Origin of the sequence: Streptomyces sp. NBC_00289, assembly GCF_041435115.1 — a bacterium.
Taxonomy (GTDB): Bacteria; Actinomycetota; Actinomycetes; order Streptomycetales; family Streptomycetaceae; genus Streptomyces.
Genome location: NZ_CP108046.1, coordinates 10,552,106 through 10,609,776, shown reverse-complemented (window position 1 = coordinate 10,609,776; position 57,671 = coordinate 10,552,106). Strand labels below are relative to the sequence as shown.

General features: G+C 68.8%; 48 protein-coding genes and 11 pseudogenes (2 of these 59 running past the window's edge). 40 read left to right on the top strand and 19 right to left on the bottom strand.

Annotation, left to right across the window (positions count from 1 at the left end; all coding sequences use genetic code 11):
* From OG985_RS48715 to OG985_RS48670, 10 genes and pseudogenes are all read left to right on the top strand, one after another.
* Positions 1 to 196, top strand: the end of a protein-coding gene (locus OG985_RS48715) for a hypothetical protein (protein ID WP_371666361.1). Its footprint begins 1,277 nt before the window's first position; 196 of the gene's 1,473 nt are visible here — the last part of the coding sequence; its start codon lies off the left edge, out of view; the stop codon is at positions 194 to 196.
* 251 nt (positions 197 to 447) lie between these two features.
* Entirely contained in the window at positions 448 to 1,290 is an 843-nt protein-coding gene (locus OG985_RS48710; protein ID WP_371666362.1) for a hypothetical protein, read from the top strand.
* A gap of 85 nt (positions 1,291 to 1,375) precedes the next feature.
* Positions 1,376 to 2,251, top strand: coding sequence for a hypothetical protein (locus tag OG985_RS48705; protein WP_371666363.1), 876 nt, complete (start codon positions 1,376 to 1,378; stop codon positions 2,249 to 2,251).
* Complete coding sequence (locus OG985_RS48700) at positions 2,248 to 2,670, top strand: hypothetical protein (RefSeq protein WP_371666364.1); 423 nt, start codon at positions 2,248 to 2,250, stop codon at positions 2,668 to 2,670. Before OG985_RS48705 ends, OG985_RS48700 begins: the two co-directional genes overlap by 4 nt.
* 238 nt (positions 2,671 to 2,908) lie before the next feature.
* The gene (locus tag OG985_RS48695; protein WP_371666365.1) at positions 2,909 to 3,427 is read left to right on the top strand and encodes a hypothetical protein; all 519 of its coding nucleotides are present in this window, start codon (positions 2,909 to 2,911) and stop codon (positions 3,425 to 3,427) included.
* 251 nt (positions 3,428 to 3,678) lie between these two features.
* Entirely contained in the window at positions 3,679 to 4,638 is a 960-nt protein-coding gene (locus tag OG985_RS48690) for a hypothetical protein (RefSeq protein ID WP_371666366.1), read from the top strand.
* Positions 4,635 to 4,895 (top strand): hypothetical protein, encoded by a 261-nt coding sequence (locus OG985_RS48685; RefSeq protein WP_371666367.1) that lies wholly within the window; start codon positions 4,635 to 4,637, stop codon positions 4,893 to 4,895. Before OG985_RS48690 ends, OG985_RS48685 begins: the two co-directional genes overlap by 4 nt.
* A gap of 201 nt (positions 4,896 to 5,096) precedes the next feature.
* Positions 5,097 to 6,425, top strand: coding sequence for a DNA cytosine methyltransferase (locus tag OG985_RS48680; protein ID WP_358581637.1), 1,329 nt, complete (start codon positions 5,097 to 5,099; stop codon positions 6,423 to 6,425).
* Positions 6,426 to 6,613: 188 nt separating this feature from the next.
* Positions 6,614 to 7,807 (top strand): annotated as a pseudogene (locus OG985_RS48675) (ISAzo13 family transposase); the annotation flags it as partial.
* Positions 7,808 to 8,055: 248 nt separating this feature from the next.
* A complete protein-coding gene (locus OG985_RS48670; RefSeq protein WP_371674198.1) occupies positions 8,056 to 8,607 on the top strand; it encodes a hypothetical protein in 552 nt (183 codons plus the stop codon).
* Between the two features lie 179 nt (positions 8,608 to 8,786).
* On the opposite strand, the gene OG985_RS48665 is transcribed toward OG985_RS48670, so the two are convergent.
* Complete coding sequence (locus OG985_RS48665; RefSeq protein ID WP_371666369.1) at positions 8,787 to 10,136, bottom strand: hypothetical protein; 1,350 nt, start codon at positions 10,134 to 10,136, stop codon at positions 8,787 to 8,789.
* A 76-nt stretch (positions 10,137 to 10,212) separates the two neighbouring features.
* Positions 10,213 to 11,655: a hypothetical protein gene (locus OG985_RS48660; RefSeq protein WP_371666370.1), complete on the bottom strand. Its 1,443-nt coding sequence runs from the start codon at positions 11,653 to 11,655 to the stop codon at positions 10,213 to 10,215.
* Positions 11,656 to 12,361: 706 nt separating this feature from the next.
* On the opposite strand from OG985_RS48660, the gene OG985_RS48655 reads away from it, so the two are divergent.
* The 19 genes from OG985_RS48655 (at position 12,362) to OG985_RS48565 (ending at position 33,338) form a co-directional block, all read left to right on the top strand.
* Positions 12,362 to 13,294 carry a conjugal transfer protein gene (locus OG985_RS48655; protein WP_371666371.1) on the top strand — a complete coding sequence of 311 codons (933 nt, stop codon included), beginning with the start codon at positions 12,362 to 12,364 and terminating at the stop codon, positions 13,292 to 13,294.
* Complete coding sequence (locus tag OG985_RS48650) at positions 13,291 to 13,632, top strand: hypothetical protein (protein WP_058928815.1); 342 nt, start codon at positions 13,291 to 13,293, stop codon at positions 13,630 to 13,632. The genes OG985_RS48655 and OG985_RS48650 overlap by 4 nt, the downstream gene beginning before the upstream one ends.
* Positions 13,629 to 14,210 (top strand): hypothetical protein, encoded by a 582-nt coding sequence (locus tag OG985_RS48645; RefSeq protein WP_371666372.1) that lies wholly within the window; start codon positions 13,629 to 13,631, stop codon positions 14,208 to 14,210. Before OG985_RS48650 ends, OG985_RS48645 begins: the two co-directional genes overlap by 4 nt.
* A complete protein-coding gene (locus tag OG985_RS48640) occupies positions 14,207 to 16,897 on the top strand; it encodes an ATP-binding protein (RefSeq protein ID WP_371666373.1) in 2,691 nt (896 codons plus the stop codon). Before OG985_RS48645 ends, OG985_RS48640 begins: the two co-directional genes overlap by 4 nt.
* On the top strand, positions 16,897 to 17,247 hold the full coding sequence (locus OG985_RS48635) for a hypothetical protein (protein ID WP_371666374.1): 351 nt from the start codon (positions 16,897 to 16,899) through the stop codon (positions 17,245 to 17,247). Before OG985_RS48640 ends, OG985_RS48635 begins: the two co-directional genes overlap by 1 nt.
* 1 nt (position 17,248) lies before the next feature.
* On the top strand, positions 17,249 to 20,026 hold the full coding sequence (locus OG985_RS48630) for a hypothetical protein (RefSeq protein WP_371666375.1): 2,778 nt from the start codon (positions 17,249 to 17,251) through the stop codon (positions 20,024 to 20,026).
* Between the two features lie 50 nt (positions 20,027 to 20,076).
* Positions 20,077 to 21,174 carry a C40 family peptidase gene (locus tag OG985_RS48625; protein ID WP_371666376.1) on the top strand — a complete coding sequence of 366 codons (1,098 nt, stop codon included), beginning with the start codon at positions 20,077 to 20,079 and terminating at the stop codon, positions 21,172 to 21,174.
* Positions 21,171 to 21,827: a hypothetical protein gene (locus tag OG985_RS48620; protein WP_371666377.1), complete on the top strand. Its 657-nt coding sequence runs from the start codon at positions 21,171 to 21,173 to the stop codon at positions 21,825 to 21,827. The genes OG985_RS48625 and OG985_RS48620 overlap by 4 nt, the downstream gene beginning before the upstream one ends.
* Positions 21,803 to 24,436, top strand: a complete 2,634-nt coding sequence (locus OG985_RS48615) for an ATP/GTP-binding protein (RefSeq protein ID WP_371666378.1) — start codon at positions 21,803 to 21,805, stop codon at positions 24,434 to 24,436. The genes OG985_RS48620 and OG985_RS48615 overlap by 25 nt, the downstream gene beginning before the upstream one ends.
* Positions 24,427 to 25,341 (top strand): replication-relaxation family protein, encoded by a 915-nt coding sequence (locus OG985_RS48610; protein WP_371666379.1) that lies wholly within the window; start codon positions 24,427 to 24,429, stop codon positions 25,339 to 25,341. Before OG985_RS48615 ends, OG985_RS48610 begins: the two co-directional genes overlap by 10 nt.
* An 895-nt stretch (positions 25,342 to 26,236) precedes the next feature.
* Entirely contained in the window at positions 26,237 to 26,851 is a 615-nt protein-coding gene (locus tag OG985_RS48605; protein WP_371666380.1) for a hypothetical protein, read from the top strand.
* Positions 26,845 to 27,780: an ATP/GTP-binding protein gene (locus tag OG985_RS48600; RefSeq protein ID WP_371666381.1), complete on the top strand. Its 936-nt coding sequence runs from the start codon at positions 26,845 to 26,847 to the stop codon at positions 27,778 to 27,780. Before OG985_RS48605 ends, OG985_RS48600 begins: the two co-directional genes overlap by 7 nt.
* A 75-nt stretch (positions 27,781 to 27,855) precedes the next feature.
* Entirely contained in the window at positions 27,856 to 28,500 is a 645-nt protein-coding gene (locus OG985_RS48595) for an SAF domain-containing protein (protein ID WP_371666382.1), read from the top strand.
* Positions 28,500 to 29,327 carry a hypothetical protein gene (locus tag OG985_RS48590; protein ID WP_371674199.1) on the top strand — a complete coding sequence of 276 codons (828 nt, stop codon included), beginning with the start codon at positions 28,500 to 28,502 and terminating at the stop codon, positions 29,325 to 29,327. The genes OG985_RS48595 and OG985_RS48590 overlap by 1 nt, the downstream gene beginning before the upstream one ends.
* A complete protein-coding gene (locus tag OG985_RS48585) occupies positions 29,317 to 30,816 on the top strand; it encodes a CpaF family protein (protein ID WP_371666383.1) in 1,500 nt (499 codons plus the stop codon). The genes OG985_RS48590 and OG985_RS48585 overlap by 11 nt, the downstream gene beginning before the upstream one ends.
* Positions 30,813 to 31,763: a type II secretion system F family protein gene (locus OG985_RS48580; RefSeq protein WP_371666384.1), complete on the top strand. Its 951-nt coding sequence runs from the start codon at positions 30,813 to 30,815 to the stop codon at positions 31,761 to 31,763. The genes OG985_RS48585 and OG985_RS48580 overlap by 4 nt, the downstream gene beginning before the upstream one ends.
* The gene (locus OG985_RS48575) at positions 31,760 to 32,644 is read left to right on the top strand and encodes a type II secretion system F family protein (protein ID WP_371666385.1); all 885 of its coding nucleotides are present in this window, start codon (positions 31,760 to 31,762) and stop codon (positions 32,642 to 32,644) included. The genes OG985_RS48580 and OG985_RS48575 overlap by 4 nt, the downstream gene beginning before the upstream one ends.
* A 46-nt stretch (positions 32,645 to 32,690) precedes the next feature.
* Positions 32,691 to 32,906: a hypothetical protein gene (locus tag OG985_RS48570; protein ID WP_371666386.1), complete on the top strand. Its 216-nt coding sequence runs from the start codon at positions 32,691 to 32,693 to the stop codon at positions 32,904 to 32,906.
* Positions 32,907 to 32,909: 3 nt separating this feature from the next.
* Positions 32,910 to 33,338 (top strand): TadE family protein, encoded by a 429-nt coding sequence (locus tag OG985_RS48565; RefSeq protein ID WP_371666387.1) that lies wholly within the window; start codon positions 32,910 to 32,912, stop codon positions 33,336 to 33,338.
* Between the two features lie 67 nt (positions 33,339 to 33,405).
* Here OG985_RS48565 and OG985_RS48560 read toward each other — a convergent pair whose 3' ends face one another.
* Genes OG985_RS48560 through OG985_RS48550 form a run of 3 tightly spaced genes read right to left on the bottom strand, consistent with a single transcriptional unit; the run spans position 33,406 to position 36,555 of the window.
* Entirely contained in the window at positions 33,406 to 35,154 is a 1,749-nt protein-coding gene (locus tag OG985_RS48560; protein ID WP_371666388.1) for a hypothetical protein, read from the bottom strand.
* Positions 35,151 to 35,465 (bottom strand): helix-turn-helix transcriptional regulator, encoded by a 315-nt coding sequence (locus OG985_RS48555; RefSeq protein ID WP_143612431.1) that lies wholly within the window; start codon positions 35,463 to 35,465, stop codon positions 35,151 to 35,153. The genes OG985_RS48560 and OG985_RS48555 overlap by 4 nt, the downstream gene beginning before the upstream one ends.
* A 4-nt stretch (positions 35,466 to 35,469) precedes the next feature.
* Positions 35,470 to 36,555, bottom strand: coding sequence for a tyrosine-type recombinase/integrase (locus OG985_RS48550; protein ID WP_144316336.1), 1,086 nt, complete (start codon positions 36,553 to 36,555; stop codon positions 35,470 to 35,472).
* 185 nt (positions 36,556 to 36,740) lie between these two features.
* On the opposite strand from OG985_RS48550, the gene OG985_RS48545 reads away from it, so the two are divergent.
* The 4 genes and pseudogenes from OG985_RS48545 to OG985_RS48530 all read left to right on the top strand — a co-directional run.
* Positions 36,741 to 37,193, top strand: a complete 453-nt coding sequence (locus OG985_RS48545; protein WP_371666389.1) for a TadE/TadG family type IV pilus assembly protein — start codon at positions 36,741 to 36,743, stop codon at positions 37,191 to 37,193.
* Entirely contained in the window at positions 37,193 to 37,645 is a 453-nt protein-coding gene (locus tag OG985_RS48540) for a TadE/TadG family type IV pilus assembly protein (protein WP_371666390.1), read from the top strand. The genes OG985_RS48545 and OG985_RS48540 overlap by 1 nt, the downstream gene beginning before the upstream one ends.
* Complete coding sequence (locus OG985_RS48535; protein WP_371666391.1) at positions 37,645 to 41,091, top strand: hypothetical protein; 3,447 nt, start codon at positions 37,645 to 37,647, stop codon at positions 41,089 to 41,091. Before OG985_RS48540 ends, OG985_RS48535 begins: the two co-directional genes overlap by 1 nt.
* 112 nt (positions 41,092 to 41,203) lie before the next feature.
* Positions 41,204 to 41,773, top strand: a pseudogene (locus tag OG985_RS48530) (DUF2637 domain-containing protein); the annotation flags it as partial.
* A gap of 38 nt (positions 41,774 to 41,811) precedes the next feature.
* Here OG985_RS48530 and OG985_RS48525 read toward each other — a convergent pair.
* Positions 41,812 to 43,005 (bottom strand): annotated as a pseudogene (locus tag OG985_RS48525) (ISAzo13 family transposase); the annotation flags it as partial.
* A 108-nt stretch (positions 43,006 to 43,113) separates the two neighbouring features.
* On the opposite strand from OG985_RS48525, the gene OG985_RS48520 reads away from it, so the two are divergent.
* The 3 genes and pseudogenes from OG985_RS48520 to OG985_RS48510 all read left to right on the top strand — a co-directional run bounded on the left by OG985_RS48520 (position 43,114) and on the right by OG985_RS48510 (position 45,617).
* A complete protein-coding gene (locus tag OG985_RS48520; protein ID WP_371666392.1) occupies positions 43,114 to 44,004 on the top strand; it encodes a hypothetical protein in 891 nt (296 codons plus the stop codon).
* Positions 44,005 to 44,291: 287 nt separating this feature from the next.
* Positions 44,292 to 44,810: pseudogene (locus OG985_RS48515) on the top strand (DNA-directed RNA polymerase subunit alpha C-terminal domain-containing protein); the annotation flags it as partial.
* Positions 44,811 to 45,083: 273 nt separating this feature from the next.
* On the top strand, positions 45,084 to 45,617 hold the full coding sequence (locus OG985_RS48510) for an NUDIX hydrolase (protein WP_371666393.1): 534 nt from the start codon (positions 45,084 to 45,086) through the stop codon (positions 45,615 to 45,617).
* Here OG985_RS48510 and OG985_RS48505 read toward each other — a convergent pair.
* Positions 45,595 to 46,446, bottom strand: a pseudogene (locus OG985_RS48505) (hypothetical protein); the annotation flags it as partial. The gene OG985_RS48510 and the pseudogene OG985_RS48505 sit on opposite strands and share 23 nt — an antisense overlap.
* A gap of 54 nt (positions 46,447 to 46,500) precedes the next feature.
* Here OG985_RS48505 and OG985_RS48500 point away from each other — a divergent pair.
* A pseudogene (locus OG985_RS48500) lies at positions 46,501 to 47,318 on the top strand (IS5 family transposase).
* 4 nt (positions 47,319 to 47,322) lie between these two features.
* Here the strand turns inward: OG985_RS48500 and OG985_RS48495 are convergent.
* The 7 genes and pseudogenes from OG985_RS48495 to OG985_RS48465 all read right to left on the bottom strand — a co-directional run.
* Positions 47,323 to 47,823 (bottom strand): annotated as a pseudogene (locus OG985_RS48495) (helix-turn-helix domain-containing protein); the annotation flags it as partial.
* A 144-nt stretch (positions 47,824 to 47,967) separates the two neighbouring features.
* Positions 47,968 to 48,279 (bottom strand): integrase core domain-containing protein, encoded by a 312-nt coding sequence (locus OG985_RS48490; protein ID WP_371666395.1) that lies wholly within the window; start codon positions 48,277 to 48,279, stop codon positions 47,968 to 47,970.
* Positions 48,263 to 48,517, bottom strand: a pseudogene (locus tag OG985_RS48485) (IS30 family transposase); the annotation flags it as partial. The gene OG985_RS48490 and the pseudogene OG985_RS48485, both read right to left, overlap by 17 nt.
* Before the next feature lie 7 nt (positions 48,518 to 48,524).
* Complete coding sequence (locus OG985_RS48480; protein WP_331718606.1) at positions 48,525 to 49,274, bottom strand: transposase family protein; 750 nt, start codon at positions 49,272 to 49,274, stop codon at positions 48,525 to 48,527.
* A gap of 121 nt (positions 49,275 to 49,395) precedes the next feature.
* A pseudogene (locus OG985_RS48475) lies at positions 49,396 to 50,568 on the bottom strand (IS30 family transposase); the annotation flags it as partial.
* A complete protein-coding gene (locus OG985_RS48470; protein WP_371666396.1) occupies positions 50,519 to 51,277 on the bottom strand; it encodes an IS3 family transposase in 759 nt (252 codons plus the stop codon). The pseudogene OG985_RS48475 and the gene OG985_RS48470, both read right to left, overlap by 50 nt.
* Complete coding sequence (locus OG985_RS48465) at positions 51,244 to 51,534, bottom strand: transposase (protein WP_371666397.1); 291 nt, start codon at positions 51,532 to 51,534, stop codon at positions 51,244 to 51,246. Before OG985_RS48465 ends, OG985_RS48470 begins: the two co-directional genes overlap by 34 nt.
* A gap of 547 nt (positions 51,535 to 52,081) precedes the next feature.
* Between OG985_RS48465 and OG985_RS48460 the strand changes: the two genes are divergently transcribed.
* The 3 genes from OG985_RS48460 to OG985_RS48450 all read left to right on the top strand — a co-directional run bounded on the left by OG985_RS48460 (position 52,082) and on the right by OG985_RS48450 (position 54,712).
* Positions 52,082 to 52,669, top strand: coding sequence for an ATP-binding protein (locus OG985_RS48460; RefSeq protein ID WP_371666398.1), 588 nt, complete (start codon positions 52,082 to 52,084; stop codon positions 52,667 to 52,669).
* A 148-nt stretch (positions 52,670 to 52,817) separates the two neighbouring features.
* Positions 52,818 to 53,477 (top strand): hypothetical protein, encoded by a 660-nt coding sequence (locus OG985_RS48455; protein ID WP_371666399.1) that lies wholly within the window; start codon positions 52,818 to 52,820, stop codon positions 53,475 to 53,477.
* 395 nt (positions 53,478 to 53,872) lie between these two features.
* Positions 53,873 to 54,712 (top strand): hypothetical protein, encoded by an 840-nt coding sequence (locus OG985_RS48450; RefSeq protein ID WP_371666400.1) that lies wholly within the window; start codon positions 53,873 to 53,875, stop codon positions 54,710 to 54,712.
* Between the two features lie 29 nt (positions 54,713 to 54,741).
* Here OG985_RS48450 and OG985_RS48445 read toward each other — a convergent pair.
* From OG985_RS48445 to OG985_RS48425, 5 genes and pseudogenes are all read right to left on the bottom strand, one after another.
* A pseudogene (locus OG985_RS48445) lies at positions 54,742 to 54,792 on the bottom strand (hypothetical protein); the annotation flags it as partial.
* Between the two features lie 158 nt (positions 54,793 to 54,950).
* Positions 54,951 to 55,139 (bottom strand): annotated as a pseudogene (locus OG985_RS48440) (ISL3 family transposase); the annotation flags it as partial.
* A gap of 608 nt (positions 55,140 to 55,747) precedes the next feature.
* The gene (locus OG985_RS48435) at positions 55,748 to 56,590 is read right to left on the bottom strand and encodes a hypothetical protein (RefSeq protein ID WP_371666401.1); all 843 of its coding nucleotides are present in this window, start codon (positions 56,588 to 56,590) and stop codon (positions 55,748 to 55,750) included.
* Between the two features lie 336 nt (positions 56,591 to 56,926).
* On the bottom strand, positions 56,927 to 57,610 hold the full coding sequence (locus OG985_RS48430; RefSeq protein WP_371666402.1) for a TfuA-like protein: 684 nt from the start codon (positions 57,608 to 57,610) through the stop codon (positions 56,927 to 56,929).
* A gap of 11 nt (positions 57,611 to 57,621) precedes the next feature.
* Positions 57,622 to 57,671, bottom strand: partial view of a YcaO-like family protein gene (locus OG985_RS48425; RefSeq protein ID WP_371666403.1) — the 3' end only. The gene runs 1,144 nt beyond the window's last position; 50 of the gene's 1,194 nt are visible here — the last part of the coding sequence; its start codon lies off the right edge, out of view — the gene reads right to left on this strand; the stop codon is at positions 57,622 to 57,624.

Below are 57,671 nucleotides of genomic sequence, written 5' to 3'. Positions count from 1 at the left end.
GGAGGTCGATCTGCGGTCGCGGCGGGTGGTGCTCCCCGTCCAGATGCCCGCAGATCTGCGCCACCAGGCGGAGGTCAAGGGCCGGCGGATCCTCGATCTGCTGCAGGCCGCGCGACGCGAACGCGCACAGGGGGCGAAGGAGCCGCGGGCTGTCCTCGGTCCCTGGGACCGCGACCCGCCCAGCGCGGACACCTGACGCGGTCACCGACCGCGTCAGCCACGCCCGCTCGCCGTTTTGCCCCACCGCCGGTCCGGCGCGGCAACCCCGGACCGGCCCCCCACTCACCAACTCGAAGGACACCCCCGTGAACGCCGTCCTCACCGCCCCAGCCCGCCCGATGCCGGCCCCGCCGGTGTACACCCCGTATCCCGAGACGTGCACCTGCACGCCCGCCGTCCGCTACGCACTGCTACCACGAACAGTGCCTGGACTGCGGGTTCTGCACGATGGGCAGCTGCGTCTGCCACTGCGAGTACGGCCTCGGCTTCCACCCAGGGGACTCGCCGCCCGAGGGGCCGATGTTCTGGCTCGGCGGACACCACGCCAAGTCGCTGTCCACCTGGGCCGTTCCCATGTGCGTCTCGCGCTCCGCCCTGACCCGCCGTGCCACGCTGCCGCGCGCCGCCGAGGCCTGGGTGTACGACTCGGGCGCCTTCTCCGAACTCGACAACCACGGCGGCTGGACGATCGGCCCGCACGCCTACGTCCGCGAGCTGCGCCAGGTCCGCGACGGGATCGGCCGCCTGGTCTGGGCCGGTCCGCAGGACTGGATGTGCGAGCCCGACATGATCGCCAAAACCGGTCTGTCCGTGCACGAGCACATCGACCGCACCGTGGGCAACTTCGTCGACCTGATGGCCGAGGACCCCGGCGTCGACATCATCCCGACCGTCCAGGGCTGGCGGCCGGCCGACTACGAAGCCTGCCTGGACCTGTACGACAAGCGCGGTGTACGGCTGGCGGACTATCCGCTGGTCGGGGTCGGCTCCGTGTGCCGCCGCAAGTCGGTCAAGGACGTTCAGGCCGTCCTCGCCACGGTGGCCACCTCCGGGCTGCGCCTGCACGGCTTCGGGCTGAAGACCCAGGCGCTGGAGACGTGCGCCGAGTACCTGGCCTCCGCCGACTCTCTGGCGTGGTCGCGTGACGCCCGCTGGAACGACCCTCTGCCCCAGTGCGAGGGCAAGCACAGGAGCTGCTCCAACTGCGTGCACTGGGCGATGCGCTGGCGCGAACGCGTCCTGGACGTGCTGCACGCCCCCCGTCAGCTGATGCTCCCCACCACGACCTGACCCACCGCCGGCCGTGCCGGTCCCGGGGCGGCAACCCCGGGACCGGCCTCCTTCACCAACTCACCGACCTGAGGGGAACACCCTGATGTCTGCTTACGAGCAACCCCCGCTCGATCTCGGCGCCGTCTGCCAGCGGTGGAAGCATCGCCGGCACAGCTGGAGGCCGACCAGCGAGGGCGGGTTCGATCCCGCTCGCTACCGCGTCCGCGAGATGCCGAACGAGCTGGTCCACACGGCGAAGGCCTTCGTACGCGCCCACCACTACAGCGGCTCGTGGCCCGCCGTCCGCTTCGCCTACGGCCTCATCGACACCGCCGCGCCCCCGGAAACCAGCCTGGTGGGGGTACTCACCCTGGGCATCCCGACCCAGGTCGCCGTGCTCACTTCGGTGTTCGGCCGGCTCACCCCGTACGAGGAGAGCCTGGAGCTGAACCGGCTGGTGCTGCTCGACGAGATCCCGGCGAACGCGGAGACGTGGGCGCAGGCGTGCGCCTTCCGCCTGGCGGCCGCCCGCGGAGTGCGTGGCGTCGTCGCGCACAGCGACTCCGAGCCCAGGACGCGCCTCACCGCCCACGGCCCCGAGACGATCTTTCCCGGCCACTACGGAACGATCTACCAGGCCAAGGGGATGGACTACCTGGGCAAGACACGTCCGCGGCGCCTGACCATGCTGCCCGACGGCTCGGTCCTCCACGACCGCGCGATGTCCAAGGTCCGCAACGGCGAGCGCGGCCGCGGCGGTGTCGAGCGGCGCCTGGTCGCCCTCGGCGCTCGCCCCCGTGACGAGGGCGAGCCCGGCCGGGGGTGGCTGGAGGAGGCCCGGCAGGCTGTCGGCGCGCGGGTCGTAGCCCACGGGGGCAACCACAAGTACGCGGCCTACATCGGGCCGCGCACCGGCCGCCGGCTCACCGCCACCTCCTACCCGTACCCGAAGGCCGATCAAGTGGGTGCGGCCGCATGACCGCCGCACCCCGCACCGGCAGCGCCGATGTCGAGCTGGTCATCAACTGGGGCCTGGGCGTCGACAGCACCGCGTACCTGGTGAAGATGCTGGAGGACCCGTCCGCCCACGGAGTCGATCTGGCCCGCACCATGGTGCTCCACGAACTCACCGGGGACGAGTGGCCGGCCACCCGCGCCCACGCCGCTCAGTACGTGCTGCCGCTCCTGCGCGAGCACCGGGTCCGGCTCGTTCAAGTCTCCCGGGCCAGCCGCTCGTTGGAGATCGCGGTCATGGACGACTCCCGCCAGCCCGAGCGGATCATCGAGCGCGGGCCCTGGGCGCTGTGGGACGAGTACGAGACAGGCGGCACCGTTCCCCAGCAGGGCGGCATCCGGCTCTGCAGCCTGCATGCCAAGGGGAGGTCGGCGACGCGCTGATCGCCCAGGAGATCGGCGACGGCCGTTCAGGCAAGTGATGGGGTTCAACGCCGACGAGGTCAGCCGCAGCCGCCGGGACGAGGCCGCAAACAAGAACCCGCTGCGCCAGGGCGTGTACCCCTTGATCGTCTGGGGGTGAGGGCGCGAGCGGTGCGAAGCGTTCCTGTACGAGCGGTTCGGGGTGCGGTGGGAGAAGAGTTACTGCAGCTTCTGCTGTTTCCCGGTGTCGATGGGGGCCATGGATGCGCACCTGGACCGGATGCGCGCCCATCCGGACATCGCCGGACGAGTGCTGCGCCTGGAGTACACCTCGGTCAGCCTCAACCCGCAGGCGAGGCTGTTCGGTCGGCGCAGTCTGCTGGAGCAGTTCGACCCTGACCGGGCCGCCGACCGGCCCGTGCTCGCCGCTTTCAAGGAGGAGCTCGCCTGCCCGTGGGCGCTGTACCACGTGCGCCGGATCCTGCCCGTCGCGAAGGCGGACCCGACCCGGCGCGGGCGAGCGATGCGCTCGGTGGAGCGAGTCGACGTGGGCCGGGCATCCGCTCTCGGCCGGAGGCTGCAGAGCGTCTCGGAGCGGCACGGCGTCCCCGTCGAGGTCGACGAGCGCTACGGGAGGGTGCGGGCGTGGGTCCAACAGCGCGGGCCGGAGCTTCCGACCGTGGAGGAACTGATGGTCACCGCCCCGTTCCACGTCCGGGACAAGAAGGTGCCGCACTTCGAACGGAAGTGGGCCGCACATCGCCGCAGCCGGTCGTGACGTGCTCTGGGTGCCGGCGAGATTGACAACCACCCACCAAGAGCGTCATATTGATTACGCGAAACAAGCGGCAAAAGCGGTGGGCGGCGGGAGGCACCCTCTCACGAGGATGTCGGCCCAGGGCGGCAACCCCGACCGAACGTCCCGCCGACCACCTTCACCAACTCGACTCGCCCGCCGGCGCGTGAGCGCCGAAGGACCAAGAGGAGCAGGCCCTCAGTATAGGGCCGCAATCCGAACCGGAGAGTGCAATGTCCAAGGCCCTGAACCCGCAGCGTCGCGTCCTCGGCGACCGCGCCGTGGTCAACCGCGACTGGATCCGCGAGTTCACCGGCGCCAGCGTCGGTACCGCGGCCCGCTGGTACAAGATCCGGCTCGAGCAGCCGGAGGAGCACCGCCACCCGGAGAAGGAGCGCATCGACGGGAGCGACTTCTACGACGAGCAGCAGTTCCGCGACTTCTACACCTGGTTCCAGCAGGAGAAGGCGAACAAGGTCCTGAAGGCCGACCCTGAGCTGTACCAGGCCGACCCGGAGGATGTCGTCTCCATCAACACGGCTGCCAAGTGGCTGGGCTTCAACGGAGCCTCGGCCATCCGCAAGTACCTCAAGGACAACCCCGACTACTTCCCGAAGCCCCTCGCCGAGCCGGTCGAGGGCCCGACCGGTCGCCTGATCCCCGCCTTCCGTGTCGGCGACCTGCAGGACTTCGACAAGAAGCGCACCGGGGACAAGCTCGGCAAGGCCGGCCGCCGTCCCGGGCCCCAGGCCGACGCGGCCGTCGGCCGGCCCTCCGCCCTCGAGGAGGCTCTGGCTGCCGAGCTGAGCGCCCGCGCCGGCGGTAAGCCGCTCACCGCCACGCAGCTGGCCGAGCAGTACGCCGCCGAGGCGATCGATCGCGACGGCTACCACCCGGGGCTGGCCGCGGAGCTCAGCGTGCAGTACGGGGGGCCGCAGAGGTCCTGGGAGTACGTCGTGCGCAACGCCCTCGAGCACCGCCCCGCGGTCACGCCGGCCCGCTCGGAAGCCGACCGGCGGGCGGCCGTCGCCCTGGCCGCCCTGCGCGAGCGCGGCGACGTCCGGGGGCTTGCCGCCTCCCTCGCCCGCGAGCACGGAGGCAGCCCCGACGTCTGGTCGCGCGCCGTGAACGCGGCACGCGGGATCGCCGACTCGACCGCTGATCACCCCACACCGAAGGACGAGTCCCGATGACCAGCTACCAGCTCCGTGACACCACCACCCGCCAGCTCGTCGCCCGCGACCTGGCGGACTACGCCGCGGCCGAGGCCGCGGCGGACCGCCTCGACGACGAACTGGAAAATGCTCTTGCGGCCAATGGCGAAGGCGCCGGCCGCATCCGGCTGCGCCTGGACGTGGAGCGGGTCACCGACGGCGTCACCGAGACTGTCGGGCACCACGTCCTGCTCCTCGGTGTGGACGACGTGCCAGATCTGCTGCCCGCCGTGTGATCGCCGCGCGCGAAACACATACCACCGACTACCGCGCTTGAAGTGCGGCTGTGGCCCCCGGCCTACCGGGGGCCACAGCTGTGAGTAGGGTTGCCAAGACCCAAGGAAGAGTGTATAATTGATTTTAAGTTTCAAGCGGCAGTCGGGTGCGGCAACGCCCGGCTGGCGGCCTCACCAACTCCACTCGCGAAGGAGTCACTCGTGCTGCGGTTCGCTCCGGTGCTTTCGTCCCTCGAACTGGCCCGCCTCAAAGCCTCTCTGGGGCCCATCCCGTTCATCGACCTCTTCTGCGGCTGCGGAGGCAGCAGTTGCGGCTTGGAGGAGGCCGGCTACGTGCTTGAACTGGCGATCAACCACGACCCCGTGTCCGTATGGACGCACCGCACCAACCACCCGCACGCCGAGCACAAGTGCGAGGACATCCACAGGTACGACAAGCGCAACCTGCCGCGCACCCGCGTGGTCTGGGCCTCCATCCTTTGCACCGAGGCCAGTCCCGCCGGCGGGAAGAAGCGCACCCGTGGCCAGACCCGCCTCAGCCTCACCGGCAAGGATGAAGGCGCCAAGGAAGCCACCTTCGTGCAGACCCGGGCCTCTGCGCTGGACGTCCTCGCCGTCACCGACCTCCACCGACCCGATGCTGTCCTGATCGAAAACGTCACTGAGTTCGCCACCGACTGGGAACTGTTCGACTGGTGGCTGCGCGGCATGGAACTGCTCGGCTACAACGTGCAGATCGTCAACGCGTCGTCGGCCCACCTGGGTGGTGGGGACAACCTGCTGCCGCCCCAGCTGCGCGACCGCATCTACATCGTCTTCACCCGCAAGGGCCTGCCCCTGCCGGACGTGCGGGTACGGCCGGAGGCCATCTGCCCGGAGTGCGGGCCGGTGCTGGCCAACCAGGTGTGGAAGAACCCGAAGGCACGCCGCATCGGCAAGTGGGGCGTCGAGTACACCTTCCGCTGCCCCAACCGGGCGTGCGGCCACCTGGAGCTGACGCCGCTGACCCGCCCGGTCGGCGACATCATCAACTGGGGTCTGCCCGGCCAGCGCGTGGGCGACGGCCGGCCCAACTTCAAGAAGTTCAAGCCCTACGCGGCCGCGACCCGGGCCCGGATCGCGGTGGGCCTGGAGCGGTTCGGCACTGACCCGTACATCGTGATGCTCCGAAACCACGGCACCGCCCTGCCGATCAGCGGCCCGGTGCCCGCGCTGGCCGCGCAGGGCCGCCACCACGCGCTGATCGTCCCGATCGGTCGCAAGGGCGCCCCGCGCACCACCGCCGAGCCGCTGACCACGGTGGCGTGCAAGCCGCACCACTCGCTGGTCATCCCGGCCCCGACGGTGGACGACTGCACGCTGCGGATGCTGGAGGTGGAGGAGCTCAAGCTGGTCCAGCGCTTCCACGAAGAGTTCATCATCCAGGGCAACCAGACCGAGGCGATCCTGCAGATCGGCAACGCGGTCAGCGTCAACGCCGCGCGCTGGCTGGGCGAGCGGCTGCTCCCCAGCCTGGCCCTGGCCGCCTGACCGCCCCTCACCCGCGGCGGTCCGGGACCCTCCCGGTCCCTGACCGCCGCACCCCCTGTCGGCCCGGTGCGGCAACGCCTGGCTGACGGATTCCACCGACTCGCCTCACCAGGGAGCTTTCGTTCATGTCTAAGGGCTCGTAGCGAAACAAGTTATGAATCAGTCGCGCGGCGCGTACGTTTCCTGCTATGCCGATCGATATGGAGTCCCTGGCCCGGCGCTACGAGGCGATCCGGGATCACCTGACCGAGCGGCAGCGACGGTTGTGGCTCGGCAACGAGGCTCGTGAGCTGGGTGGCGGCGGTGCACGGATCGTCTGTGAGGCGACCGGGGTGTCCCAGGACACGATCCGACGGGGCCGCGGGGAACTGGACGATCCGCAGCCGCTGGCGGTCGGGCGGTCCCGGGGGCCGGGAGGCGGCCGCAGACGGGCCGAGGTCCTGGACCCGCAACTGGCCGTGGACCTGGATGCCCTGGTCGAGCCGGAGACTCGTGGTGATCCGATGAACCCGCTGCGCTGGACCACGAAATCGCTGTCGCACCTGGTTGCCGAGCTGGTCAATCGGGGACACCGGTGCACCGAGAACGTCGTGGCCCGACTGCTGCACGAGGCCGGCTACTCCTTGCAGGGCAACGCCAAAACCGTCGAGGGCAAGCAGCACCCCGACCGCGACGCCCAGTTCCGCTACCTCAACGATCAGGTCAGGGCGGCCCTCGCTGCCGGACAGCCCGTCGTGTCCGTGGACTGCAAGAAAAAGGAACTGATCGGGAACTTCAAGAACGTCGGCAAGGAATGGCGACCGCCTGGGGACCCGGTGAAGGTCAACGTCCACGACTTCCCCGGACCGGCCGGCAAAGCCATCCCCTACGGCGTCTACGACATCGGCGCCAACGCCGGCTGGGTCAGCGTCGGCATGGATCACGACACCGCCGCGTTCGCCGTGAACACCCTGCGGACCTGGTGGAACAACGTCGGCCGGGCCGCATATCCGCAGGCCACGACACTGACGATCACCGCGGACAGCGGCGGATCCAACGGCAGCCGACTACGGGCCTGGAAGACCGGGCTGGCTGCCCTCGCCGCCGAGACCGGCCTGTCGATCACCGTGCTGCACCTGCCGCCGGGTACTTCGAAGTGGAATCGCATAGAGCACCGGCTGTTCTCCGCAATCACCATGAACTGGCGCGGGACACCACTGACCAGCCACGAGGCCGCCGTTTCCCTGATCGGTGCGACGACGACCGAGACCGGCCTGACCGTGTCCGCGGCCCTGGACACCGGTGTCTACCCCACAGGCATCAAGATCAGCGACAAGGCCATGAAGGCCCTCCCGCTGACCCGTCACGAAACCCACGGCCAGTGGAACTACACCATCAGCCCACCCGCCGACACTCCCGAACCCGCAGACGTTAAATCACACTGAGCCCTAAGCAGACGGGCCGCGGCCGCCGAGCCCTCACTGTTCGGCGTCACGTCGTCCAGTTCAGTGGCGGCATCGGGTCCTTCGCCGTCGCGGTATGGGTCGCCCGGAAGTACGGCACCCGCAACCTCATCCTCCTGATCGCCGACACGGGCATCGAGGACGACGATCTGTGGAGGTTCGCCGACGACACCAGCAGGCTTCTCGGTGTGCCGCTGACGAAGGTCGCCGATGGTCGCACCCCGTGGGAGGTTTTCCGCGACGTCCGGTTCCTCGGCAACGACCGGCTGGCTCCCTGCACGCGCCTGCTCAAGCAGGTGCCCTGCCGGGAGTGGATGGAGCAGCACGCCGACCCTGCCGACACGCTGGTGTACGTGGGGATCGAGAACAATCGGCGCGATCGGGCCCGGATCCCGGCGATCGCCCGGAACTGGAAGCCCTGGGTCACGCGTTTCCCGCTGTGCGGGAAGTGGGAGCCGGCCCGGACCAAGGAGCAACTCTTGGACGGGGCCCGGGCCCTGGGCGTCGCACCGCCCCGCCTGTACGAGCTCGGGTTCAGCCACAACAACTGTGGAGGCACGTGCGTTCGCGCGGGCCAGCGCCAGTGGAAGCACTTGCTGGAGGTCCTGCCCGAGCGGTACGCGTACGCCCAGGAACGGGAGGAGGAACTGCGACAACTGCTCGGCGACGTCAGCATCCTCCGTCGCCGCCGCGGCGGCGAGGGCCACCCCCTCCCGCTGAGTCTGCTGCGCGAGGAATAGCCGGTGCTCAGCACGACGCCCCAGGCAGATGGCCTGGGGCGTCGGCGTTCACAGGGCAGGCGGGCCGCCCTCACGGCGGTGGACGAGCCGATGCAGCATGCGCCGCAGTTCTGCCCAGACGGCACGCGATTCGTATCCGAACATGTCCGCTCCCCTCACTGCGGCCAGGCTCATCTCCCTCAGGCGCGCCGGCTCACCAGCGGGGGCAGGAGGCTGTCCCCCGGCCAGAATGGCTGCTCGGTCGCAATGCCGGTGAGGAACATGCCGGCTTCGTCCAGGACCGCGGCGCGCTCCGAAGACCCGTAGACAACGAAGTCGTCGGCCGCGGCGTCATAGGCGCGGACGTGGCTGTGGGGGCCCGTGCAGACGAGGGCGCGCGCGATCTCGGGCAGGCCGAGGCTGAGGGCATCGCAGTCCCCGGAGCGGACGAGCTGCAGCAGGTCGGTGGTGACGCTCTCCCAGTCGCCGACAGTCGGCCAGTCAGCGCCGCCGTTCAGTTCGTGGGTAAGGGTGGCCAGCGGGACGATCTCGCCTGGCTGCCTTCCCTGGGTGAGGAGGTCGTGGATGCGGGCACCGTCGGGCTGACGCACCTGCGGGTGGAGCAGCGAGTCGGCGGCCACCACAGTGGTGTTGATCTCCTGGGTTCCGGGGCCGGGGTAGTACGGCTCGTGCGCGAAGAGGAGATAGACATCCGGGGTGCGGTCGGCCGGGCCGGATTCGGGCTGGGGCATGAGCACGGTTCCCTTCAGAGGTGGAGCGGTCATGGGGCGAGGTGTCGACGGCGGGACGCTCAGTGAGTGCAGGCCTGGGGGCCGCCCAAGGTCGCGGGTCTGGTCCTCGTGGGCGGTGCGCTGGATGAGCTGGGCGACCTGGTGGGCGAGTTGCAGCATCAGCCGCTCGCGGGCGACGAGACCGTCTGAAACCGCGCGGGTGTCCCGGGCCTGGAGCAGACTGGCGGCGTCCCACAGCAGGTTGTGGCCGATCTCGGCCGAGCGGCGCAGTTCGTAGCGGTCGCTGCCGGCGGCGGCCTGGACGAGCGAGGTGTGCAGGGCGGCGAGGCGCTGCAGGTAGCGGCAGGCATCGTCGCCTTCGACGACGTGGACGTGTTTGCGGGCCCGGCTGTCCAGCCGGTCGGGCAGGTGTTCGGCGAGCAGCGGGGCGAGGAGCATCGCCGGCAGGGCGACGTCGACGGGGACTGCGTGGCTCACAGCGAACAGGCCGGCAACCAGACTGACGAGTGCGACGGCCGCGGTGGAGAACCGCAGGGACCCGGGGATCCTGACCGGGGCTATGCGCTGGGCGGGGCGCCTGGCCAGCCAGCGCAGGGCAATGCGCTGCGTACGCGTGGCGGCTGGAGTGAGCACCGCGATCCGGTGGGGGATCTCGGGCGGGCTGCCGTCGCCGGGCACGGTCCAGGCGAGCCATCCCCATGGGGTGCGCTCGTGGACGATACGGGCTCGCAGGCTGCCGAGCAGGTGTGGCCTGGGACGTGTCCGGTTCGCAGGGCGCGGGAGCGTTCCTTCTCCCACCGCCCCGGATCACCGGTGAAGGGGTGCTCGTGATGCGCAGCTGCGGTCGGTGGCGTCGGTGTGTGGAGTGTGTCCGTCACGAGGTGCTTCCTTCCAGGTGGTGGTCTGTCAGGGCGGAGGCGCACGTGGTGCAGCGGCCGTCGCCTTCGGGGTGGGCGCGGCGGGGTGTGGGGCCGGGGCAGGTGCGGCAGAGTGGCCAGCCGAGGCAGGCCGGGCAGAGGTCCTCGCCGGGGGCGGTTCCGGGAACGCCGCAGCCGGCGCATTCGGTCAGAGCCCGGTAGGTCAGGGCCTCGCTCACCGTGCGCGCGGCGGCGGAGCCGCTCATCGGCTGCGGCGGCGGGTCGTCCCACACCGGTGCGTCTTGGTGGTCAGCCGCGAGGGTGGGCGGCGGGTAGGCCTGGGCGGCGCGCAGGCGGGCCGCGATGATCGCGCCGACCGTAGTCCGTACCGGATGAGGCAGGGGCCGGGCGGCGATGACGTGCCGCAGCTGCTCGCGGCTCCAGCCGGATTCCAGCATCACGGTCACGACGCGGCCTTGGTCGGTCAGCGCCTGCCCGGTCAGCAGCAGCTCGGGGCGAGCCGCCCCGAGTTCGAGCAGCAGCCGGATCCCCGGGTGCATCTCGTCCGCCGATGGCGCGGTCGGCGGGGACGTCGGTGTGGCCGGCTGGTTGGTCCGTCCCTGTGTTCGCGACGCGTCGCCGCGGCACGGACGGAGGGGTCTGGTGTTCTGCTGAGTGGTCTTCTTTCTGTTGGTGTTCTTAGTGGACCGATCAGCCAACGTAGGTTTATCCACTGGTGGAAAACCCGACTCTGGTTGTGACCTGCTGCTTTGCAGAGCGGGCAGGTCGGTGAGGAAGTACGCGGCCGCACCGAGGGTGCCGTCTGGGCCGCGCTCGCGTTCCCGCACCAGGAAGCCCTGCTTCTCCAGCTCCCTCAGCCCGCTCTTGACGGCTGAGTCACCGTCGCGGCCACGACGTGCGATGTCAGAGACGGTCATCCGCCAGCCGTCCCGATGCGTGGAAAGCAGTCCGAACAGACCCTTGGCCTTGAAGGACAACTGGGTGTCGCGGAAGAGCCCGTTGGCGATCTGGGTGAACTGATCGGCCGCCATGACGCCCCGCCGGATGCCCGGCGGAAGGCCGGCGGCGTGCTCGGCGTCGGAGGCCGTGACCATCAAGCCGGCTTCGATCAGCGCGATGTCCAAGGTGGCCGGGCGGTCCGTGATGCAGTAGACGATCTCGCCGAGGGTGCCATCCGGGCGGCGCAGACGCTCACGGATCAGGTAGCCGTGCGCCTCGAGCTCCTGCAGGCCGGTGCGAACCGCTTCCCGTCCATCCGGGCCCAGGCGGACGAGATCGGTGACCGTCACCTGCCAGCCGTTCCTGTGCGTAGAGACGTACCCGAAGATCCCCTTGGCTTTGAAGGACAGCCCGGAGTCACGGAACAGCGCGTTGGCGATCTGGGTGAACTGATCGGCCGCCATGGCACCCCGGCGGATCCCCGGCCCGAAGCGGCTCACCGCCCTGCCCCCGACGCCTGCCGAGCGCAGTGGCCACGGCGGCACACCGAGCCCGCCAGGGTGGGGCGGTCGGTCGTCCTGGGCGTGGAGGCGTGCGTGTGTTCCATGGCGTCAGCTCACCCGCCGACCCCGACCAGGCTGACGGCCACGAGCCCCGACCATCGGTCACGATCCGGCAACGGAGCCGGCTAGCTGCCGTGGTCGGGCTCATGGTCGGGCCGACCACGGCACCTTCAGCCCGGGCGCTCAGTGATTGCGCAGCCGACTGCGCAGCCGCGGACGGGCTTTGCGCAATCGGCCTGCGCAACCGGTCGAGGATCCTGCGCAGTCGAGTTGTGCTGGAGCCGCTGCGCAGTCGCCCCGAGTTCCCTGATCTTCTCTTGCGCAGGCCCCTCTGGCGCACTGCGCAGGTGTCTGTCGCGGCCCGGTCGGCTTCCGTCTGCGCATCGCGTTGGGGGCCCCGTGGTCGGGCGGCAGGTGATCGCACAGCGGTCGCCGGTCAGGGGAACGTGCGCCGGACACGATGGGCCGTCACCGGCTCCCGGCTTACCCATGGTCGGGGTCATGGTCGGGCCGACCATGACCCCGACCATGGACTTCGTGTCCCCATCGTGACCATGGTCGGGGGTTCATGGTCGGTGGTCGGGTCGGGGTCGCCGGGTTTTCTCGAGGTCAGCAACATCCGTTCTGACCTGGGAGTTTGACCATGTCCCCTGGCAAGCAGGCCTCACAGAGCGAGGCCGCTGCTCCGATGGCGGCCGGCGCCCGGCTGGAGGCGATGCGCCGCCGCGTACGCCTCTCACGCGTGGCGGTCTGGACCGTCATCGCGGCCGGCCCCATCGCCCTGTGCGTCGCCGTCGCCTCCACCCCGACCACGGTCGCGGCGGCCCCCGCGACCAAGCCCACCGCCGTGCGCACCGCGACGGCCGCCACCAATCCGGGCGGCTATGCGCAGGTGTTCATCAGCGCGTGGCTGCGCAGCGACGCGAACGACGAGACGAGTGCGCAGGCGCGACTTGCGCAGTCGATGGCGCCAGACGTCGAACTGCCCGACCCGGCCGCCGATGCGCAATCGGCGCCTCAGTCCGTGACGGCGGTGCGCAGTGCGCAGCGCGGCACCGGCGCGTGGACGGTGACGGTGGCTGCGCAATACGCCAACGGATCGGTGCGGTACTACGTCGTGCCGGTGGCCTCCGACAGCACGGGCTCCTCGTTCACGGTGACCGGTGCGCCCGGCGTGGTGGCCGGCCCGGCCCGGGCCGAGGTTCCGAAGTCGTCGTACGCCGTGACCGTCTCGGACGGTGATCTTTCGTCCGCGGTCGGAGAGTTCCTCACCGCCTACCTGACGGGTGCCGGCGAAGTCGACCGCTACCTCGCGCCCGGCGTGAAGCTCACCGCCGTCTCCCCCGCCCCCTACACCGCTGTCGCCGTTCAGCAGGTGTCCGCCATCGAGGAGGCCGCGGCCGCCGAGCAGGTACCGGCGGACGGCACGAAGGTGCGGGTCCTCGCCTCGGTGGAAGCCCGGGACGCGACCGGCCGGTGGCCGCTGGGCTACGAGCTCACGCTCAAGGCCCGATCGGGCCGGTGGGAAGTCGCCGCGCTTCAGTCCGGCACGGCTCAGGACGGGGGTGCCCGATGAACACCGTGCACAGCCTGATGCTCGCCGGCCAGCTGGACGATCTCGGCAATAGCTGGATCAACATGTTCAAGGAGTGGGCGACGAAGGGTCTTCAGGCCGGTCTGATCTGCCTGGTCGTCGTCATCATGATCCAGAAGTTCTCACTGAAGGCGGGGATCGGCGCCCTGCTCCTGATGGTGATCGCGCTCGGTCTGTACAACTCGCGCAACGAGCTTGCGAACATGTTCACCGACGAGGTGAAGAACCCGTCCAAGGGCGCGCCCGCTGTTCCTGGGGTCGTCCGGTCCGAGCTCCCGGCCTCGCGTGACCACTCGCCGGGTGTCGGGGGCTGGCTGTGAGCGCGGCCGCCGCGGCACGGGTGGGCCGCTTCTACACCTCCGCCCGCCGCCACCCGTGGGTGCTGGGCAAGGTTGCCGACTGGAAGATCCCGCTCGGCCCGTACACGCCCGCGCAGATCGCGGTCGCCGTCGGCGGCGGCTTCCTTCTGGTCAAGACGATCAGCTGGTGGTCGTGGATGGGGCCGGTCCCCATCGTCGGGTGGGGCCTGGTCATCTGGATGGTGCGCCGGCCGAAGGTCCGGGGCCGTGCCCCAATGCAGGCCGCGCTCGGCTGGGTGCTGCTCGGCTGGCAGCCCCGCGGTGGGCGGATCGGCGGGCGCGCCGCCCGCGACCGCGCTGCCCACCCGCTTGTCGGCGGCTTCACCATCGAGGACACGCCCCCGCCCGTCCCCGCTGCGCAGGCCGCACCCTCCCGTACGGTGCAGCGGCGTCCAGCCCGGGCGCCGCACCCGAGCCCGGCCACAGCCCGCTCGACCGCACCCCGCCGCACACCGGCGGTTGCTCCCGCAGCAGCGGCAGGGCCGGTGTCGGGCGTGCAGCAGCTGCTCGCGCTCGCCCAGCAAGGGGGTGCGCGGTGAGGGTTCCCATCCGTCACATCGCCGGGCACCTGGTGTGGTCGACGCAGGGCAGCGTGTGGGCGATCTACCGCCTGCACCCGGGCCCGGACGCGCAGGGACGCCGCGAGGAGACCGTCCAGGGCACCTACGTGCCCGCCCCCGTCCGCGACGAACAACTCGCCAAGATCACCCACTTGGTGCGCTCGCTGTCCGGGGCCCCGCGCCTGTACGGCATGTGCGCCCAGGTCGACCCGGGCGAGATAGCCCTCAGGATGATCGAGGGCATCGAGCCGGCCGAGCAGGCACCCGGTGCGGGCCGGCACCCGTGGGTGGAGAATGTCGAGGCCGCCCTCGACCTACTCGACGACCAGGAGATGCACCGCCGCACCTTGTGGCTGGCCGTGCCCCTGCAGACCGAAACAGGCGGCCTGCAGGTGTCGGCGTCGCTCGGTGCGGCGTGGGCCGAGGTCGCTCCGATGCTGGGCATGCGGCCGGCGCCGGTGGCGCGGCGCGAGGTGAGTGCGTATCGCGAGCAGGCCTCGCGGGTGGAGGCTGCGCTCGCCGGCGGCATCGCTTTCCGCCCGGCCCGCCCGGCGGAGATCGTGTGGATGATCCAGCACGCCCTGCACCGCGGCCTTGCCGAGCCGCTGCTGGCGGAGGCCGAGACCAGCGAGTTGTACGGCGGGCAGCTCCGAGACGGGGTGCTGCGCTCCCCCAGCTACGCCGACCTCGGCCAGGTGCGCCTGCAGGAAGGCGGCATCGACCTCGAACTCGACGACGTCGACGAGCTCAAGAGCGCTAGGCAGATCACACGATCCGGGCGGAAGGCCTGGTGGCGGGTGAACACCGGCTCGCCGCTGGGACGGCGCTGGCTGCAGATCGAGTCCGACTCCGGGGTGGGCTACCAGGCGCAGTTGGCGCTGGCCGAGTGCCCGCCCGCGGTCAGCCAGGATTCCGCCGACCTGTTCGCCCAACTGGAGATGCTCGACTTTCCCGTCGACTACACCGTCGACCTCACGCTCGTGCCTGCGGAGAAGGCCCGCGACCAGGTGCGGCGCAAGAAGAACGAACTCATCGACCAGGCCGACCAGTACGACGCCCGCCCGACCGGGATGCCCGCGTCCTTGACCGAGGCCGCCCGCGACCTGGGTGAGCTGGATGCCCGTCTCTCCCGCACCAGCGTGGAGGTCGAGGTGCAGTCCGTCACCGTGCTGACGGTGTGGGGGCCGACCGCCGCCGTCTGCGACGCCCGGGCCCGCGCCCTGGCCGCGCTGCTCGGTGGCGCCGACTACCGGGCCGTCCGGCCGGCCGGCCTGCAGGAGGCCCTGTTCACCCTGGGGCTGCCCGGCACGGTACGGCCGGGTGTCGTTAGGGAGTTCACCCAGCACCAGGTCTCCGAGGACTGGGCGCTTTCCGGGGCCTTCACCGCTGCCGAGGTCGGCGACCCCAACGGCATGTTCCTCGGCATCGACCTGGACTGCGGCACCACTCGCCCCGTCATGATCAACGTGGCGGATGCGCCCAAGGTCGACGCGTCCGCCTCCATGGGCATCGTCGGTGACCTCGGCGCGGGCAAGAGCGTCCTGCAGAAGCTGATCGCGGAAGCGGTGTGGGCGCGCGGCGGCTGCGCGATCTGCATCGACCGCACCCCGGTCCGCGAGTGGGCGACCTTCGCCCGCACCGCGGCCAAGGGCCGCGTCCAGATCATCGACGCCGCGCAGGCCGAGGTGTCCATCGACCCGCTGCGCATGTTCGACGGGCCCGAGGGCCGTCACTACGCCCTGTCCTACCTCACCCTGCAGCTCGGCATCGGCCCGATGAGCACCAGCGGCGAGGTCCTCCACCACGCCGTCGAACAGGCCGCCGCCGGTCCCGAGCCGTCCATGCACCGCGTCCTTGAGGTCCTCGAGGAGATGGCGACGCGCGAGGCGGGCAAGCGGCAGGACGCGGCCGCGACCCTCGCCGGCCTCATCCGGGTCGTCGCCACCAACTCCCTAGCGGCGATGGTCTTCGACCCGAAGCTGCCGCCGGTGCGGCTGGACGCCTCCAGCGCCTCCGACATGATCGTGATCACCACCACGGGTCTGAAGCTGCCCCCGAAGGCCGCGTTCGCCAACCCCGAGATCCTGCACCAGCAGCCGCTGGAGGCGCTGATCGGCCGGGCGGTCCTCTACCTGATCGCCGCGATCGCCCGGCAGACCGCGTTCGAGGACCCCGAGCGGTTCACCGCGGTGGTCCTGGACGAGCTGTACTGGCTGACCTCGTCCGCGGAAGGCACGGCCCTGGTCCACGAGATCCTCCACGACGGCCGCAAGCACGGCGCCGGCCTGTTGGCCGGCTCGCACGACGCCGAGGAACTCGGCCCCGACCGCGGCCTGATGGCCTACCGGGCCCTCGCCCGCACCGCCGACCGTGAACGCGCCCGTCGCGGCCTGGAGTTCGTCGGCCTCGACCCGAATGACGGCGAGCTGCTGCGGCTGGTGACCACTGGCCTGTCCCCCGTCGGCCAGAAGGGCCGGGAGGGCGAGTTCCTGCTGACCTGCCCGCGGCAGAACACCGGCCGCATCAAGGTCTCCATCCCCCGCATCGAGCGCATCACCACCTCCATCACCACCACGCCAGGACGCCGCACGAGCACTGCCTCCCCCACGGTCCCGGAGCCGCTCGCCGGTGAGGCCGCACAGACCCGTCCGAAGGAAACCGTCTGATGACCACTTTGTCCTGGGACCGCTCGAGGCGCGTCGCCGCCGCCGTGAGTGTCCTCACCGTGATCGCCGTCGTCGTCGCCGCGGTCGTGCTCGTCCTCGGGGTGGGCGTGCCGCAAGGGTGGTGGCCGCACACCGGGCGGGCCTTCGCCGCCGACGCCCCACACCAAGATCCATGCGCCCTGATCGTGGGCCCGGCCAAGGCGTACTGCGAGCGCGGCGCCGCGAGCTCCGCCGCCGGCGTTCATCGGGACGTGGCCGGCGCGGCGTGGAGGCTGGGGACCGCTGCTGCAGGTGTGGGTGCTCTCGTGGTGTGGCGGCTGCGCGGCTCCGCTGGGCAAAGGCGGCGCTGACGTGTTCCGTCCAGACCGCGCGACCCTGCGTTCCGCCGGCTTCGTCGTGCTGCTCACCGGCGTGTTCCTCCTGGTGAACACCCAGGTCGTGTACGCGGCTGGCAGCAACAGCGAGACCGGAGACCTGCTCGCCCCGCTGAACATCTACTCGTCCGAGGGTGTGCCGATCGACGGGTACGACCTGAACGCCGAAGGCGGCTCCATCGTCGCCTTCAAGACGCAGGCCCTGGCCTTCGCCCTGTCCGGGCTGTTCACCCTGATCCGGCTGCTGGTCGGGCTGGCGGGGTGGGCGATCGAGGTGGCCTTCCGGTTTCCGCTGCTCAAGCTCCTGACCAAGCCCGCGCAGAAGGTCGCCGACACCTACGACACGGTGGTCGTCGACACGCTCGGGTTGAAGGGGCTCTTGCTGGCCTGGGCGTTCGTGTTCGCGGGATTCATGATCGTACGTGGCCGGGTCGGCCGCGGTCTGGGCGAAATCTTTCTCACCCTGCTCATCGGTGCAATCGCCGCCTCGGCGCTCATCCGCCCCGACACCCTGCTCGGCCCGGACGGGCCGCTGGGGCAGTCCCAGCAGGTGGCTGCCGAGGTCGCCCAGCAGAGCGTCAACTCCTACGACTGGGGCGGCAAGATCGCCAGCTACGACCCGTGCGCAGGCATGGCCGGCAACGCCGAGAGCAAGTGCGAGGAGCAGCAGGGCGAAGGACCAGTCTCTTCGACCGACGTGGCCCGGCCCATCCAGGATTCGATCACGAACGCCTTGATTGTGAAGCCGTACATGCTCCTTCAGTACGGGCGCATCCTGGACCCGGCCAAGGATTCCGACCGCAAGGCCTACGCCGTCCATCTGAAGTGGGTCACCGGCGGGTACATGCCCAGCTCGACCCCGTCGGACAAGGCGAAGGATGCCTGCAGACTGATCCACGGGCCGGGCAAGAAGTACTGCGAACGCGGCGTCGACAACAAGCCGCCGAGCACCGACGATCTCCCTTCCATCACGCCCGGGGGCGAGCTCCTCGACGCCTCCAACGCGATCGTCACCGACGAGGACCAGGCGTTCGCGGCGTTCCTCTCGGACATGAAGAAGGCCGGCCCGGTCGGCAAGTCGTGCGCGGCCTATGCCGAGAAGCCCACCTGGTGGCGGGTCGGCGGCGCGTTCCTGCTGCTGATCGCCGCGCTGTTCATCTGCGGGATGCTGCTGTCCAGCGCGATCGTGCTGCTGGGCACCCAGGGTGTGTGTGCGGCCGCGGCGGCCGTCGGCGGGGTCACCTTCGTGGCGGGCATGCTGCCCGGGCCCGCACGGCAGTCGGTGTGGAAGTGGCTGTCCGTGTGGGGGATCGCGGTTTTGGCCGTGGTCGGGATCTGCGCGTTCATTCCGTTCTTCGGGATCGCCGTCGACGCCACGATCACCAACGGCCCGGACCTGATGGTCGAGCGGATCCTGCTCATTGACGTCCTGGCCATCGCCGGCGCGGCCGGACACCGCAGACTCCTGACCGGCATCACCTCCTTCGGCCGGCGCATGGCGATGCGGATGCGCTACGCCAAGGTCGGCGGCACCCACATGCCCGGCGACACCTCCGAACTCGGCGCCGCGCTCGCCATGAACTCCCCGGCCGGGATGGGCGGATACAGCGCCGGGCTGCGCGCGTTCACCGGCGGGGGTGGCGGCAGGTTCGGGATGCTCGGCACCCGGCAGCGGCTGATGGGCGCGCTCACTTCCCTGTTCGACGGCGCGGGCATGCCGGTGGACACCGGCGGGATCCTCGCCGATGCCACGGCCGAAGCCGGGCGCGGTCTGGCCCCGCTGACCGCGGCCGCGGCCGTGGGCGGGCTGGGCGCACGTCTCGGCGCCAAGGGGGCTGGCTGGCTGCTGATCGGACGGCGGCCGGACAAGGAGCAGTTGGCCAAGTGGCGCAAGCCCACGGCCGACGGCGATCCGAACACGGGCGGGCCGTCGGACGGCGGGGACGGCGGTTCAGACGGCACGGGGCCGCGTCGGCCCTCGGGCCCGCCCGACCGGTACCGCAACGATCAGGGGCAGGTCGTCGACCGCAACACCGGTCAGGTGCTGCACGACCAGAACAGCGACCGCACGCTGCTGTCGACCCGGGCACATAATCGGCTGGTCCGTTTCCGCGGGTACCGGATCCTGCACCGCGGCGGCCGGGCCGCGTACGGGGCGACCGTTGGCCTTCCGGCCAATGTGCGCCGCGCGCGGTCGGGCGGCTCGCGCTACTCCCAGGACGCCCGCCAGCAGGTGCGTGTGTGGGGCAACACCGTCCGCGAGGACGGCCGGGCCTGGGGCGACACCGGGCGCCACGTCGCCCGGGTCATCCGCGACCACACCGACGACAGCGGCGGAACCGGTCCGTTCACCAGCCGCCGCCTGCCGACCGCAGCCACTCCGGCAGCCACCCCCCGCCCGGCACCCCGTCCGCGGCCCGCACCCACCAGTCGTCCTTCGAGCCGTCCGACCCCTGCCCCACCACCGCCGACCACGCCTGTGAGCGGGCCCGCAGCAACTCCGCCTCCGGCACCGCTCCCCCGCCGGAACGGCCCTGCGCCGGTGCCTCGGTCCGATCTCGGCAGGCCCGGGAGTCCGGCGCGCCAGGGCCCGGATCGGTCCGGGCCGGTCTTCCCCGGCGGAGGCGGCGCTCGCAACAGCACCCGTGACGAGGCGCATCGCCGGTTCCAGGAGCTGATGCGGCGCACCGCGTCCGACGCCGAGCGCCGGCGCCAGGAGCGGGCCCGGCAGCCGGAAGACGGTGAGGACGAGTGAGGCCGCCTGGGCGCCGTCTGGCGCGGTGGGGGTGTGTGGTGACGCTTCTGATGTTTGCCGCAGTGTGCTGCGCCGCGCCGGTTGGGAACGCGATCAGCGCCTACGTCGCGCTGAAGACGGGTCAGCAGGACGACGGCGGGATCGCCGAGGGCGGCAGTGCCGCGGACATCCCGCCGCGGATGCTGACCGCCTACAAGAAGGCCGTCCAGCAGGTCGGGAAGTACGTGCCCAAGTGCCAGGGCATGCGCTGGCCGATCCTCGCCGGCATCGCCAAGGTCGAGTCCAACCACGCGGTGGGCCGCAACATCGCAGACAACGGCGACATCCGCCCGAAGATCTACGGGGTGCTCCTCAACGGCTCCGGCGCCGGCGGCAACACCACCGTCTTCCCCGACACTGACAACGGCAAGTGGGACGGCACCGCCACCGGTGAGCGCGCCGTCGGCCCCTTCCAGTTCATGCCCTCCACCTGGGAGTCGATCGGCAAGGACGGCAACGGCGACAAGATCGCCGATCCGCACAACGCCGACGACGCCGCGCTCGGCGCCGCGATCTACCTCTGCGGCAACGGCCGTGACCTGACCAAGCGTGCCCAGCTCAAGGCCGCGATCTGGCAGCACAACCACTCAGGCGAGTACGTCGCCAACGTGCTGGGCTGGATCGACCAGTACACGGCGGCCGCCAAGGACCCGGACCTGAAGAACGTCTCGGGCAAGGTCCGCACCGTCAACGAGGCGGCGCTCTCCCAGCGAGGGGTGCCGTACTCCTGGGGCGGCGGCAACGCGAGCGGCAAGTCGTATGGCATCTGCTGCTCCCCCAGCGGCAAGAGCGGCGCGAACATCAAGGGCTTCGACTGCTCGGGGCTGACCACCTACGCGTATGCCAAGGCCGGTGTCAGCCTGCCGCGTACCGCGGCCGCGCAGGCCGGTGTCGGCCAGCGCATCCCCGCCAGCCTCGGCACCGGTGCCCTCAAGCCGGGCGACCTCGTCTTCTATGCCTACGCCCCCGGCCGCGATTCCACGATCTACCACGTCGGGATCTACGTCGGCAGCGGGCAGATGATCAACGCCGCCCGCCCGGGCACTGTCGTCCGGCTGGACTCGGTCAACGCCATGTCCGGCTTCGCGGGGGGAGCGCGGCTGCTGTGACCACCACCCCACGCTCACCGCGTCTGCTGTTGCTGAGCACCGCCCTGCTCGCCGTCGCCGGCGTCGCCCTGCTGGGCCTGCCGCACAGTCATCAGGAGCCACCCGACCCGGCACCGTCGCCGACCGCGAGCGCGAGCGCGACCACTGATCCGTCCCCTGCGGCCAGTAGGCATCCCGCAGGAAAGACGACTGTCAGCACGGCTTCCTCCAGGACGTCCGCCGTATCGACGCCGTCGGTCCTCGAGTCGGCTCTGCCGCCGCACGGCGAGGGCGTGGCCGGCGACAAGGCCATCCAGCGCTCGCTTCAGGCAGCCTGGCCCGCCGACCTTCCCGCCTCCGACGAGCGGGAGCTGCTCACCGCCGGGCGCGCGCTGCTGCGCGCGGACGCCACCGGCATCGGCCGCGCGAAGTGGCCCGCGGTCTTTCCCGACGCGGGCCAGGAGGTGGCCCCGGCGTTCGCCACCGCCCGCTTCCGCATCCAGGCCGCGATCGCCCGCCGCGACGGCAGCCCCAACAAGGCAGTGGTCCACCTGGTGTGGGCCGGCATGGACCGCGGCGGAACCTTCACCGACCTGCGCATCACCGACTGGCACTTCACCCGCATCACTTCGAAGAAGGGAGCAACGACGTGGACTCCGCAGCCCCGTCCCTGACCGACCGGGCCGATGTCACGGCTGCCGGTCAGGTACTCGGCCTGGTCACCAGCCTGGTCGACGCCGCCGACTGGCTCTACACCCACTGGTACCTGCTCGCCCTGGCCATCGCCGTGTTCTGGGGCGTGGGCGAGTGGGTCGTACGCCGTCTCGCGGCCAAGGCTTCGGCCGAGCGGATGGCCCTGGAGCTCGTTTCCAACCGGCACTTCGACCCGAGTCTGGAGGAGATCTTCCGGCGCGGTGTCCAGCTCGCCCGCGCCTCCACCGCCATGCCCTGGTGGGCGCCCCGCCGCGCGAAGGCCGTGCAGATCCGGCTGCGCGCGGATGGCAGTGCGCCGTTGCGTTACCGCGTCGAGGGCCCGGCGGGCGGTGAACGGCTGCTGTCCATCACCCCGTTCGGACCGGACATCACCGTCAACCGGGCCCGGCCGATCGTCGACGAGCCGCGGACGCACACCGTGCGCGCCGAGTTCATCCTGCGCGGCAAGCTCATTTCCCCGCTGCGAGTGGTGCCACTCAACCCCGACCCGCTCCAGCCGCTGGTCGACGCCGTGGCCGATCTGCGCGCCGAGCTCGGCGACCTCGCGGAGATCCGGCTCGACATCCAGCGCGCCCCGAAGTGGGCCCTGCGGGCGCGCCGCCTTCAGCTGATGAGCGCCGCGCGCCGGTCCGAACGCCGGGAGTCCCAGCGGGCGGCGCGCTGGCTGCGGCAGGACGCCAGCGGCACCGAGGACTCCCTCGGCTTTCAGCTGCAGCAGCTCCTCAGCGACAACCCCGGCTCGGGCAACAGCCGGAGGCTGGTGATGCCGCCGGTCCCGCGCCGGGTGGAGCCGGCCGAGGCGCTGGGCAAGCTCGCCGAGGACGACCACCTCGTCCGGGTGCAGCTGCTGGTGATGTGCGCCTCGAACACCGAGGGCCGCGCCGAGGCGCGACTCGCCCAGCTCCAGGCCGCGTTCGACGTGTTCGGCGGCCGCTCCCGGTGGGCCATGCGCGGGGTGAGGCTGGGCCCGTGGCGGTTCGGCGCCGACCACTGGCCCACCCGGCACGGCTTCGAGCGCCGTTGGAATCTGGGGCACTGCCAGCCGCCCCGCGCGAACTGGGTCCGGCTGGATGAACTGTGCGGCCTGCTCAAGCCCCCCACCACGAATTGCCGCCTGCCGGTACTCGCCGGGGACCTGCCGACCTTTGCCTTCGGCGAGAGCGAGTTGCTGCTGCAGGGCATCTACCGGGGCCCGGACGGCCGGGAGCGGCTGGTCGCCACCTACGCCGAGGAGACCCTGTTCGAGGTCGGGGTGGGCAAGGCCGGCGGCGGCAAGACCGAACGCGCCCTGGCACAGGCGATCGGCTGGGCGCACGCGGGCGGCGGGCTGATGTTCGTCGACCCGCACCGCGACTCCTGGCCGCGCGCCCTGCCGTTCCTGGCGCACGACACCCTGATGCCTCGGATCGCACTGATCGACCTCAACGGTCTCGGTCCCAACCCGCGGATCAGTTCGTGGAATCCGCTCGCCATGCACCAGGGCCAGACGGCGCACGAGGTCGTCGAGGCGATCGCCGACGCCTACGCCTCCGCACTGGCCTGGGACGACGCGACCGCGCCGCGCGCGCTGACCATCCTCACCGCCGCGCTCACGGTCCTGGTCGGCCTTAACGAGGCGGCATGCCAGGCCGGCCAGCCCGAGGACCAGGCCACGATCTTCCATGTGCGGGCCCTGCTCACCGACGCCGGCTTCCGCAAGGCAGCCCTCACGACGGTGGCAGACCGGCTGGATGAGGAGACCCGCTCCTGGTGGAAGTCGGTGTTCCCGACCCTGCCGCCCGACGCGTTCGCCGTGGTCCTCAACCCGATCGCCCGCCTCGCCGCCAACCCCGTCACCCGCGCGTTCCTCGGCCAGCCGGCCGGCGTCTACAACATCCGCGCGGCGATGGACTCCAAGATGATCGTGTGGGTGTGCCCGGGCGGTAACGGGCCCACCGACCGCCTCCTGACCGCGCTGCTCGCCCGCGATCTGCTGCGGGCCGCCCGCTCCCGCAGGGATACGCCCGAGGAGAAGCGGGTGCCGTTCCGCCCGTACTTCGACGAGCTGATCACCCTGACCGGGGCGGCTCCGGAGACCATCGCCGCGATGTTCGAGGATCTGCGCAAGTACCGGTGCCACATCCACGGCATGACCCAGCTGCTGGCCCGCCTCCCGGCCGCGGTGCGGCTGTCCCTGGTGCAGAACGCATCCACGCTGGCCACCACCGCCGGGTCGAAGTCCGCGGTGGCACCGATCACCGCGGAATGGGGCGACAACCCCAGCCCCGACCGGGTCGCCACCATGGACCGCTTCGAGCACTACATCTCCATGAACGTGCACGGCCGGCGCATCGGACCCATCCAGCTGCGCGGGCCCCATCTCGACGACGTCTTCGCCGCCCAGGCCCGCCCGAAGGACGTTCCCGCCCTGGAGCGGGCCGCCCAGGCGAACGCCGGAGCACTCCCGCTGGAGACGCTCACCGACCGCGCCGCGCAGCAGCTCGGCCGCGTCGCCGCCTTCCTCGCCGCGCACTCCCCCGCCGGCGCCGCCGCCGTCCACCTCTCGAAGGAAGAAAACGAATGGACCTGACCACTGCCCAGCCGAAGGACCGTACGGAGGCGGGCTTCACTCCCAGCCCCGTGGAACCCCTCGCGCATCAGCTCCTGGCCACCCTCGCCCAGCACCGCATGGCCTCCACCGGCCAGCTGCACGTCCTGCTGCGCCCGGACCGCTCCCGCCAGTCGGTCTCGGAGCGGCTGAACGATCTGCTCGACCTGCGCCTGGTCGACTTCGCCGTGCTGCCCCAATCCCATCGCACCCGGGTCTGGTACCTCACGCCGAAGGGCGCCCGCCTCACCCGGGACTGGCCCTCACTGCGGGGCCGCCCGCCGTACCCGATCACCACGGCGACGGCCGCCTCGCTGAAGACCCCCCACACTCTGACCGTCCTGCGCACGCACCTGGCGTTCGTCGCCGATGCCCGCCGCCGCGGCGACGAGCACGGACACCTGGACTGGACCCCCGAGGTGTTCCACGCGATCGGCGACGGAGAGAAGGTCGTCGCCGACGCGGTCATGCACTACACCCTCATCGACGGCCAGCAGAGGCGGAAACTGCGGGCGTTCGTCGAGGTCGACCGCGCCACCATGGGTGCCGAGCGGCTGGCCGCGAAACTGATCGAGTACGCCCGTCTGCGGACGTACGAGCCGCAGCCCGTCGGCCGACGCCGGCAGGCGGGCGGCCCCGGATGGCTGCGCTGGTACCCGGTGTTCCCTCGCATTCTGTTCGTGCTGACCGGTGCAGGGCGTGAGGCGATGGACAACCGGATCAGCGACCTCAAGGCCATGGTCGCCCACCATCCGCTCGTGGCCGAGATGGCCCGCGAGGTACCGCTGGGAGCGGCTGTCCTCGAAGACGTCGAAGAGCACGGGGCCACCAGTGACGTGTGGGTGCCGCTGGGTGGCGGCAAGCCCAACCCCTGGACCGAGCTGTGACTCCTCATCAGCCGCCAAGGGCCGAATGTCGCAGCCTTGCAACTACACCCTAAACCACTTGAGATTTGCTTACGCGAATACGTAGTTTACTTCTGCACAACGAGGTTTCACCTTGAACCTGCCATGCTGTGCACCGATGTTAGGGGACGCCGCATGTCGCACGCTCCTAGTCAGATTCGCACTACAGAACCGGCCTTGGACGGCGAGTGGCCCGACCGGACGCAGGACGTCTCGTACGTCGGGGACGCGTGCGTGGTCCACGGGAGCGGCGACTTCGACCTCGCCGACCCGAGCGCGGTGCGCGGTCCCCGGCCGGCACGTCACCCTGGACGGCGACGTGATCACCGTGTGGCCGCCGGACCGGCAGCAGTGAAGCGCGTCGCCTCTCCCCTGCCCTCGTGTCGCCCCGATGCGGCCCTTGCACCGCGATGACCACCCCCAGATCCCTCACTGAAAGGAGCAGCCCTCCGACCAGTCGGCAGGATGAAGTGCTCTTCACCAAGGACAGTGCGCGGCTGGGCAGTTCGGCACGATCCCATAGTGCCTCCGCCGCCCAGGAGATCGAGCCGCAGCGCGGGAACCGGTGGGTCGATATCTCCTTCCCCCGCGCTGGCAAGTAGGGGTGCCAGTGAAAACCGGGCGCTCACCCTCATTCACTGCCACAACAAGCAAACACTAGCGACTACATGTCGACACTCAGCTACGGAAATGACCGGATACGTCGCGAGTTGTGCGAGTGGACTCACTTTTCACGCTGGGAAGTTGACTGGCATATGCGTAATCTTGCGGCTACGGAGACGCATTACCGCAGCTCGACCATGCCGTGCACCCGACCACAGCACCGCAGAGTCCAGGACTGTGGTCCTCACACAGCGCGTTCGTACGGGGAGTCAACGTGACACACGAACACCATGGCCCCAGGCTGGCCGCTGTTCGCTTTCGGAATCGGCGCGCGGCAGCCTCGGCTCTGCTTGCACTTGCTGCGATCACCCTCGCAGCCGGCTGTTCCTCGAGCGGTGGAACCAAGGCCGACTCGTCGCCAACCCCCAGCAGCGCCCAGCCCACCGAGACCGTGTCCGCCGACGAGGCGCAAGCCCGCAAGGCCGTCATTGCCGCCTACCAGGGCATGACCGATGAGACGGTCAAGGCTTACGCGAAGTCATCCCTCGCCGGGAGCAACATCACTAAGTACGCCACGGGCAAGGCGCTGCGGGACGTGAAGGATGCCGTGTTCATCGACATGCGAAACGGCATCGTCAGCAAAGGCGAGCCCAAGGTCATCGCGGGCGAGGACGACGTCAGCCTCGGCCCGGGCGGCGGCGAGGCTCAGCGCGCGACGCTGCATGTCTGTTTTGACATGAACACTTGGGAGCCGATCAACAAGAGGACCGGCAAGAGCGTTTCGCCTCCCGATCAAGTCAAGCGCTACATCATCACCGCGCACCTCCAGAAGCAGGCTAACCAGTGGCGAGTCACTGATGAGAAGGCCAACAAGGAGAGGCCATGCTGATTCGACGTGCTGCTGCGGGCGCCGTCGTGGCGACTTTCGCCCTCTTGGCTTCGGGGCAAACGGTTGCTTACGCAGGCGGGGGCAAGGTGGTGTGCGACCAGACCGGCCGCTGCCGCGTCGTTGCGGACGACACGCAGGCCACGCCCGGCAAAGGCGGCGATGGCAAGCAGGCCTCAGACGGCGGCGGCTCGACGAAGAAGCCCAAGTGCTACGACAGCAACATGATCAGTGACACCCAAGTCCCTTGTCATTTAGACGGGCTCGGCGACTGGGTGAACGGCATGAACTGCTACTTCCAGGTGGCCAAGCCGCAGCCCCCTGCGGGCGATCCCCGATGGGAAGGACACGATTCGAAGGACGGCGCCGTCTACGACGCCTACTGCCCGGACAACCCCAACCGGACCGCCCAATGGTTCGCCCAGCCGCCAGGCGGCGGCGCGGCCGTCGACCCGGAGGTGCTGGCTCGCGAGGCCGTGAAGAAGATGCGGCTGCTGGGCCCGGACATTGCCAGCCCGCGGGCGGCCGGAAAGTACACGGTGGGTGTGCCGATGTGGATGTGGGTCAGCCGGAGCGCGACGACGTACGGGCCTCAGTCCGCGTCGGCATCTGCCGGCGCAGTCACTGTGACGGCCACGGCCGAGGTCTCTCAGATTGTCTGGGAGATGGGCGACGGCGCCACCGTGACGTGTCACGGCCCCGGCACGGTCTACCGGGCTTCCGCTGGTATGGCAGAGTCCCCGACCTGCGGGCACGTGTACTCCAAGACATCGGCTACTGCATCGGGCGGCGAGTACCGGCTCACCGCGACATCGACGTGGACGATCAACTGGACAGTCACCGCTGGCGGAGGCGGGCAGACCGGCCAGCTCACCCAGACCCAGCAGTCCCAGATGCAGGTGGCGGTCGGCGAAGTCCAGGTCGTCAGGTAACGCCGCCGGAAGGACAGAACGGTGAGCAAGACGCAAGTAGACACAGCCCCGAACGGTGTCCCTCAGCAGGGACGAGTGGCTGGGCCCGTGGCCCCGCCCCGGGTGTCGGCTCGTAGGCGACGACCAGGCGTCATCGCCTTGTCGCTGGCGCTGATCGCCGCCGGTGGCGCTGGAGTTGCCGTCCTTTTGCTGCAGGTTGGCAACCGCACGGATGTGGTGACCGTGGTCCGCGACGTCCAGGTGGGCCAAGTCCTCACCGAGGACGACCTGGGCAAGGCATCCGTCGCCCTGGACCCGGCCGTCAAGGCGGTACGCGTCGACGACCTCAGGTCAGTGGTGGGCAAGCGGGCCGCCGTGGAGCTCAAGCCCGGCTCCCTACTCGCTCCCTCGCAGGTGACCAAGGACAACCTGGTGAAGGCCGGTGAGCAGTTGGTGCCGATCGGCCTGGAGCCCAAGCAGATTCCTGCCACCGCGCTGGTGCCGGGCCAGAAGGTTGAGCTGGTGCATGTTCCGGCTCAGGGTTCGACGGACACTGGTGAGAAGTCCGATGCCGCACCGCAGACGATCGACGGCCGGGTTGTGAAGGCCTCCAGTGCTGCTCCTGGCACAGGAATCGTGGTCGTCGACGTGGCCACCTCCGCCACGGACGGTCCCACGGCGGCCGCTTGGGTGTCGGCTGGCACCTTGCGCATGGTCCTCGCCGCCCCGGACGGTGGCTGATGGCTGTCATCGCACTGGCAGGCTGCAGTGGTGCGCCAGGTGTGACCACGAGTGCTCTCGCCTTGTTGTTGTCCTGGCCGCTGGAGCCGGGCCGGCGGATGATCCTGGCCGAGTGCGACCCCGACGGCAGCGCTGTACTGCACGGTCTGTTGCAGGGCACGCTCGGCGACCGGTATGGGCTGCGCAACCTTTCCGTCGCTGCGCGGCAGGGCGAACTCGGCGACGCGTTCTTCCGTCAGCTGATCGACCTGAGCAGCGACGAAGGGAAGAAGGAGTCGCCGCGCGACCGGCTGCTGCTGCCGGGTATCACCGATCCCGCGCAGGCAGCGAGCCTGGGCTCCGTGTGGAAGGCCCTGGGCGTCATCTTCCGCGGCATCGAGGCCGAGCACGGGCACGACGTTCTGATCGACCTCGGTCGCCGGGGGGCGTTCGGCCCGTCCGGTGTCCTGGCCGAGCAGGCCGACGCCGTGTTCGTGGTGGTGCGCAACACCCTGCGCTGTCTGCAGGCAGCCGAGGGGCGGGTTCGCGCGCTGGAAGAGCGGGTCGGTGACGTCAGCGTGCTGATGATCAATGAGGGCCCGTATCCTGCGGGTGAGGTGCAGCGCGTGCTGCAGGTGCCGGTGGTCGCGACGCTGCCGTACGCGCCGAAGGACGCCAAGGTGCTGTCCGACGGCGCGGAACGGCCGCGCCACTTCACCAAGTCACCGCTGATGAAGGCCGCCCGGACGGGCAGCACCTTGCTGGTCCAGCGGGCGGTAACGCGTCGGGCCCGCCTCGATCCGGGCGGCGTGCACGCCGCGGAGGGTGAGGTGACCCGTGCGCGGTAGACCTCTGCACACCGATCCGACAGTGGCGCCGCCGCCCGGCCGCCCCCAGCAGGCGTGGCCGCACCAGGCAAACGGCACCCCCGCCCCTGCCGGCGCCGCGTCGAGTACCCACGCGCTCGGCACCACAGCGCCTCAGGTCACCGTCGACTACAAGGTCGCCAGGCACATCGCGGCGCAGGTCGCCAAGCAGCGCGAGGAGCTGCTGAAGACCACGCCCGACATGGATCGGGCAAGCGAAGAGCAGCGCTGCCTGGACTGGATCAACGAGGCGGTCGCGCTCTGGTCGGACGCGCAGGCGATGGCGCCGCAGGAGGACGAAGCCCTGCGCCGTGCCGTCTACGACCTTCTCTTCCGTGCCGGCAGGTTGCAGCCGTATCTGGACGATGACCGGGTCGAGGACATCATCATCCAGGGCCCGAAGGAGGTGTGGCTCGACTACGGCGACGGTGAACGCCGCATGGTCGGGCCGATCGCCGACTCCGAAGAGGAACTCCTGGAACTGCTGCGGGAGCTGGCCCGCGATTCCGGGCACAACGAACGCACCATCTCCACGGCAAACCCCACCCTCGCTCTGTCCCTGCAGGACGGCTCCCGCCTGCAGGCCATCACCGGACTCGGACCGATGACCTACGCGGTCATCCGCCGGCACCGCATCTCCCACGCCGACCTGGACGACCTGGTCCGGCTGGGCACGATCGACCCGATCCTGCGGGAGTTTTTGGGCGCGTGCGTGCGCGCGGAGAAGAACATCATGATCGCGGGGAAGCAGAAGGCCGGGAAGACGACGCTGCTGCGGGCGATGCTCAAGGAATTCGACCCCGAGACGCGGTTTGCCACCATCCAGACCGAGGACGAGCTGTTCGCCCACCAAAACGGCTACCACCGGCAGGTGGTGTCTCTGGTCGGGCGGGAGTCCAACGGGGAGAAGGACGTCACCGGGCGTGGCGCCGGCGAGGTCACGCTCCTGGACCTGATGCATCCGGCGCTGCGGATGTCGCTGGAGCGGATCGTGGTCGGTGAGGTCCGCGGCCCGGAGGTCGTCGCGATGATGCAGGCGCTGACGAACGGCTCGGGCGGCAATCTGTGCACCATCCACGCCCGGCGCCCGGACATCATCTTCGACCGGATCGCCGAGCTGTATGCGCTGGCCCAGGACAATCTATCCGAGCAGCTGGCCTACCGGCAGACGGCGAACGGTCTGGACTTCATCGTGTACGTCGACATGACGGACGAGACGCAGATCGGCGGCCGCCGCCACCGCTACGTTTCCCACGTCCTGGAGCTGACCGGAATCGGCGAGTCGGGCCGTCCCGCCACCAACGAAGTCTTCGCCCCAGGCGGCGAGTTCGGGGAGCTGCGGGCAGTGCCGCGGATGGATCCGGGTTGTGTGGACGACCTGCGGCGTGTCGGTTTCGACTCGTCGTTGCTGCAGCAGCCCTATGGATCCTGGCAGGCGCCTCTGCCGCTGAAGGTGGGGGCCGGGCGATGATCCTGCTGTTCGGGCTGCTGTCTGGCATGGCCGTCATCGGCGGGCTGGTCGGTGTCGTGGCCGGGTTCGTGGGCACGACGGCACCGCGACGGGCCCCGCTGCGGCAGCGGTGGCGGTCTTGGGGCACCAGAAAGGACCAGAGCGAGGATGTTCGGCTGCGTCGGCGGACTCTCGCCGCCGCAGGGGTCGTGGTCTTCGTGGGCGTGTGGCTGGTCTCCGGGAACTTCGTAGGCGGTGCGCTGCTGGGCGCGGCCGTCATCGGCGTGCCCTGGCTGATCACCCCGGCGCAAATGGCGCAGGAACGCATCGGCCAGCTGGAGGGCTTGAGTGAGTGGACCCAGCGGCTGGCCGGCCTCCTGCGCCTGGGCATGGGTCTGGAACAGGCGATGATCACCAGCCGTCAGGGCGCTCCGGAGGAACTGTCCCCGCAGATCGTCAACCTGTCCGACCGGCTGCGCTTGGGGTGGCGGCCGGAGTTGGCGCTGCGCTCGTTCGCCGATGAACTGGACGATGTCACTTCGGACAAGGTGGTCGCCGCGCTCGTCCTGTCGGTCAACGACCGTGGCCCGGGCCTGGCCCAGGCGCTGGAGGACTTGGCGGGGACGGTCCGCGACGAAGTCGCGAAGAAGCGCGCCATCGAGGCCGACCGGGCCAAGCCGCGGACCACGGTGCGCTGGATGACCATCATCACCGTGGGTGTCGTGGTGGCCGGGTTCTTCGTGCCGTCCTATACCAAGCCGTACTCCACGCTGCTGGGACAGTTGGTGCTGGCCTTTCTGACAGCCGGGTTCATCGCAGTCCTCGCTCTGATGCGGCAGCTGGGCTCCTTCCGCCGCCTCCCGCGTTTCTTGATCGCCGACCCGTCCAGCACAGTCCGCCTGCCTGCGCCCGCGACGGAGCCTGATGTCCCGGTCGCTGGCCGCGAGCCGGAAGGAATCAGCTCGTGAATCTGCTTCCTGTCGTCCTGAGCGGCGGTACGGTCGGCGCCGGCCTGGCTGTGCTGGTGCGGGAACTCCTACGTCCCCAGCCCGCATTGGGGCCGGCCCTCGCGCGCAGCGCCCCGGCCACTCTGACCATGCCCGAACCGGAGTTGGACCGCGAGGAAGTGTGGGGGCGGTGGCTGCTGGCCCGCCTCGAGCGCCTGCCCGGTGTCCGGATCCCCAGCACCAACCTGGCCCTGCTCGGGCAGGGGCCGGGCCAGTTCATGCTCAAGAAGACGGCTCTTGCCGCTCTCGGCCTGCTCTGCCCGGTGATCGCGACGATTCCATGGATCATCGCGGGCGTCTCCCTGCCGTTCTACGTTCCCGCCGGGGTCGGACTCCTCATCGCGGGACTGCTGTTCATCACGCCCGATCTCGCGGTGCGTGACCAGGCCAAGCGGGCGCGGGAGGAGTTCGCGCACGCTCTGTCCGCCTACCTGGACCTGGTCGCGCTCAAGCGGGCCGCCGACGCCGGCCCTGCGGAGGCACTGGAGAAGGCGGCCGAGGTCGGCCGCGGATGGCCCTTCCTCTATCTGCAGGCGGCGCTGCGCCGGGCCCGGCTGGAGAAGATCCCGCCGTACCAGGCGCTCACGGAGCTCTCCGCCGAGTACGACCTGCCCGTTCTGGACGACGTCGCCGACATCATGCGCGGCAGCGCGACCGACGGAGCCGCCGTCTACAAGGCGCTGCGGGCACGTACGGCCGCCCTCAACGCCGAGTTGCTCGCCGACCAAGCCGCGGAGGCCAACGCCGCCAGCGAGAAGATGACCGCTCCGGGAGCGCTGCTCGCCGTCCTGGTCATGCTTCTGATGGCTTTTCCTGCAGTCATCCGCATGCTCACCGTCTAGACCATCTCGACTTACTGAACCGCTGAAGGAGCAAGGAGTACCGATCATGAAGCACACCGCAGCCCGTACCTACCGTGCGGTGCACTGGGCGACCACTCGTCTGCAGGAGAGCCTGGAGGAGGCCAAGCGGCGACCGGACCGCGGGGACATCAGCACCACGACCGTCATCATCTGGGTCGCCGCTGTCACCGGCGCGGTACTGATCGCCGGGACCATCGCCATCGTGATCGCCAAGTACAACGGCAAGCTCAATGGACTGTGACCGATGACGATTCGTCCCGAGCGGCTGACCGATTGGTGGCAGGGGCGACGATGGCGCGACGATCACGGTGACACCAGCATCCAGATGGCGATCATCTTTCCGTTCGTGCTGCTCGCCACGGTCGCCGTCATCCAAGCCTCCATGTGGTACTACGCCCGGCAGATCGCGCTGACCGCTGCCCGTGAGGGAGCCACCGCGGCGCGCGCCTACCAGGCGAGTGCGGCCGACGGTGCCGCGCAGGCGCGGAGCGTGCTGGAGCGCAGCGCGGGAGACAGCCTGGGCAACTACAGCGTGTCCGCCAGCAGCGACGGTCAGCGTGTCCAGGTACGGGTGTCGGGAACGGCGATGTCCATGATCCCGGGGGTTTCCTGCCTGCATGTCACCCAGTCGGCGTCCGGGGCCGTGGAGCGCTGGACGGTCATCGGCCGTTAGTTCGTGATTTCTGAAGGGTGGATTGCGGCGAACCCACGGAAAGGGGGTGCCACTGATGGCTATTGGATCATTGAGTTCGCGAACTCGACCGGTGTTGGGCCGTGTCGCGTTCGAAGAGTCGGCGCACTTCGGGGTTCTCGAGGGAGCTGGTGTAGCGGACCGCGCCGGGAATGCTCATGTCGAAGAGGTCGCAGACGCGTCGGAGATCTCCGTCAGTGGCGAGCACTTCGTCGAGGATCCGGTCTTCGCGCAGATGCCTCGGGGTCATACCCAAGAGGCGGTGGAACCACATCGGTCCTACTGGGTCGGTGCGTGGGGCGGTCTGCAGGTTGATGATCAGGTGCGGGTTGAGAGTGCGGGGCCAACGCCGCTGCCGGTGGTCGAGGTATGCGGTCAGCCGCTGTTGAACCGGGCGGGCCAGCGGAATGTCTCGCTCGTCGAGGTGCAGTCGGCCGTCGTGGATGTCGGCCAGGTGCAGGCGGCGGATCTGTCCCGGCATCAGCGCGTGGAAGACCAGCAGTGCGGAGACGAGGGCGGCTGTGGGGTGCGAGCTGTCCAGACGTTCGCGTACGACCACGGGTGCCAGGGGCAGCGGGTCGCGGCCCTCGGCCCTGAGGGTGCGGAGGCGGGCGGTGGGGTTGGTGAACACGACCTTGCTTGCTTTGAGGATGCGGAAGAGCGAGCGAAGTCCCTGGCTCTGATGCGAGCGGTCGGTGCCGCTGTGGGGAAGCACGTCCAGCACGTGCTCTCGGGTGATCTCCCTCAGGGTCGTGTGGCCCGTCGCGGCCCACTGCTCGAGCGCGGGCAAGGACCACAGAAGCAGAAGACGGATGGTCTTGTGGTCGCGAGGCTGGCTGCGCGGAGGGGTGCTGCTGCCGTTCAGCAGGATGTCGAACCAGGTCCGCAGTTCCTCAGCCATGGGGGCGGGCAGACCGGCGGTCTTCCGGTCGAACCACGGCACCACGGCGGAGACGAGGTCGTCCTCCAGGAGGCCGACGGCCGCCAGGACCCTGCCGATCTGAGCAGCGGGCAGTCTGATCGAGGAGAGGGCCTGGACGTCCTGGGCCCGGATCGGTGCGCCGGGCGTGTCCTGGGTGCCCAGCAGGATCCGGATGCCGTGACGGACGCGGTTGGTGGGGCTCTTCGTCCAGCCGTGCTGTGCCGCCCGCTGAAGGGTGAAGTGGTCGAGGAAGGCTGCCGCGCCGAGGTCAGGTGGCTCGGGAAAGGAACGGCGAAGGCCTGTGGCGAGGTCGCGCGGGAGATCGAACAGAACCGTCTGCCGGTGCTCCACCGGTACCGGGTGGGCGAGGGTGACAGCGGCTGTAGAGCGTGGGCCCGCCGCGCGGAGGTTGCGGGTGGGCAGGGCGAAGTACAGCTGCTGGCCGTGCCGGTTGGCTTCGGCGGCCGGGAAGTACTTCGCGTGGCGTCGGACGCGTTCAGCGACGGTCTGCCGCCAGCACAGCCGGCATGTTCCGCCCGGTTTGGTGGGGCGGCGGTGTTCACAGAACGGGCAGGTGGCGACCGGGTAGTGCTCGGGCCGTGCGCGCCACGAAGTGCAGCCCTTGCACAGCCAGTTGCCGCGCCGGGTCACGCCCCAGGCATGGCAGTCCCGGCAGGAGCCCGGCGGCTGGGGAGCGAAGTGGTGGCAGAGCCGGCACAGGCCGCTGGAGTAGTAGTCGCGGTCCGATCCACAGTCCCGGCAGCGCGGCGGGACGTGCGGACCATCAGGCATGCAGTCGTAGCAGAGGTCGGACCGGCTGGTGGCGACCGGCTTGGTGCGGCATCCCGGACAGATGCGCGGGTGGTTGCGCGTCATGCCGGGGGCGCCGAGCGGTTGCGCCCGAACCGCGGCGTGATCACCGGCCCGCCCACTGCCTCGGCGGGCTGTGCCGGTTTGCGGGCCGCGACTTTGTCCGGTTCGCAGATAAGCAGGTCGGTGGGGCTGCATTCCAGGACGGCGCAGAGCACGTCGAGGTCATCGAGCCGGATGGTCGTCGGAGTACCGGTCCACAGCGCCGACATCTTGCCGGCGCTGATCTCCAGGCCGGCTTCGGAGAGCCGGCGGCGCAGTTCGGTGGACTTCCAGATGCCCTGTTCGGCTGCTCTCATGCGAAGTTGCCAGCGCATCGGGTCACCTCGCCTCTCCGCAGAACCGGGCGGTGACGCGCTCGTTGGCGTCCTCCCAGGCCCGCTCGATGTGGTCGTTATGGACGTGAATGTAACGAGTCGTGGTGGCGAGCCATTCATGGCCAAGGAGTTCCTGGATGGCCTTGAGATCGAGGCCGCGCAGGTAGAGCGAGGACGCGCAGTAGTGCCGCAGCCCGTGTGGGGTGAGTCGGTCGTTCCACTCCGGCAGCCAGGTCGCCACGGCCTGGGCCAGGCCAGAGCGGAGTGCGTCGTCACCCACTCGGGTGCAGTATCCGGTGAGGGGGTCGCGGCGCTCACTGGGCAGCAGCGGTGCGTCCGAGCGCTGCCAGTCGTCGCCGAACTGGTGACGGATGTCGGTCAGCCACCAGTTCATGAGCGAGTCGATGGAGTTGATCGCGGACACGAACCGGGTCTTCGGTCCGCGTCCGCGGCTGCCTTTGCCGTACCGGACGTGCAGTTTGCCGTGGGATCCCAGGTCGGGACGCCAGTCCCGGATGTCGAGCATGACGGTTTCATTGATCCGCAGCCCTCCGCGGCGCCACAGGGACGCAGCGAAGTAGTTCCGCGCGGCCGGGAGGAACTTGCGGACACCGGGGAGTGTGGCGCCCCAGTTCGTGAAGAGATGCTCCACTTCCGGATCGGTCGGCGGCACTCGTACCGAATCGCCGCCGATCCGCGCCGGCCGGTTGAACTCGTCGATCGGCTGGACCAGCGCGTGCCCAGTCAGGGCGTGGATGTCGCCTTGATAGCGCAGCAGGAGGAAGTCGTAGAGTCCGGCGATGGCCAGCGCCTTCTTCTGCACCGTCGACTTGGCCAGGGCCCGATCTCTTCGCTGGTAGGCCAGGAAGCGGTCTGCGTCAGCAGGCTGGGCCGTCCATACCGAGCGTCCCAGGAACCGCAGAAACTCGAAGATCATCCCGCGCTCGCCTGCGATGGTGCTGTCGGCCCATCCCGCTCCGACCATCGCCAGCGCGTACTGATCCACCAGTTCCTGCTCGAAGTCCTCTCGCTCCTGTTCCGAGCGCAGCTCGCGTCCGGAGCCGATCGAACGGACAACCGCCAGCGCCATGGGTTCCTCAGTTCACTCGGAACGTCTGTACGCCAGGCTTTTCCACTTTCCTTCAAGAATCATGACGAAAGGTCGAGATCTTGCGGCAACGGGGTGAACCGCCTCTGGCCTGGGAAGCAGCTCCACCGGGGAACTCCTGGGCAGCAAGAACTCACGGCAGTAGCGGCACCGGGAGGGTGAACCAAGTGCACACTACAACCCATTGGGATCGCAGGCTTCGCAGCGATGCCGGCAGCGCAGCGATCGAAACGGCCATCATCCTGCCGTTGCTGATCATGTTCCTGTGTCTGGCGATCGCCGGCGGCCGTATCGTCACCTCCGGCGCGAAGATCGACTCTGCGGCCCAGGACGCGGCCCGGGAAGCCTCCATCCACCGCACGGCCGGCTCCGCGCAGAGCGCCGCCCAGGCGGCGGCCGCCGAATCCCTGAGCGATCAGGGCATCGCCTGCGCGTCGACGTCCGTCCGGATCGATACCGGTGGATTGAGCGTGCCGGTAGGCCAGGTCGGCACAGTGAGCGTGACTGTGATGTGCAGCGTGCATCTGTCGGATCTCCTGCTGCCCGGCGTGCCCGGGACCCGAAGGCTCGTCTCAACGGCTACGTCAGTAGTGGACCAGTACCGGGAGCAGAGCGACTGATGGTCTTCTGGCGCAACGGGCAGAGCACTGCCCTGTGGGATGACCGGGGCGGGGTCACGGTGTTCGTCGCCGTGTGCGTGATGGCGCTGATCGGCATCATCGGCGTTGCCGTCGATGGCGGCAGCACCATGCGCGCCATCGAGCGCGCCGACTACGTCGCCGGTGAGGCCGCCCGAGCCGGTGGGCAGGCCATCGACCCCGCCGAGGCCATCAGCGGCGACGCGATCGTCGTGGATCCGCAGGACGCGCAGGCCGCGGCCCAGGCGTACCTGCGCTCGGCCGGCACCACCGGCACCGTCAGCGTGTCCGGCGACGGCAAGACCCTCAGCGTCCATGTCACCGGCACGTACGACACGAAGTTCTTGTCGGTGGTCGGGATCGGCTCGCTGTCGGTATCCGGCCAGGGCAGGGCCACGCTCCTGCATGGCGTCACCGTTCCCGAAGGAAACTGATGCGCACCCGCCATTCCTCTGCCGCGACTGTGGGCCGCACCCTGGTCCGTGTCGTCAAGGCCGTGCTGAGCCTGATCGTTCTGGCCGCCGCGGTCGCGGGGCTGCCGCTGTTGCTGGTCTGGGTGACTCCGGTCATGTGGGCTGCCACCCACGACGACCTCACGCACCTGTTGGACCGGCAGGACACCGGGGCGGCCTTCCTGTTGTTGCTCGTCGCGGTGGGCTGGATCGGGTGGCTGCAGTTCAGTTTCTGCGCGGCACGGGAGCTTGTCGCACAACTGCGGGGCCGCAGCTGGCACGCTCCGCGAGGGATGGGCGCCTCGCAGCGCGCCGCGGCCCTGCTCATCGGCAGCATCCTGGTACTGCTGCCGACGAGTTCGGCCCTGGCCTCCGACGCCCAGGCCGCACCAGCAACAACGGCGCCCAGCACGCCCGGCAAAGCCCAAGCCTCACAGAGCGCCAATGCCGGTCAGGCCTCGCCAGCCTCCACGGTGAGCACGTCGGCGTACCGCACGTCGTACACGGTGCGCGAGACACGGCCTGCTGACAGCCTGTGGGGCATCGCCGAACGGGAGTTGGGCGACGGCGAGCGGTGGCGGGAGATCGCGAACCTGAACGAGGGCCGCGTCATGCCCGATGGCCAGGTCTTCCGCGCGAACAGCTTCCTGCAGCCTGGCTGGCGGATAGAGATGCCAGATACCGCTGCTTTTGCAGGAGGGGTCCGTACGCAGTTGGGGGACGGCCCTCCGGCCTCTGCCGGCAAAAGCGAGCACGCCGTCACGGCCCACTCGGGCGACTACCTGTCGAAGATCGCGGAGGAGAAGCTCGGCGACGGCGACAAGTGGCCCGAGCTGTTCAAGGCCAGCGAGGGAATGCCGCAGCCGCACGGCCTGCCCGAGATCACGGATCCGGATGTCATCTACGCAGGGCAGCAGATCACTGTTCCCGGCGCTCAGCCTGACCGGCAGGCTCCGCCACGAGACACCGGCGACAGCGATGACGCGGGCAGTCAACAGAGCACTCCTCCCCCGGCCACCCAGGCGCCGGACGGCGGGCAGCAGCCGGGCGATGACACGAGCGACGTGCAGCCGCCCCCGCCGACGTCGTCTCCTGCCCGTACACCGAGCAGCCGTCCCGCCGGGCATCCCGGCCAGGAGCATGCTCCTTCCGCGACGGCTTCAGCGCCTCCACAGCCCACAAGCACCGCCTCCTCTGCTGTCTCACCGTCGGCGTCGGATGAGCAGTCCGGCATCGATGGCTCCTCCCCAGCCGCCACGGCGTCCCAGACGCCGGCGTCGGCTCCCGCCGACGGCCCGCTGGTGCTGCGCACTGTGCTGGGCGCCGGGGCGCTGCTGGCCGCTGCTGTCACCGGCGCTCTCGCCTTGCGAAGGGCGCTGCAGCGTCGCCGCCGCAAGCCGGGCGAGAAGATCGCCATGGCGTCGGAGACTTCTCCGGCGGAGGCAAAGTTGGCGGCGGCCGCCGAACCGGGCGGCGCCGCCCGCCTGGACAGGGTTTTGAGGACCCTGTCCCACCGCGCGGCCCAGCAGGAGGGTGCCACGGTCCTGCCACCGCTGCGGGCTGCTCGGATCGGTACCCGCACGGTAGAGGTGCTGCCCGAGGAGATGGTCCAGAAGCCGCAGGCGCCCTTCGTCTCCGGGAAGGGCGGTTGGTGGGTCCTGGACTCCGACGCCGCCGTCCTGGACGAGGAGGCCGCCCGCGAAGTGCCGGCGCCGTATCCGGGACTCGTCACGATCGGCAGCACCGAAGCAGGGGACCTTCTGCTACTCAACCTCGCCCGCGTGCCAGCCGTTCTGCTGGACGGCAATCCGGTGCACATCACCGAGGCGTGCACCTCGCTCGCCCTGGAACTCGGGATGAGTCCGTGGGCGAGCGAAGTCGAGATCGTGACGGTGGGCTTCGGCGAGGACCTGCCGCAACTCCTGCCCACCACGCGGATCGCCCACATGCGGCAGGCCACGCACGCGCTGCGCGACCTGAGCGAACGGCTGCTTGAGGCCCACCAGATGCCCGAGACCAGTCACCAGCCCTATGTGCTGCTCTGTGCATCCTCTCTGGACCCGGACACGGCTTGGGAATTTGCCGACGTCATCGACAAGGCCGGGACCATTCCCATCACCCTCATCGCCCCGGCCAGTACAGCTGCCGCGCACTTCCCCGAGGCGGAGATCCTCAACGTCTCGCTCAGCACACCGCAGCAACTCGCCTCCGTGGCCGCCGAGATCACCATTCAGCGCTTGGAGCACGCCGCCTACCTCCAGATCACCACCGCGTTGAAGGTGTCCGCGCAGCCGGCGCACCCGGCCGAGGGACCGTGGCAGGACGTCCCGGACGAGCCCGCCATGGTGCACCAGCCCGAGCACACGCAGCCCCACGAGCCGGCCGCACTCGCGACCAGGGCGGGCCCGAGCCCCTCGGTGACGCCGGCAGCAGACGTGAGCAACGACGTCTTCCCCGCCCTGCTTGCCGCCACCACCGACCCCACCGGACTTCGTCTCCTGTCCACCGCCGCACCGGTACCTCAGGCGGAGGAGAACCCCGCGCCGGTGACCGAGACTCCGGTGGCCCCTGCCGCAGGGGGTCCAGAGCCCAAGGAGACTGACGCCGAGCACGCCGCGGAGGAGGCCTCAGCGTCGGAGGCGGAAGCGGGGGCCAATGATCGGGAGGCTCATGACCTGCAAGCGCCGGAGATCCGAGTTCTGGGCCCGGTCGAGGTGACGGGGGTGGACAGCACCGGCCACGGCCCACGGATGGCACAGCTCGCTACGCTCTTGTTCTTCCGGCCCGGGCGGAGCGCGGACGCCGTGTGCTCCGACATGGATCCCGTCAGCCCATGGGGACTGAGCACCCTCAACGCCCGGATGCAGGGCCTGCGCCGTTCCCTGGGCAGCGATCCCGCCGGCAACCCCTACGTGCCGCGCCGCAAGTCCGGCGAGGACCCCTACCGGCTCTCCCCCGGCGTGAGGTCCGACTGGAGCCGCTTCCTTCAACTCGTCGAACGCGCTCTGCCGCTGGGACCGTCCGGCCTGACCGATCTGGAGAAGGCGCTCACCCTGGTCCGCGGCAGGCCGTTCGGGGGCACGCCGCTGCCCTGGGCCGAGCCGTATCAGCAGGAGATGATCACGCGGATCATCGACGTAACGCACACCGTAGCCACATACCGCACCCCTGCGGGCCCGCACCACGATCTCAGCGCGGCCCGTCAGGCCGTCGCGACCGGCCTCGACGTCGACGACACGGCAGAGCTGTTGTATCGGGACTGGCTCAGGATCGAGTATGCCGCCGGGAACCGGCAGGGACTGCATACCGCCATCACCCGCGTCCAGCAGGTCAACCGGGCGCTGGACTGCTCACTGGAGACGGAAACCGAACAGCTCATCCAGGATGTGCTGGACGGCTCGGGCACGCCAACGCACAAGGTCCGGTAGCCGGCATGAGCACAGAGATCCCAACAGCCCGGCACTCTCGAGTGCACCCCAGAATGCACGACTGCAGCCGAACCGCAGCACCACACCATAACGAAGCAGGAAAGGGGTCGGCGTGGCCGCGCCCGTCAAGCTGACTCGGATGCACCGCATTCTCATCGGCGTGGTCGTGGCCGGCGCGGTCGTCATCGCCGGCATCGGCTTCGCGGGTTCGTACGCGGCGGTCCGCGAGCTGGCCCTGAAGAAGGGCTTCGGGAACTTCTCGTACGTCTTCCCGATCGGCATCGACGCGTGTATCTGCGTCCTGCTCGCGCTGGACCTGCTGCTGACGTGGATCAGGATCCCCTTCCCGCTGCTGCGCCAGACGGCGTGGCTGCTGACGGCGGCGACGATCGCGTTCAACGGCGCGGCGGCCTGGCCCGACCCCCTCGGCGTGGGCATGCACGCGGTGATCCCGATCCTGTTCGTGGTCTCCGTCGAGGCGGCCCGGCACGCGATCGGCCGGATCGCCGACATCACCGCCGACAAGCACATGGAGGGCGTCCGCCTCACCCGCTGGCTCCTCTCCCCGTTGCCGACCTTCCTGCTGTGGCGCCGGATGAAGCTGTGGGAGCTGCGCTCCTACGACCAGGTCATCAAGCTCGAGCAGGAACGCCTCGTCTACCAGGCCCGGCTTAGGGCTCAGTGTGATTTAACGTCTGCGGGTTCGGGAGTGTCGGCGGGTGGGCTGATGGTGTAGTTCCACTGGCCGTGGGTTTCGTGACGGGTCAGCGGGAGGGCCTTCATGGCCTTGTCGCTGATCTTGATGCCTGTGGGGTAGACACCGGTGTCCAGGGCCGCGGACACGGTCAGGCCGGTCTCGGTCGTCGTCGCACCGATCAGGGAAACGGCGGCCTCGTGGCTGGTCAGTGGTGTCCCGCGCCAGTTCATGGTGATTGCGGAGAACAGCCGGTGCTCTATGCGATTCCACTTCGAAGTACCCGGCGGCAGGTGCAGCACGGTGATCGACAGGCCGGTCTCGGCGGCGAGGGCAGCCAGCCCGGTCTTCCAGGCCCGTAGTCGGCTGCCGTTGGATCCGCCGCTGTCCGCGGTGATCGTCAGTGTCGTGGCCTGCGGATATGCGGCCCGGCCGACGTTGTTCCACCAGGTCCGCAGGGTGTTCACGGCGAACGCGGCGGTGTCGTGATCCATGCCGACGCTGACCCAGCCGGCGTTGGCGCCGATGTCGTAGACGCCGTAGGGGATGGCTTTGCCGGCCGGTCCGGGGAAGTCGTGGACGTTGACCTTCACCGGGTCCCCAGGCGGTCGCCATTCCTTGCCGACGTTCTTGAAGTTCCCGATCAGTTCCTTTTTCTTGCAGTCCACGGACACGACGGGCTGTCCGGCAGCGAGGGCCGCCCTGACCTGATCGTTGAGGTAGCGGAACTGGGCGTCGCGGTCGGGGTGCTGCTTGCCCTCGACGGTTTTGGCGTTGCCCTGCAAGGAGTAGCCGGCCTCGTGCAGCAGTCGGGCCACGACGTTCTCGGTGCACCGGTGTCCCCGATTGACCAGCTCGGCAACCAGGTGCGACAGCGATTTCGTGGTCCAGCGCAGCGGGTTCATCGGATCACCACGAGTCTCCGGCTCGACCAGGGCATCCAGGTCCACGGCCAGTTGCGGGTCCAGGACCTCGGCCCGTCTGCGGCCGCCTCCCGGCCCCCGGGACCGCCCGACCGCCAGCGGCTGCGGATCGTCCAGTTCCCCGCGGCCCCGTCGGATCGTGTCCTGGGACACCCCGGTCGCCTCACAGACGATCCGTGCACCGCCGCCACCCAGCTCACGAGCCTCGTTGCCGAGCCACAACCGTCGCTGCCGCTCGGTCAGGTGATCCCGGATCGCCTCGTAGCGCCGGGCCAGGGACTCCATATCGATCGGCATAGCAGGAAACGTACGCGCCGCGCGACTGATTCATAACTTGTTTCGCTACGAGCCCTTAGCTCCCGCTTCGGCCGGGCATGGCGGCGCAAGGCCCCGGTGGAATCCCTCATGCCGCTGCGCCTGGCAGCCCGCTACGGCATCCCCTTGACACAGGGGGCCCCAGCCGGCCCCGCCGCCATCCAATCAGTGGTCCCACACACCGTCCGGCAGACCGCGGACGCCATCCGGGTGGAAGACAGAGCGCTGAAAACCGTGACAGACGGCAGAAACCTGAATGAGGACGCCGCGAACCAGGCCACCAGTGCCAGCCCGAAGGTGGCGCCCTCCGACGGCGAGGCACCAACCGACCAGTGGAGGGTCTTGCCTGATAGCCAGTACGGCATCACCACCACCGCAGATGCGCCATCTCCCCCGCAACAACAGCCCCTGCCCCAGGACCTTGAACTCCAAGATCTCTTCGCGCCTCAATCAGTGGAAGCCCTCGCAGTGGATGAATTATCGCCCGCCAACTACCCCCAGTCGGCAGACGCCCACAGCATCCACACCCCAGCCCTGCACCCACGGAAGGCCGTCAAGCATCGATCGCCCCTCCACGACGCCGCACCCGACCCAGCCGGGCAAGAGGGGCCACCCCGCGATCAGGGCAGCCTGACCGCATCCGACCGCTACTACCTGGCATGGATGGAATACCAGAACGCCAAAGACAACGAGCCCACCGACGAGGAGCTGTCCGCCTACTGCGCGCAGAAAGGACTCCTCGGCCGCGGTGGCAAACCCATCAGCCCTGCCAACCTCCGCCGGCATTTCCTCCAGTGGAGGATCTACAACGTCTGGGCCCAACAGCGCCGGCGCACCCCCGCTCCCACACCCACAGACGTTGCGCATTCCTGCACCAGCCAAGGGATCACCGCCCAGTACAACCGGCCCATCACCTCCGCCCACATCGCCGAGTGGTCACCCGACTTCGAGCGACGATGGCAAGCGCTCACGCAGTCATGACGGCACACCGCACACGCCATCGCCCACGGCGACGCAAACATCCAGCGATCCCGGCTCCGAGCACTGCAAGAACGCCGACGCGGTCTGTGCGTGGAAGAAGGTCGGCTGGAATAGCTCACCGCTGGCCGACGGCTCTGTGACTGGAGTGCCCGGTGGTGTTCCGGCCACCGAACCGGGCGATGTGGGGAGGCCTCTTCGGGCCTGTGCAACGGCTCTACCGCCCCTGTCGCACGTACCCTTCGTGGTATCCACGGCGTCACATAGCGGGCGCCGAACCACTGGAGGCAACACCTCGTGCTCAGGTCACCTACAAGGTCGAGGCGACCCGTGTCGAGCAGCGCACCGACTTCGACAAGCTGATCGTCGACGTCGAGACCAAGCAGGCCATGCGTCCCCGTGACGCCATGGCGTCGGCCGGCAAGACCCTGGTCGAGCTGTTCGGTCTGGCGCGTGAGCTCAACATCGACGCCGAGGGCATCGACATGGGCCCCTCGCCCACGGACGCCGCCCTGGCCGCCGATCTCGCGCTGCCGATCGAGGAGCTCGAGCTCACCGTCCGGTCGTACAACTGCCTCAAGCGTGAGGGCATCCACTCCGTGGGTGAACTCGCCGCCCGCTCCGAGGCCGACCTGCTGGACATCCGCAACTTCGGTGCGAAGTCCATCGACGAGGTCAAGGCGAAGCTGGCCGGCATGGGCCTGGCCCTCAAGGACAGCCCGCCCGGATTCGACCCGACCGCCGCGGCGGACGCGTTCGGCGCCGACGACGACGCGGACGCGGGCTTCGTGGAGACCGAACAGTACTGAGGCACTGCACGACAGCCGGACTCCCCGGCTCCCCGACCACACACGACACCCGGGCATCAGATGGTCAGCAGAGCGAAAGCAGAATCGAGGTCGTGCTGGGGGGTGGCAGCCGCATGGTTGGCTCCATGATCGGTGGCTGGATGCCCCAGCGGAAGTGCTGCTCCAAGCTGTCCCCCCTCCGCACTCTCGTCAGGCTGACGCGAAAAAGGCGATCTTGTTTTCCTCTCCGGATCGGTCTGAGATCCTGGAGACCGATCGAGAGGGGCCGCAGGTATGGAGTGGAAGACCCACGGTGAACGACAGATCTACACCAATCCTTGGGTAAATCTGTGTCTGGTCGACGTCCAACAGCCTGACGGGCGCAGGTGGGAATACCACGTCGTCCGCCTCCGGCACCTGGCCGTGGCTGCCGTCGTCAACGACCACCAAGAAGTGCTGATGATGTGGCGGCACCGCTTCATCACGGACGCATGGGCCTGGGAGTTGCCAATGGGCCTGGTCGAGGAGGGCGAGACTCCTGAAGCGGCTGCGGCCCGCGAAGTCCTGGAGGAGACGGGCTGGCGTCCCGGTCCCATCAAGCCGTTGATTTACGCCGAGCCGGCCAACGGCATCACGGACTCGCAACATCACGTGTTCCGGGCGGACGGGGCGACTTACGACGGCCCGCCCACGGAGAAGAACGAGTCCGACCGCATCGAATGGATTCCGCTCAGCGAAATACGCGGGATGATCGACCGCCGAGAGATCGTAAGCAGCGGATCTCTTGTCGGCCTCCTGTACGTGCTCATGGATGAAGCGATCCACTGACGGGTGGCAGGAGTTCCCGTAGCCGCGCCTCGAAGGCGAGGGCTACGGGCTCTTGCCTGTGTGGGGCCAACTGGTCATAGAACTCCCTAAAGTGGCCTGACACTCGCTCCGAAGCCACAGCCGATGCTGATTCCAGAGCTTGCGTCGCGGTGTGGCACGCCTGATCGAGCTTTCCTTGGTCAAGCTGTGTGCGAGCCAGCCAAAAGGCGTGGAACGCGCGGCCGCGCTGATTGGCGCGAGCTTCCCGACGTAAGGCGTCCGCAATCAACGGTTCAGCCATCGCAGCCTCGCCCAGTCGGCCATGGGCAATGCCAGTATCCACGATGAGTTTCGGCTCGTCGAAGTAGGCAACCCACACCGGATCCGGGTCGCTCGCCTGGATCTGCTCGAACTGACGGTGTGCTTCCCTGATCGCCCGGTGAGTGGATGTTTGGCTGCCGAGCGTGGCATGGGCGAAGGCTTCCCGCATAGAGAGCATCGACCGGACGCGCGGGGTGGTGTCGCTCGCCGAGCGGGCCTGGTCTTGGGCGGCGGTCACGAGTGCCAGGGAGTCCGCGGGCTTGTCCTGATAGGTCGCCTGCAAGCTCATACAGGCGAGGACGTTGGCCATGAACTGACGGTCGTCGATGGTCTTCGCGAGTTGCAGGGCCTTGGCAAAGTAGGTGCGCGCCTGATTGTATTGACGGGCGTCGAAGTGAATCCAGTCAGTGAGGCGTGCGAGCTCGGCCGCGATTTCGTACAGGCCGTTCTGGATGGCCGGAGGGCGATTCTCTTTCAGAAGGCCGACCACATGGCGAAGCTGACCAACGACGGCCGGCCTAACTGGCTCTAACAAAAGTTGTCGATCAGGTGACTGTTGGCTTGTCTGCTCGTTGGTCTGGTCGTGGGGAAACGCCAGTCGCGACCGTGGATCGTGTCGGATGAACTCTGGTCACTCATCGAGCCGTTGCTGCCCGAGCCGGCGCCGAAGCAGGTCGAGGGCAGACCTCGAGTGCCGGACCGCCAGGCCCTGTGCGGGATCCTCTTCGTCCTGCATACCGGGATCCAGTGGGAGTACCTGCCCCAGGAGCTGGGCTTCGGCTCGGGGATGACCTGCTGGCGGCGCCTGGCGGCCTGGAACGAGGCCGGCGTCTGGGACCAGCTGCACGTGCTGCTGCTGGAGAAACTGCGGTCGAAGAACCAGCTGGACTGGTCGAGGGCGGTGATCGATTCCTCGCACGTTCGCGCGGCCCGACGGGGCCCAAAAGCGGACCCAGCCCGGTCGACCGCGCACGTCCGGGCAGCAAGCACCACCTCATCGTCGACGGACAGGGCATCCCGCTCGCGGTGTCACTGACCGGCGGAAACCGCAACGACGTCACCCAACTCGAGCCCCTGCTGGACAAGATCCCGGCCGTCGCGGGCCGGGCCGGCAGACCGCGCCGACGGCCGGACGCGCTGCTGGCCGACCGCGGCTACGACCACGACAAGTACCGGCGCCTGCTCTGGCAGCGAGGGATCCGCCCCGTGATCGCGAAGCGAGGCGAGCCGCACGGCACCGGTCTGGGCATCTTCCGCTACGTCGTCGAGCGCACGATCGCCTGGCTCCATGGCTTTCGCCGCCTGCGCATCCGCTGGGAGCGACGCGACGACATCCACGAAGCGTTCCTCGGGCTCGCCGTCTGCCTGATCACCCACCGCCACGTCCAACGCCTTTGTTAGGACCTCTAAGAGCCTCCCCGCCGTGCTGGTCGTCTCGTCGCCAGTAGTCCTCGACGGAGGAGCGGAATGCCTCAAGAGTCGCTGCGTTAAGGCTGGTTGGCGTGGTCAGTGCCAGGATGCTGTCCACATCGGGCCCAGGCAGGGACGCAGGGGGGCTCTGCGCCAGCTCTGGCACTTGGGCCTCCTCACGCTCGGTGACTACGAGCGCTTGAGGCGTCTCCCAGGGACGTCGCGCAAGTCCGAGCATGTGCCCTGGAATCCGCAGGCCGTCGGCGATGCGCTCGATGACGTCCATGTACAGCAACTGGCGACGCCCCGCCATGACCTCGCCGACGCGGCTCGGCGTCAGCTCGCATCGCCTTGCGATCATCGACGGGTAAATGCCTGCTCTCGTCTTCACCAGTCGGAACACTCTGCCGAAGTCCCGAACTCGGCACGCATTGATCATCTCGGGATCGGTGAGCAAGCGGGCAGGCAGTTCCTGCGGCCAGTCGGCGTCGGGCATTGGGCATGCTCCACTGCGAGGGCTATGCAACGTCGCGGATTCTACTCGCTGCGATATTACCCAAGTTGGGTAACCAGCCTGACCTTTTGGCTGGGGTATCCGTGAGGGGCCTCGCGTTTTCCGGACAGGCTTCTGACCGTTTATTCACGCGGCGATTCGCAACTTCTCGTACTCGGCATGGACTTCGCGTGGAGGGCGGTACCCCACCGCCGAGTGGAGGCGTTTGCGATTGTACCAGAATTCGATGTAGCGAGTGATGTCCTGCCGGGCGACCTCGCGGGTCAGGTAAGTCACCCTTGATACGCGCTCGTTCTTCAGGGCGCCGAAGAATGATTCGGCCATGGCGTTGTCGAAACAGATCCCGGTGCGGCCGGCAGATCTGCGGAGCCCGAACCGGTCCAGCGTCCTCCCGAACTCGGCTGACATGTAGTTGGCGAGTTCAACCAGTCGTTGCAACACCGGGCTGTTGCAGCGAGCGTAGCTGTTCTTCGAAGACCTCGGCCGGCGTCCGCCAGCCCAGGACTTTGCGGGGCCGGTTGTTGATCGCCATGGCGACGGCTTCGAGGTCCGTGAACGACCAGCGGGAGAGATCGGTGCCCTTCGGGAAGTACTGGCGCAGCAGCCCGTTCGTGTTCTCGTTCGTCGGTCGTTGCCAGGGCGAGTGCGGATCGGCGAAGAACACCTTCGTCCCGGAGCCTTTTTCACGTGTAGATCATGAGGGTGAGGATCGCGGCAGCTACTGACGTGAGTCTGTTCGGACTGACGCGGGCATGCCGGAAGATCCGCCACTGCTTGATCCGGGAGATGGTTCGCTCGACGGGAGCACGCAGTGCGGCGTGGACCTTGTTCGACGTCTTGTGCTTGTCGGGCAGTTCAGTTCCGGGCCGTCGTTTGATCGGGGTGATCACAGTGCCGCCGGCCCCGACGTACCCTTTGTCCGCGAGGATCTCGAGGTCCAGTCGCGCGCAGGTGTCGACGATGGCGTGCTCGCGGGCGGCCGTCACATCGTGGGTGCCGCCCGGAAGGGCGGGTGACATCCACAGCAGTTTGCCCTCTTCTGCCGCAATGACCTGCAGATTCACGCCCTCGCGGCGGACCTTGCCGGAGAAGTGCCCCGGCGCCTGGACCCGGTCGGTCTCCGCGACGGTGCCATCCAGCAGCACGTAGCCGTCCGTGTGATGACTGGTGAGCGCCTCGGTCAACGACGGCGCGTGCTCCGCAAGTTGCCCGATCGTGTGGTTCACGTAGCGCCAGGCGGTGGCCGTGCTGATGCCGAAGCCTGCGGCGATCTGTTCGAGGGTGTCGTGCTTGCGCAGGTAGACCAGGGTGCACCGGGCCCGGTCGTACGGACGCAGTCTGCAGCGCCGGCCGGCTTCACAGGACGCGATCACCATCGTGACCAGCTCCAGGAGCTCCGGATCGACATCGCATCCGGCAGGATAGGAGAACACGGGGCATCTCCGCAGGTGAAGGTTATGCCTGGCGACTCTCCAAACCAACGGGATGCCCCGTTCGGCACGCCACCGTCAACACTTCACCGACGCTCACCCGCAGGCCGTACAAGTGAAAAAGGCTCCCGGTATCGAGAGCGAACTGGGTATGACCGGAGAGTTCCTTCCCACGGTCCCAGGTGAGGGTCTTACGTAGCTGCTCAGGCAATTGCGTCATCGACGTGGTGAGCGCCGCGTTCATCGCGATCGCGCCGTAGCCCCCGAGCGAGGGGCCGTTCTTCACGGGCGGATTCTCGCCCCAGCCCTCCAGACGGGGCAGGTGCACCAGGAGCGTGGAGCGGCTGCTGCGCTCGACGAGCGTGCCGATCGCGGAGCGGCCCGTCCCGATAATCAAATCGCCTTCCCAGTGTCCGGGGACCGCGCGGTCCGTGGCCTCGGCGGGGCGTTCGCTGAGGACGACGTCCGCGGTGACATGCCCCTGCGGCTTGTTCTGCGACCGTGCACGGGGAGCCCGCAGCGCCCGGCCGGTGCGCAGGCACGTCACCAGTTCCCGCTTGAGCGCGCCACGGCCTTCGATGAACAGCGCCTGGTAGATCGCTTCGTGGCTGATGCGCATGGACTCATCATCGGGGAAGTCGACACGGAGTCGGTGCGAAATCTGCTCCGGACTCCATGCCGTCGCCCAACGTCTGTCCTGACGGTGCGGCTTGTTCAGCCCTTTCCATGCGGGCGTCTTGGGCCCGGTGACGGTCATCTTGTCGGGGCGACGGATGCTGCCGGCGAGCCGGTCCTCTACGTACTCACGCAACCGGTCGTTACCCAGGAGTTTCGCGTTCTTCGGGCGCTTGGCCGCCTGCTGAGCCTTCCACTGGGCGACCGTCGCGCGGTATTCCTGCTTGCCGCCGCGCGTGGCGGCGTTGCGGCGCAGTTCGCGAGAGATTGTCCCGGGGTCTCGCCCCAGGGCGCGGGCGATCTCGCGCACGCCCTTGCTCATCGCCATGAGGATCGCGATCTCCTCGCGCTCTTCGAACGTGAGGTACCGGCCCGAGGGCTCGGCCAACGAGATCGGAGGCATGCCGCCAGCGTGACGAAACCACCTCGCACCCACCGGCCACGACACGCCGACCACCAACGACGCCTCCACCGTCGTGACCCCCGTGGCGATCAGTCGCCAGAACTGGCGCTGCACGACCCGAGAAGGATCAGGCCGCCCCGGCGAACGCATCGCCGGCCGCAACGCACGGTCAGCGCGCCACTGCCGACGCCGCCCCTCCGGAACATCGCTGGTCTTCAAACTCCAGTCCGCCGTGGCCACGTCGCACACCTCCGAGATCAGGGTGTTGCGACGACCAGTTGAATCCACCGTTACTGCCGCGATCCGAGTGAAATATCGCGTCGGCCGAGAGGTTCCTGTTCCGTGCCGCGTTACGGATCGCCTTGGATATCAGTGGGGTTTGGTAGTGGTCGTCCATCGCGTAACCGATGACTTCCTTCGTGCAGCAGTCGATTACCGTCGCGAGGTACAGCCAGCCTTCCCCGGTCCCGATATAAGTAATGTCACCGACGAGCTTTTCGCCGGGTGCGTCCGCGGTGAAGTTGCGGCCGACGAGGTCCGGCACTTGGCCGGCCGCGGCCTTGGTGAGGTTGAACCTCTTCGGCTGTGGCTGGCAGGACTCAAGTCCCAGCTCGCGCATCAGGCGGCGGACCAGTTCCAGGCCGACGCTGATGCCCCAGCGGTGCAGCTGGGCTTGGATGCGACGGTGGCCGTAGGTGCTGTCGGAAATGTCGAAGGCTTTCTTGATGAGCAGTTTCAGTTCCTCGCGCCGCTGTGCCGTCGCGGATTCCGGGCGGGATCGCCAGTCGTAGTAGCCGGATCTGGAGACGCCGAGTCTGCCGCACATGAACTCGACGCTGTATGCGCACTCCGCAGTGTCGAGCCGCATCTCATCGATGAACTCGTACTTGCTTGCTACCGGGGATCCTTCGCGAAGTACGCCGCGCATTTTTTCAGGAAGGAGTTTTCCATCTCCAGCTCACGGTTCCGCCGTTCGAGTTCCTTCAGGCGTACCCGCTCGTTCACCGTCAATTCTGCATCGGGAGCCGGTTCCTGCTGCTTCTGGTGCTTCTTCACCCAGCCGCGTAGCGTCTCCGAGTTCAGCTCAAGCTCCCGGGCAACTTCGGAGATCGTCTTGCTTGACCTCAACGCGATCTGGACTGCTTCCTCACGGAACTCCGGCGAGTACTTACTGGGTGGCGCCACTTCTTCCTCGTTTCCTGTTCAGGACAACCCTATTGGGTCCCTGTCCGGAAACTTCGGGGCCCCTCACCGGGTCGGGATGCTCCTGTGCATGGCAAGCCATCGGTGAACTGGCGAAAGACAGGGCCACCGGACACATCGGCGTCGTCATGGGTGAGGCCGGGGCCTACGTGCGGGTGTGGCCGGTCCGCAGCGGCAAGCAGTGGGGCGCCTTACAGAACAACGTGGCGCCCAGTACGCGGAAGGAACTGACCGCACGCCTGGCCATTCGAACGATGACAGGCAGGTCTTGCTGTGGTGCGTGCCATCGGCCGCATGCTGGCGCCCTGTTCATCATCTTCATCAGCGATTTGTGCGGTCTGGTGACTGGCATGGCCCTCACGGCCGCCAGCCAGCAGACCGGCCGACCCCCGACGGGTCGACCACCCGGCTTCCCCGCCCCTGTCCGGGGTTGGCCTCCAAGCCTGCTCTTCGAATGGTCTGTGAGCCGAGCTCGGCAATTAGGGCGGGTCGTACGAGTCATGCACTGCCTCACTCGAAGAGATTGCGCATGACGGCAACAGCGAACTTTCTCGGGGTCGGCGACGAGCGTACGCAACCGCGTGGTGCAGCACCCGTCCCCGAGCCGCATCTTCGCAAGATCCAGGAGGACGGGATGATGACGACAGCCTTAAGGACGCCTCGCACGGTGCTCCACCGCGAGGGGTATGTGATGAACGAGCGCTTCCAGGTCGCCCCTCGCTGTAAGGGCGCGCCTCCCCGTGTCGAGGATGCCCGCCGGGTCGGTGTCATGCGTCGGATTGCCGCTGCTCGGCTCAGATACTGCGGCCTGACCGCGATGACGGACGACGTCATGGTGGTCGTTTCCGAACTCCTCACCAACGCCGTCCTACACAGCGACAGCCAGGACATCGGTTTGAGCATCACGCTTCGAGACTCCTGTCTGCGTATCGCCGTCACCGACGGACGGCCAGGCGTCGCCGCGACCCGCCGGTGCGGCAGCGACTACAGCGAGTCGGGGCGCGGTCTTCACCTCGTCCAGGCCATTGCGGAGATGAACGGCGGGAGATGGGGCACAGAGGACGCGGGCGCGACTACCTGGTGCACTTTGGCTATTTCGGCGCCGGGGCGGCCGTAACACCGGCCATTGACCTACCCACACGGCCCGCGCCCTGGACCGCCACCGCGCCTCGAACGCCTAATCGCGGCGTGTCCCTCAAAAGAGCGGCATCACCGACCTTCGTGCCCCCTTACAGCCCTCGCAGACGAGAAGGAAGTACCGATCCGTGCACACCGTGAGCCAGTCGGGCCTGGTCCCTTTCATCACCCAGCGGGAGGGTGAACGGGCAGCGCCGGACAACCTTTTCATCCTCCAGCACGGGCCCGGCAACTACCGGCTGCACTACCGTGATGAGGACGTCAGGGACCGGGACCTGCGAGGCGTGCTATGGGCGCGCTGCGCCTTCAACCCGGTCGACGAGCGTGGGATGCCGACGGGTGCGCCGTTGTGGAAGCTCATGCATCCCTACCGGCAGATGATGACGATGCAGGCGATGCGCTGCCAGGTGTGCACCCGACACGCACGCACTCCGCTGGGTTTCGTCTTCCTCGCCGGACCGGGTGACCACGACCCCAGCCGGCCGCAGATCCTCACCAATCAGCCTCCCGTCTGCCCACGACACGTCCGCGCGGCCGCTGCGCTGTGTCCGCATCTGGAGGCGAAGCCGATGGTTTTCCTGGCCGCCAGCGCCCCGTTGTACGGGGTGACCGGCACTCTCTACGGCCTGGACGGTGACGGCGTCCAGGTGGTGGCGCAGCCGGACCATCCCCTGCCCTACGGGCACCCCAATCTGACGACCTTCCTCGCCTCCCAACTCATCCGCCGGCTCAGCAGCTTCCGCGTCCTCGACCTCGATGCGCTGCAGCGAGAGCTGGCGGAGGCATAGACCCCTGCCCGACAGCCCCAAGGCCACAGGGCACGCGTGAGCGTCCGGCGCGGGAATCCCCCCGCCCACCCCCCGTCTCGCGCCGGACTCGCACCCCGTGACGTGCAATCGATGGGAGAGGACCGTGACGACAGCAAGAGACCGTGGGGCGTTGCCTCGCGCTCCGTGCGAAGGCGGTAGCCCCATGCCCTGGTGGGTGAGCGACCACCGAGGACGCCGGTCCTGGACGGTCCTCATGAACGACTGGGTTCGACCTATCGGGAAGGCCGTGCAGGCTGTCCTGCCGGCGTCCTGGAACGGCCCAGTGTGGCCCCCAACGCACGGCGACTGAACCGGCCCCACCACACCCCAACCTCGCCGAGGCTCCCCCATGCCCGATTCATTACTGACCAGTGGTGGGCCCACCCGCCGCGGAGTACGGACTGGAACGCATGCTGCCCGGGGCCGACATGTGCGCCTACCTCCTGGCCACCGACGTCGACATGGCGCCGCTCGACGGCTTCGACCTCACCGGCTGGGAGCAGGGCTTCGGCGATGTCTTCGTCCAGCCTGACCTGCCCAGCATCCGCGTGCTTCCCCACCGCTGTGAAACCGCCCTCATCATCGGCACCGCCCTCCACCGGGACGACACCCCCATCCAGGTGGCCCCACGCCACCTCCTGCAGACACAGCTCGCCCGGCTGGCAGAACTCGGATACTGGCCAGCCGTAGGCGTGGAAGTCGAAGCCGTCCTCTACCAGCAGGACGACTCCGGCCGCCGGGCACCGGCAGGGGCAGGGGCAGGGGCAGACAACCGCGACTACGGCCTCCAACACCCGCCGCTCGTCGCCGACTTCATCCACGACCTGAGCAGGCTGATCGTCGCAGGCATCCGCTACGAAGCGATCAAAGTAGAAGCCGCGCCCGGCCAGATCGAAGTCAGCCTCGCCTACGACGCAGCCTTGACCGCATGCGACGACTACGCCGTCTTCCGCGACATCGCACACGATGTCGCCGGCCGGCGCAGCATGGTGCCCGCCTTCATGGCAGCCCCAGAGACAGGAATCGGCAACGGCCTCCACCTGCGCCTCTCCCTGCGGAACGAACACGGCGATCCGGCCTTCGCCCAAGACCGCGATCAAGGTCCTTCACCGCTGATGCAGCAGGCCCTTGCGGGTCTTCTCCCGCCCAGGGTGCTGGGGTGGTTCTGCCAGCGGCCGGTGACCAGCTCCTCCCAGGTGACGGCGCGGGCATAGCGGCGGACGGTGTTGCGGGACAGTTGCAGGCGGCGGGCGATGGCCCGGATGGTGAGGCCCTGGCCGAGGAGATCTTGCACGGCGGTGTGGTGCTGCCGGGCCCGCTCAGCCAGCCGGCCCGCGTGAGAGAGTGGCGGGTGCAAAATTTCAGGGGCGAATCCGGAGCGGGGGCCGGTTCGCGAAGGCAGGAACTGTGCTTGCTGACCAGGGACTTCACGGCCTCGGCGAGGTTATGCCAGAGATGCCACACATCGGCGACCTGGACGGGCTCGGGGGCTCCGGCGCGGGCGCCGTCGGCGAAGGCGCCGCCCTGGTCGCGGCAGATGATCTCCACTCCGGGGTGGTCGGTGAGCCAGGCCGCGAACGTCGCCGCCTCCCGGTCGGCCAGCAGGTCGATGGGGGCATGGGTCTCGCAGTCGACCAGCACGGTGCCGTACTTGTGGCCCTTTCGGGTGGCGAATCATCGACCCCGAGGACCCGGGGCGTCTGTGCGTACGGATCGTCCAGGGCCATGGCCAGACTCAGCAGAGTGGCGTCGCTGACCGAAGCCGGCAGCCGGATCGCCAGGCGTTCACCGGCGCGGCCCGCCAGGACCACCGCGATCGCGCCCAACAGGCCCGTGAGCTGCGGAGTCCGCCGACCGTAACGCACAGTCAGACCATCAACCTGCTCGGCGAACGTCACTCTCGCGCAGCCCGGGTTGTCGCAGAAAAGACGCCGGACGGTCAACGTGATGAACACCAGGCAGCCGACCGCACCGTCCGCGAGTCGGCGCTCGCAGCCGCTATGCCTACGCCTCGACAGAACCCCACGGGCCGGGCACGACGCCGAGATCGTCGATGCCGTACTCGCCACGATCCGTAACAGACCGCCCTCTGCTACCACTTGCTTCACCAGCACCCGCCGAGGTGCGCGGCGTCGGGGTCGGGGCAAGCCCGCCGGCGGCCGGCCGTAGGCCCTGCCGCCGGAGGACCGCATATTTGCCTGTAGCGGCGTACTCGCGGACGAACCTGATATCAAACGCCGCGTCAAAGATCAGTACCCTCCAGCACGCCCTCGACCTGCAACCCTCACGCCAAGTTGACACCGCTCCCACAACGCCTCACGGTGGACTGTCAGCCTATCGAGGACAACCTGGCCCATCGGAGTCAGGGACGGGTGGCCAGCAGCCAGGTCGAGACAGCCGGAGAAGTAGTCGATCAGATAGCGTACACGGGTTTCACCGTCCGGCATCCCGGCGCCAGCGCAAGCGTAAAATTTGATGGCGGAAGCGGCGAAATGAGCGGCGACAAGTACACCTCGCAGTGTCCTGTCAGAAGTTCCCGACGGGAGGACGAAGTCCTCCGGAGCGTCGCCTTTCTGGAGGTCGCAAATTTCCGCGATGAAGTGGAGCCATACATGGGCCTGCTCGTGCACGAGGATTTCCTCGAGCGGATGTGGAGAGGAGAACGCACCTTCACCCAGGTAGATGGTCTGGGGAATCAGGAGGTCGGTGGCACTGCGGACTCCCAGCTTTTGGATCTTACGGTAGCGAAGCGGGATCGCGAACAGCGGCGCCCAACTCGCGACAGCTCCCGCCACCCCGGTGAGCGCACTGGAGACACGGCGTTCCTGATCGCCCGTGAGCGGCACCCAGTGGTAGTCGTAGTCGTTGCCCTGGCCATCGGTCATCTTCCGGTAGATGGCTGTCGCATTTCCGGGGTCAAGGTAGTCGACGAGGCTCGCGTGCCCGGTGGGATCGAGATTGCGGCGCATGGTGGCGACGAGTGTCAGTAGTGTCGAGGGCCGGAACGAATCGTCGAGAAAGGGCAAGCCCCCTATCTCGTCAACCAGGTCACTGAAGCTTCCATATGACTGGTCCTCGCGCTGGTCACCCATGAGGTCTCCCGTGTTCTCTGTGCTGGTCAATCTGATTCCGGAGCAGCGGTGCCGCTCAGGTCTTGACCGGAACGGCGCCTCGCTCTGATGGAGAGCCCGCGAGTCCGGGAAGAACTGGCAGGCACCGAGCAACAAGTCTGTGGTGAAAGACTCTGTTGCTCTATTCCCAAGCAACGCGGCTGTCAGTACGTCCAGCGCCTGGCCGGGGCGTCACGAATCGGGCAAATCAACTCGCCAGGTAGGCGAAGCGCGAGTTCGGCGAACTAAGCAAGTGAGTTGGTAAAGATGGCAAAGTGCAGGCCATGAGAGGTCGTTTTCCCGTCTTCGTCAGCAGAATCACCGGGCGGCCGTGCTCAGCTTCTCTACTGTCAGCCAGGGCTTTTCAGCCGCGAATCCGAGCAGATCCAAAGTTTTGAGGCGGAAATGGTCGAACTCGGCCATCTCAGAGTCGACCTGATGGGGTGCCAATTCCAGGGAAGCGACTAGGGCGCGCTTGAGGCTGTACAGGGTCCGCTCCGCGTACCAGCGCTGCTTGAGGTTTGCAGTGATCTGCCGCCCGGTTTCGCTCGCGAGCTGGCCCCGTGCCACGAGGTCGGCGATGAAGGTACGGATGTGGATCATGGGCTCTGACAGCGGCACGAATGGGGCATCGACGCCGTGCATGAGGGTGACTTCATCGTCGTCGAAGTCCTCGTTTGCGATGTACTGCTCGTAGACTGCGCCATAGCCATGCATGCCGAGGTGGCGCATTTCGGCGGCCCGGATTGCACCCATGGAACAGAGGCCCCAAACCTGCCAGCCGGCTTCGAGTGCGGCACGGAGCTCGGCGTGGCCGACGGAGGGGTAGCTGTGGAACGTACCATCGACAATCGCGACGCGCCCGGGCCCGTGGGATCGGATTAGCTCCTGAATGTCCCCCCTCCGCACCGGCGGATATAGCCGGACATCTTCGCCGAAGGTGTCCCGAAGGTCAATGCCGTGAGACGTCGGGCCGACATAGACGATGAGCTCAGTGGTCACGACACGCGCCTTCAGGAATTCACGAGAGTTGCAAGACGAGGGCCCACACGCTTTAGCTCGG

Bases quoted from the DNA above. Each gene is read 5' to 3' on its own strand.
- OG985_RS48635 (WP_371666374.1), top strand. From the start codon at position 16,897: ATGACCACTTTGTCCTGGGACCGCTCGAGGCGCGTCGCCGCCGCCGTG.
- OG985_RS48550 (WP_144316336.1), bottom strand. From the start codon at position 36,555: ATGGCGCTGGCGGTTGTCCGTTCGATCGGCTCCGGACGCGAGCTGCGC.
- OG985_RS48650 (WP_058928815.1), top strand. From the start codon at position 13,291: ATGAACACCGTGCACAGCCTGATGCTCGCCGGCCAGCTGGACGATCTC.
- OG985_RS48700 (WP_371666364.1), top strand. From the start codon at position 2,248: ATGACCGCCGCACCCCGCACCGGCAGCGCCGATGTCGAGCTGGTCATC.
- OG985_RS48710 (WP_371666362.1), top strand. From the start codon at position 448: ATGGGCAGCTGCGTCTGCCACTGCGAGTACGGCCTCGGCTTCCACCCA.
- OG985_RS48685 (WP_371666367.1), top strand. From the start codon at position 4,635: ATGACCAGCTACCAGCTCCGTGACACCACCACCCGCCAGCTCGTCGCC.
- OG985_RS48520 (WP_371666392.1), top strand. From the start codon at position 43,114: ATGCCGCTGCGCCTGGCAGCCCGCTACGGCATCCCCTTGACACAGGGG.
- OG985_RS48540 (WP_371666390.1), top strand. From the start codon at position 37,193: ATGGTCTTCTGGCGCAACGGGCAGAGCACTGCCCTGTGGGATGACCGG.
- OG985_RS48600 (WP_371666381.1), top strand. From the start codon at position 26,845: ATGCTGATTCGACGTGCTGCTGCGGGCGCCGTCGTGGCGACTTTCGCC.
- OG985_RS48510 (WP_371666393.1), top strand. From the start codon at position 45,084: ATGGAGTGGAAGACCCACGGTGAACGACAGATCTACACCAATCCTTGG.
- OG985_RS48655 (WP_371666371.1), top strand. From the start codon at position 12,362: ATGTCCCCTGGCAAGCAGGCCTCACAGAGCGAGGCCGCTGCTCCGATG.
- OG985_RS48555 (WP_143612431.1), bottom strand. From the start codon at position 35,465: ATGCGCTGGCAACTTCGCATGAGAGCAGCCGAACAGGGCATCTGGAAG.
- OG985_RS48470 (WP_371666396.1), bottom strand. From the start codon at position 51,277: ATGCGCGGCGTACTTCGCGAAGGATCCCCGGTAGCAAGCAAGTACGAG.
- OG985_RS48695 (WP_371666365.1), top strand. From the start codon at position 2,909: ATGGATGCGCACCTGGACCGGATGCGCGCCCATCCGGACATCGCCGGA.
- OG985_RS48590 (WP_371674199.1), top strand. From the start codon at position 28,500: ATGGCTGTCATCGCACTGGCAGGCTGCAGTGGTGCGCCAGGTGTGACC.
- OG985_RS48570 (WP_371666386.1), top strand. From the start codon at position 32,691: ATGAAGCACACCGCAGCCCGTACCTACCGTGCGGTGCACTGGGCGACC.
- OG985_RS48560 (WP_371666388.1), bottom strand. From the start codon at position 35,154: ATGACGCGCAACCACCCGCGCATCTGTCCGGGATGCCGCACCAAGCCG.
- OG985_RS48705 (WP_371666363.1), top strand. From the start codon at position 1,376: ATGTCTGCTTACGAGCAACCCCCGCTCGATCTCGGCGCCGTCTGCCAG.
- OG985_RS48460 (WP_371666398.1), top strand. From the start codon at position 52,082: ATGACGGCAACAGCGAACTTTCTCGGGGTCGGCGACGAGCGTACGCAA.
- OG985_RS48625 (WP_371666376.1), top strand. From the start codon at position 20,077: ATGTTTGCCGCAGTGTGCTGCGCCGCGCCGGTTGGGAACGCGATCAGC.
- OG985_RS48435 (WP_371666401.1), bottom strand. From the start codon at position 56,590: ATGGGTGACCAGCGCGAGGACCAGTCATATGGAAGCTTCAGTGACCTG.
- OG985_RS48535 (WP_371666391.1), top strand. From the start codon at position 37,645: ATGCGCACCCGCCATTCCTCTGCCGCGACTGTGGGCCGCACCCTGGTC.
- OG985_RS48610 (WP_371666379.1), top strand. From the start codon at position 24,427: ATGGACCTGACCACTGCCCAGCCGAAGGACCGTACGGAGGCGGGCTTC.
- OG985_RS48565 (WP_371666387.1), top strand. From the start codon at position 32,910: ATGACGATTCGTCCCGAGCGGCTGACCGATTGGTGGCAGGGGCGACGA.
- OG985_RS48580 (WP_371666384.1), top strand. From the start codon at position 30,813: ATGATCCTGCTGTTCGGGCTGCTGTCTGGCATGGCCGTCATCGGCGGG.
- OG985_RS48690 (WP_371666366.1), top strand. From the start codon at position 3,679: ATGTCCAAGGCCCTGAACCCGCAGCGTCGCGTCCTCGGCGACCGCGCC.